The 46,492-nt window shown below is 69.3% G+C and carries 41 protein-coding genes; 19 read left to right on the forward strand and 22 right to left on the reverse strand.

What is annotated here, in order from left to right:
• Window positions 1–590, reverse strand: a 590-nt coding sequence (locus BN10_RS11740) for an NADH pyrophosphatase zinc ribbon domain-containing protein (RefSeq protein WP_324603528.1), incomplete at its 3' end; no start/stop codon positions are given.
• A gap of 41 nt (window positions 591–631) precedes the next feature.
• Between BN10_RS11740 and BN10_RS11745 the strand changes: the two genes are divergently transcribed.
• Window positions 632–1,903, forward strand: a complete 1,272-nt coding sequence (locus tag BN10_RS11745) for a phosphotransferase (protein WP_010851466.1) — start codon at window positions 632–634, stop codon at window positions 1,901–1,903.
• On the opposite strand, the gene BN10_RS11750 is transcribed toward BN10_RS11745, so the two are convergent.
• From BN10_RS11750 to moeB, 3 genes are read right to left on the reverse strand one after another with little or no spacing between them, the layout of a single operon-like run.
• Window positions 1,881–5,252: an ATP-dependent helicase gene (locus BN10_RS11750; RefSeq protein ID WP_010851467.1), complete on the reverse strand. Its 3,372-nt coding sequence runs from the start codon at window positions 5,250–5,252 to the stop codon at window positions 1,881–1,883. The genes BN10_RS11745 and BN10_RS11750 overlap by 23 nt on opposite strands.
• Window positions 5,249–8,353 carry an ATP-dependent helicase gene (locus tag BN10_RS11755; RefSeq protein ID WP_010851468.1) on the reverse strand — a complete coding sequence of 1,035 codons (3,105 nt, stop codon included), beginning with the start codon at window positions 8,351–8,353 and terminating at the stop codon, window positions 5,249–5,251. Before BN10_RS11755 ends, BN10_RS11750 begins: the two co-directional genes overlap by 4 nt.
• 36 nt (window positions 8,354–8,389) lie before the next feature.
• Entirely contained in the window at window positions 8,390–9,535 is a 1,146-nt protein-coding gene (gene moeB / locus BN10_RS11760) for a molybdopterin-synthase adenylyltransferase MoeB (protein WP_010851469.1), read from the reverse strand.
• Window positions 9,536–9,595: 60 nt separating this feature from the next.
• Here moeB and BN10_RS11765 point away from each other — a divergent pair, with 60 nt between their 5' ends.
• The 3 genes from BN10_RS11765 to BN10_RS11775 all read left to right on the forward strand — a co-directional run bounded on the left by BN10_RS11765 (window position 9,596) and on the right by BN10_RS11775 (window position 10,949).
• Window positions 9,596–10,231: a TetR/AcrR family transcriptional regulator gene (locus BN10_RS11765; protein ID WP_010851470.1), complete on the forward strand. Its 636-nt coding sequence runs from the start codon at window positions 9,596–9,598 to the stop codon at window positions 10,229–10,231.
• A gap of 43 nt (window positions 10,232–10,274) precedes the next feature.
• Window positions 10,275–10,499: a DUF3107 domain-containing protein gene (locus BN10_RS11770; RefSeq protein ID WP_010851471.1), complete on the forward strand. Its 225-nt coding sequence runs from the start codon at window positions 10,275–10,277 to the stop codon at window positions 10,497–10,499.
• Window positions 10,500–10,676: 177 nt separating this feature from the next.
• On the forward strand, window positions 10,677–10,949 hold the full coding sequence (locus tag BN10_RS11775) for a GlsB/YeaQ/YmgE family stress response membrane protein (protein ID WP_010851472.1): 273 nt from the start codon (window positions 10,677–10,679) through the stop codon (window positions 10,947–10,949).
• A gap of 94 nt (window positions 10,950–11,043) precedes the next feature.
• Here BN10_RS11775 and BN10_RS11780 read toward each other — a convergent pair whose 3' ends face one another.
• Complete coding sequence (locus BN10_RS11780; protein ID WP_010851473.1) at window positions 11,044–11,730, reverse strand: ferritin-like fold-containing protein; 687 nt, start codon at window positions 11,728–11,730, stop codon at window positions 11,044–11,046.
• 55 nt (window positions 11,731–11,785) lie between these two features.
• Here BN10_RS11780 and BN10_RS11785 point away from each other — a divergent pair, with 55 nt between their 5' ends.
• Entirely contained in the window at window positions 11,786–13,417 is a 1,632-nt protein-coding gene (locus BN10_RS11785) for a DEAD/DEAH box helicase (RefSeq protein ID WP_084311057.1), read from the forward strand.
• Window positions 13,418–13,446: 29 nt separating this feature from the next.
• On the opposite strand, the gene BN10_RS11790 is transcribed toward BN10_RS11785, so the two are convergent.
• The 5 genes from BN10_RS11790 to BN10_RS11810 form a co-directional block, all read right to left on the reverse strand.
• Entirely contained in the window at window positions 13,447–14,508 is a 1,062-nt protein-coding gene (locus BN10_RS11790; RefSeq protein ID WP_010851475.1) for an NAD(P)-dependent alcohol dehydrogenase, read from the reverse strand.
• Between the two features lie 31 nt (window positions 14,509–14,539).
• Entirely contained in the window at window positions 14,540–15,328 is a 789-nt protein-coding gene (locus tag BN10_RS11795) for a ParA family protein (protein ID WP_010851476.1), read from the reverse strand.
• A gap of 144 nt (window positions 15,329–15,472) precedes the next feature.
• The gene (locus BN10_RS11800) at window positions 15,473–16,324 is read right to left on the reverse strand and encodes a PHP domain-containing protein (RefSeq protein ID WP_010851477.1); all 852 of its coding nucleotides are present in this window, start codon (window positions 16,322–16,324) and stop codon (window positions 15,473–15,475) included.
• 25 nt (window positions 16,325–16,349) lie between these two features.
• Entirely contained in the window at window positions 16,350–17,405 is a 1,056-nt protein-coding gene (locus BN10_RS11805) for a MaoC family dehydratase (protein ID WP_010851478.1), read from the reverse strand.
• Between the two features lie 90 nt (window positions 17,406–17,495).
• Window positions 17,496–18,974, reverse strand: a complete 1,479-nt coding sequence (locus tag BN10_RS11810) for a threonine/serine exporter family protein (protein WP_010851479.1) — start codon at window positions 18,972–18,974, stop codon at window positions 17,496–17,498.
• Between the two features lie 53 nt (window positions 18,975–19,027).
• Between BN10_RS11810 and BN10_RS11815 the strand changes: the two genes are divergently transcribed.
• Window positions 19,028–19,819: a PIG-L family deacetylase gene (locus BN10_RS11815; RefSeq protein ID WP_010851480.1), complete on the forward strand. Its 792-nt coding sequence runs from the start codon at window positions 19,028–19,030 to the stop codon at window positions 19,817–19,819.
• Between the two features lies 1 nt (window position 19,820).
• Here the strand turns inward: BN10_RS11815 and BN10_RS15805 are convergent, their stop codons facing one another.
• On the reverse strand, window positions 19,821–20,420 hold the full coding sequence (locus BN10_RS15805; RefSeq protein ID WP_010851481.1) for an OmpA family protein: 600 nt from the start codon (window positions 20,418–20,420) through the stop codon (window positions 19,821–19,823).
• A complete protein-coding gene (locus tag BN10_RS11825; RefSeq protein ID WP_010851482.1) occupies window positions 20,417–20,995 on the reverse strand; it encodes a hypothetical protein in 579 nt (192 codons plus the stop codon). The genes BN10_RS15805 and BN10_RS11825 overlap by 4 nt, the downstream gene beginning before the upstream one ends.
• Before the next feature lie 109 nt (window positions 20,996–21,104).
• Between BN10_RS11825 and glpK the strand changes: the two genes are divergently transcribed.
• On the forward strand, window positions 21,105–22,619 hold the full coding sequence (gene glpK / locus BN10_RS11830; protein ID WP_010851484.1) for a glycerol kinase GlpK: 1,515 nt from the start codon (window positions 21,105–21,107) through the stop codon (window positions 22,617–22,619).
• Entirely contained in the window at window positions 22,616–24,388 is a 1,773-nt protein-coding gene (locus BN10_RS11835) for a glycerol-3-phosphate dehydrogenase/oxidase (RefSeq protein ID WP_010851485.1), read from the forward strand. Before glpK ends, BN10_RS11835 begins: the two co-directional genes overlap by 4 nt.
• A 42-nt stretch (window positions 24,389–24,430) precedes the next feature.
• On the opposite strand, the gene BN10_RS11840 is transcribed toward BN10_RS11835, so the two are convergent.
• The gene (locus tag BN10_RS11840) at window positions 24,431–25,204 is read right to left on the reverse strand and encodes a PIG-L deacetylase family protein (protein ID WP_010851486.1); all 774 of its coding nucleotides are present in this window, start codon (window positions 25,202–25,204) and stop codon (window positions 24,431–24,433) included.
• Window positions 25,197–26,324 carry a DUF2332 domain-containing protein gene (locus BN10_RS11845; RefSeq protein WP_010851487.1) on the reverse strand — a complete coding sequence of 376 codons (1,128 nt, stop codon included), beginning with the start codon at window positions 26,322–26,324 and terminating at the stop codon, window positions 25,197–25,199. Before BN10_RS11845 ends, BN10_RS11840 begins: the two co-directional genes overlap by 8 nt.
• An 18-nt stretch (window positions 26,325–26,342) precedes the next feature.
• On the opposite strand from BN10_RS11845, the gene BN10_RS11850 reads away from it, so the two are divergent.
• A complete protein-coding gene (locus tag BN10_RS11850; protein WP_010851488.1) occupies window positions 26,343–27,836 on the forward strand; it encodes an aminopeptidase P family protein in 1,494 nt (497 codons plus the stop codon).
• 5 nt (window positions 27,837–27,841) lie between these two features.
• On the opposite strand, the gene BN10_RS11855 is transcribed toward BN10_RS11850, so the two are convergent.
• Both BN10_RS11855 and BN10_RS11860 read right to left on the reverse strand, forming a co-directional pair.
• The gene (locus BN10_RS11855) at window positions 27,842–28,429 is read right to left on the reverse strand and encodes a general stress protein (protein WP_010851489.1); all 588 of its coding nucleotides are present in this window, start codon (window positions 28,427–28,429) and stop codon (window positions 27,842–27,844) included.
• Between the two features lie 55 nt (window positions 28,430–28,484).
• Window positions 28,485–29,690 carry an acyl-CoA dehydrogenase family protein gene (locus BN10_RS11860; RefSeq protein ID WP_010851490.1) on the reverse strand — a complete coding sequence of 402 codons (1,206 nt, stop codon included), beginning with the start codon at window positions 29,688–29,690 and terminating at the stop codon, window positions 28,485–28,487.
• A 218-nt stretch (window positions 29,691–29,908) separates the two neighbouring features.
• Here BN10_RS11860 and BN10_RS11865 point away from each other — a divergent pair, with 218 nt between their 5' ends.
• The 3 genes from BN10_RS11865 to BN10_RS11875 all read left to right on the forward strand — a co-directional run bounded on the left by BN10_RS11865 (window position 29,909) and on the right by BN10_RS11875 (window position 32,708).
• A complete protein-coding gene (locus BN10_RS11865; protein WP_407674656.1) occupies window positions 29,909–30,565 on the forward strand; it encodes a GyrI-like domain-containing protein in 657 nt (218 codons plus the stop codon).
• A gap of 150 nt (window positions 30,566–30,715) precedes the next feature.
• Entirely contained in the window at window positions 30,716–31,573 is an 858-nt protein-coding gene (locus BN10_RS11870; RefSeq protein WP_010851492.1) for a serine protein kinase RIO, read from the forward strand.
• A 46-nt stretch (window positions 31,574–31,619) separates the two neighbouring features.
• A complete protein-coding gene (locus BN10_RS11875) occupies window positions 31,620–32,708 on the forward strand; it encodes a DNA polymerase IV (protein ID WP_010851493.1) in 1,089 nt (362 codons plus the stop codon).
• 24 nt (window positions 32,709–32,732) lie between these two features.
• Here BN10_RS11875 and BN10_RS11880 read toward each other — a convergent pair whose 3' ends face one another.
• Window positions 32,733–34,523, reverse strand: a complete 1,791-nt coding sequence (locus BN10_RS11880) for an acyl-CoA dehydrogenase (RefSeq protein WP_010851494.1) — start codon at window positions 34,521–34,523, stop codon at window positions 32,733–32,735.
• A 125-nt stretch (window positions 34,524–34,648) separates the two neighbouring features.
• On the opposite strand from BN10_RS11880, the gene BN10_RS11885 reads away from it, so the two are divergent.
• The 3 genes from BN10_RS11885 to BN10_RS11895 all read left to right on the forward strand — a co-directional run bounded on the left by BN10_RS11885 (window position 34,649) and on the right by BN10_RS11895 (window position 38,036).
• A complete protein-coding gene (locus BN10_RS11885; protein WP_010851495.1) occupies window positions 34,649–35,548 on the forward strand; it encodes a sigma factor in 900 nt (299 codons plus the stop codon).
• Window positions 35,549–35,657: 109 nt separating this feature from the next.
• Complete coding sequence (locus BN10_RS15810) at window positions 35,658–36,944, forward strand: esterase/lipase family protein (RefSeq protein WP_010851496.1); 1,287 nt, start codon at window positions 35,658–35,660, stop codon at window positions 36,942–36,944.
• A 90-nt stretch (window positions 36,945–37,034) separates the two neighbouring features.
• Entirely contained in the window at window positions 37,035–38,036 is a 1,002-nt protein-coding gene (locus BN10_RS11895) for a serine hydrolase domain-containing protein (protein ID WP_010851497.1), read from the forward strand.
• Between the two features lie 123 nt (window positions 38,037–38,159).
• Here the strand turns inward: BN10_RS11895 and BN10_RS11900 are convergent, their stop codons facing one another.
• The 3 genes from BN10_RS11900 to BN10_RS11910 form a co-directional block, all read right to left on the reverse strand.
• Window positions 38,160–38,759 carry a L,D-transpeptidase family protein gene (locus tag BN10_RS11900; protein WP_040751643.1) on the reverse strand — a complete coding sequence of 200 codons (600 nt, stop codon included), beginning with the start codon at window positions 38,757–38,759 and terminating at the stop codon, window positions 38,160–38,162.
• A 405-nt stretch (window positions 38,760–39,164) separates the two neighbouring features.
• Window positions 39,165–40,064, reverse strand: a complete 900-nt coding sequence (locus BN10_RS11905) for an HpcH/HpaI aldolase/citrate lyase family protein (RefSeq protein ID WP_010851499.1) — start codon at window positions 40,062–40,064, stop codon at window positions 39,165–39,167.
• A gap of 3 nt (window positions 40,065–40,067) precedes the next feature.
• On the reverse strand, window positions 40,068–41,147 hold the full coding sequence (locus BN10_RS11910) for an HpcH/HpaI aldolase/citrate lyase family protein (protein ID WP_010851500.1): 1,080 nt from the start codon (window positions 41,145–41,147) through the stop codon (window positions 40,068–40,070).
• A 107-nt stretch (window positions 41,148–41,254) separates the two neighbouring features.
• Between BN10_RS11910 and BN10_RS11915 the strand changes: the two genes are divergently transcribed.
• From BN10_RS11915 to BN10_RS11930, 4 genes are read left to right on the forward strand one after another with little or no spacing between them, the layout of a single operon-like run.
• Window positions 41,255–41,851 carry a hypothetical protein gene (locus BN10_RS11915; RefSeq protein ID WP_233354313.1) on the forward strand — a complete coding sequence of 199 codons (597 nt, stop codon included), beginning with the start codon at window positions 41,255–41,257 and terminating at the stop codon, window positions 41,849–41,851.
• Window positions 41,852–41,892: 41 nt separating this feature from the next.
• Window positions 41,893–43,191 carry a magnesium transporter MgtE N-terminal domain-containing protein gene (locus tag BN10_RS11920; RefSeq protein WP_010851502.1) on the forward strand — a complete coding sequence of 433 codons (1,299 nt, stop codon included), beginning with the start codon at window positions 41,893–41,895 and terminating at the stop codon, window positions 43,189–43,191.
• Window positions 43,184–43,744 carry a DUF1003 domain-containing protein gene (locus tag BN10_RS11925; RefSeq protein WP_010851503.1) on the forward strand — a complete coding sequence of 187 codons (561 nt, stop codon included), beginning with the start codon at window positions 43,184–43,186 and terminating at the stop codon, window positions 43,742–43,744. The genes BN10_RS11920 and BN10_RS11925 overlap by 8 nt, the downstream gene beginning before the upstream one ends.
• Window positions 43,745–43,753: 9 nt before the next feature.
• Window positions 43,754–44,887 carry an Mrp/NBP35 family ATP-binding protein gene (locus tag BN10_RS11930; protein WP_010851504.1) on the forward strand — a complete coding sequence of 378 codons (1,134 nt, stop codon included), beginning with the start codon at window positions 43,754–43,756 and terminating at the stop codon, window positions 44,885–44,887.
• 33 nt (window positions 44,888–44,920) lie between these two features.
• On the opposite strand, the gene BN10_RS11935 is transcribed toward BN10_RS11930, so the two are convergent.
• Both BN10_RS11935 and BN10_RS11940 read right to left on the reverse strand, forming a co-directional pair.
• Window positions 44,921–45,403 carry a Sec-independent protein translocase family protein gene (locus tag BN10_RS11935; RefSeq protein ID WP_010851505.1) on the reverse strand — a complete coding sequence of 161 codons (483 nt, stop codon included), beginning with the start codon at window positions 45,401–45,403 and terminating at the stop codon, window positions 44,921–44,923.
• A gap of 38 nt (window positions 45,404–45,441) precedes the next feature.
• Window positions 45,442–46,492, reverse strand: a 1,051-nt coding sequence (locus tag BN10_RS11940) for a S1C family serine protease (protein WP_156917393.1), incomplete at its 5' end; no start/stop codon positions are given.

Raw genomic sequence — 46,492 nt, forward strand, 5'->3', positions numbered from 1 at the left:
GGGGGGGGGGGAGCCAGCAGGAGGCGGTCGTCGTCGTCGACGACGGTCATGATCACTGCCGGATCGGTGCGGGGGAAGTGTGGGGAGTCGTCGGCCACGCAACGGCGCAGCCATCCTGCGTGGGCGGGCTCGGTGGGGGCACCGCAGCGCGGGCAGAAACCATGGGCGGCATGCCAATTGGCCAGGGCCGTCAGGGTGGCCACGAGCGAGGCGTCGGCGGTCGCCAGGGTGGTGGCGACCGACCGGACCCCCGCCCAGTCGTCGGCCGGCGCCATGGGATCGACGACACCCACGTAGGCCGCCTTGCCATTGCTTCCCGGGAACTCGCCCTCACCGAGGAAGACCGATAGACGCGTGGCATCGTCTGGTTCCGGTGGCCTCAGGACCAATGCTCCCTCGTCGCTGACCCGGAAGCGGCCTTCCCGGACGGCGAGCACGCGGGTCGCAGGGTCCTGCAGGAGACGGTCGAGCAGACCGACCTCCGACCGTCGCTCCGCCGCCCGGTCGACGCCGGGACCGGCGAGCGGGAGTGCCGCCCACGGCCGGAGGTGAGAGCGCCGATCCTCATCGGTTCGGTCTCCTCGGGCCACGTCACCCACTCTAGGTGGCACCCACGACATACGGTGGGCAGGTGGACCGCAGCCCCCTCTACCTCGCCGCCGTGGCCAGCTCGGCCGTGCCGGGCCTGGACCCGGTGACCGTCGAGGCCCTGCCCAGCCTGCCCTACGACCGGTTCGACGTCGCCTTCGTCCGGGACACCGAACACCGACGGTGGGTGGTCCGGGCACCGCGCACCGCAACCGCCGGTGCCGAACTGGAGTCGGCGATCGCCATCACGGCCCTCCTGGCGCGGCGCGTGGGCTTCTCGGTCCCCGGCCCGAAGGGCTTCTTCGATCTCGGTGACTCCGGCCGAGCATCGGTCTATCCGTTCCTCCCCGGCGACCCGATCGATCTGGGTGAGGTGCCGGATCGGCGCGGTCTGGCGGGTGACATCGGGCGGGTCATGGCCACTGTCCACAACCTCGATGTCGCACTCGCCGACGAGGCCGGTCTGCCCAGTTACGACGCCGATGCCTGCCGGACGCGCCGGCTGGCCGATTTGGACCGGGCGGCGACGACGGGCCGCGTTCCGACCTCCTTGCTCACCCGCTGGGAGCAGGCCCTGGAGGACGTGACGCTGTGGCGTTTCGCGCCCGCGCTCGTCCACGGAGCGCTGAGCGGCGATGCGCTCTTGGTCACCTTCGACGATGACGATGCCGCCAGCGGCCGGGTGCGCGGCGTCGTCGGTTGGGAGCATGCCCAGGTCTCGGATCCGGCCGAGGACTTTGCGGCCGTCGTCGACCAGGCCTCGCCAGGGGTCGTCGACCGGATCATGGAGGCCTACGCGCATGCCCGACTCGAGCGACCCGATCCTCATCTGCTCGTGCGTGCGCGGTTGCTCAGCGAACTCGACCTGCTCCATCAGTTGATGGAGGCCCTGGCGCGTGGTGACGACGCGGCCGTCGAGGGGCTGTCCTCGCGCCTCCGCCGGCTCGACGAGGTCGTCCATGCGCTCGAGGAGAGCAGCGACGACTACCAGCGACTATCGCTCACCCCGGTGTCCGTGCGATCGCGGCCGGCGCCCCCTCCGGCGGTCGACGAGGACGAGGACGACGACGAGCTTCCGGGGATCACGGCCCCGGGCCATCTGGGCGTCGAAGCCGACGGTCCCATGGCCGCGGGCTCCGACGGGGAGACCGTGGCCTTGGACGAGGTGGCGGACGACGGCGACGCCAACCGCGAGGACGAGGTTGACGACGTCGGCGGGGATCCCCGCAGCGAGGCGACCGACGACGCAACCCCCGCACACCGGGTCGGGGCGCGGGCGGAGACCGTCGAGATCAGGCTGGATCCACAGCACTGAGGATCGCGGCGAGCCCGTCCTCGTCGATCAACTCGGGCCAGACCGTCTCGCCGGTCGCCGCATGGAAGAAGGCGGCCCGCACGTCCTGGCGCGCCACGGCGCGCAGTCGACACCACGCCAGCACATAACTGGCCAGTTGGACAGCGCGGTGCCGTCCGGCGGCTCCCGAACTAGGGCTGCCGGTCTTCCAGTCGACGATGAGATGGCCGCCGGGGTGGTCCGGGTCGGCAAAGACGGCGTCGATGCGTCCGCGGATGGTGGTCCCCGCCACCGTGGTCTCGACCGGCACCTCCAGCTCGAGGGGGTCGAGCTCGGCCCAGCGGCTGGCCAAGAAGTTCGCCTGCAGGGTCTCGAGGGCGGGCCCCTCCAGGCCCTCGTCGCCAGCACCGGGCAGGCTGGCCACGTCAAGGATGGCCGCGCGCGAGTAGTGCGCCTCCACCCAGGCGTGGAACGTGGTCCCCACCCGGGCCGCGGTGGCGGCCGGGCTGGGCATGGGGCGCCGCAGAGCCATGGCGTATGCCGCGGGGTCGGTCGCGAGGGCCACCAGGTCCGTGGTCGACAAGTGCTGGGGCAGCACGATCGGCTCAGTTCGCCGGGAACGTCGATCACGCTCGGCGAGCAGCAATTGGACGTCGCGGTCCCAGCGCTGGACGACCGCGGACACCGCAGTCGACGCAACGCTGGGGTCCGGCCCGCTGGCCAGGTCGTTCGGAGAGCCGTCGAGGCGTGCGCGCACCTGCGCGGCGGCCTCCACCACTCGCGCGCGACCTGCGATCGGCTCCGGAGGCCAGACCACCGCCACGTCGTGGGCCAGTCGTGGATTCGGGGTTGGCGGGTTGGACGAGGCCGAGGGCAGGTCGGCCCACGAGATCTCTCGGTCCGCCATCCCCGCGGCACGCAATTCGGTCAGGAAGCGTGAGGGCAATCGGGGCGTGGAGGCCGATCCCCAGACATGTGAGGTGAGCAACAGGTCGGTGCGCGCCCGTGTCAGGGCGACGTAGGCGAGGCGGCGCTCCTCCTCGATCCCGCGGGCGGCGGAGGCGGCGACGTAATCGGTGAAGGCCTGATCGACCTCGTCCCAATCCGTGACGCGGTCCCACGGGAAGCGTGGCAAGCCTTCCCGATCTCCTCGCAGGTCGTGCGGCACACCGGCCAAGCCGCCGAGCCAGGCCTTGTCGGTCGGATCCGCATGGCCCCACCTGGGTTCGCCGTCAGCGCCGGGCACCACCTTGGTGGTGGTGCCCGAGTGCGCCGGGAAGGACGACTCGACCATTCCGGGGACAGCAACGACATCCCACTCCAGCCCCTTGGCCGCGTGGACCGTCATGACCTGGACCGCATCGGGACTGGTTTCGATCCACCCCAGATCCAGTCCCCGCTCTTCATCGACTGCGGCGTCGAGCCAGGCCAGGAAGCCCCCGAGGGATGGGCGATCCGAGGTGGCATCGAAGGTGGACGCCACCTCCTGGAAGGCATCGAGGTGGGCCCTTGCCGCGCCCGGGTGCCAGCCGGGGCGCGAGAGCACCTCGACATCGAGGCCCAACGCGACCTCGGCTTCGGCCAGCAGGTCGGCGAGGGCACTTCCGGTGCGTGTCCGAAGCTGGGAGATCAGCCGCCCCAACGCGTCCAATCGGCTGAGCGCTGGTGCGGACAGATGCTCACCGTCCGGGCCACGCCATTGGGGATCGGGGAGGTCGTCGAGCGCCTCCACCAGTCCCACCCCCAAGGAGAGGCCCTCCTCGATATCGCGGGGCACACTCGGTCGGTCCGGGCGTTCCTCATCCCCGGACCTCCGGACCTCCACCTGAGCCAGTCGCCGCCCGAGGACCCGCGTCCACGCGGCCAGACCATCGAGGTCGGAGACACCGAGGCGGCACCGCGCGCCCGTGAGCAGTCGCATGAGGTGGTCACCGCGCGTCGGGTCCTGAACCACCCAGAGAAGGGCCACGAGATCCGCGACCTCCGGGGTGTGCAGCAGTCCCCCGAGACCGACGACCTCGTGGGCGACACCCTGTGCCTCGAGCGCCGCGATGACCGGGTCGAACTGGGATCGCTTGCGGCACAGGATCGCTGCGGTCCCTCCCGGGCGGCGCGAACGGCGTGCAACGACCCACTCGACGACCGCGTCCGCCTCCGCCTCGATGGTGGAGAAGCAGCCGATCGCGACGTGGCCTCTCCCAGCGTCGCCACGAGCCGCCAAGGGCTCGACCGGGACGCGCGCCTGCGCGCGCAGCGGAGCAGCCACCTGATTGGCCACCTCGAGGATGTGTCGGTCGTTGCGCCAACTCGTGGACAAGGGCAGCACCGGCGTGCGCGCACCTGCACCGAAGTCGTCGCGAAACTGGCGCAGTGTGGTGGAACTGGCGCCCCGCCAGCCGTAGATCGACTGATGGGGATCGCCGACGGCCGTCACGGCCACTGGCCCTGAGGCGGGGGCGAAAATCGAGCGCAGCAGGTGCAGCTGAGCTTCGGAGGTGTCCTGGAACTCATCGAGGAGCACGACGCGAAAGCGGCTGCGCTCCTCGGCACCCACCTGGGGGAATCGAGCGGCGAGGGCAGCGGCCACGGCCATTTGGTCGGCGAAGTCCATCGCGTCGCGCGAGAGCTTGAGCCGGGCGTAATCACGCAGCAGTGGCAGAATGGACCGACGCTCGGCGAGCTGGGTTCTGGCTGCCTTGACGGCAGGGGGAAGCCCACGTCTCTTGCTTCCCTCCGGCTTGACGAGACCATCGAGCCCGGAGATGACTCGGCCCAGGTGCTCGTCGAGTTGGTCCACGCTGACCAGATGCTCCGCCAACTCGGCGGCGAGGTCGACAAGCGCAGTCGTGACCGTGGACTCCACCTTGACGACGCCCTCGATGTCGCCATCGAAACCGACCACGGCCTCGTGAGCGAACTGCCAGGCGGCCGCCTCGGTGAGCAGTCGCGTGTCGGCCTCGTGCCCCAAGCGGGTGCCGTGTTCGCGGACGATCCGGCCGGCATACGAGTGATAGGTGCTCACGACGGGGAGTTGGCCCAGCGAGGCGGCCCCGCCGACTGTGGCCGGGACCCACAGCCCGACGTCCCTCAACCGTCCGAGGCGGGCCGCCAGCCGTTCCCCGAGCTCGCCGGCCGCCTTCCGCGTGAAGGTCAGTCCGAGAACCTCCTCGGGCTGGACGAACCCGTTGGCGACCAACCAGACGACACGGGCCGCCATCGTCTCCGTCTTGCCGGAGCCCGCGCCGGCCACCACGAGGAGAGGCTCCAGCGGTGCCTCGATGACGGCGACCTGCTCGGCCGTCGGCACATGCTGTTGCCCCAGGACTCGGGCGCAGTCCACAGCGCTCAGCGTCGGCGAGAGAAGCGTCATGACAGTGACCGACCTTCCGCTTGGGCGGGACAACTCGAGCGCACCTGGCAGGTTCCACACATCGATCGGGAGGGCGTCGCGAGGAAGGACGCCCCGGCCATCGCCTCGGCGTCCCGGGCGATCAGGTCGGTCGCCCATCGGGGGTCAGGATCATCGCGCAGTGCCCTCTGCACCTGCAGGTCGGTCGTGGACTTGGCAGCCTTGCCCAGTTGCAGGAGCGCGGCACCGGCGCTCGCGACACCGGGCCCGAAACCACCGGCGTCCACCGCCACTTGATAGGCCCCGAGCTGGGGATGACGCTCCACCTCGGCAACGCTGGGCTTCGACGAGCCCGTCTTGAGATCCACGATCCGGACCCGCCCCAACGCGTCGCGCTCGACCCTGTCCACCCTCCCGATGATCCGGGCCGTGCCGACTTTCACGTCGACGTCGACCTCGGTGCCCACACGCTCCCATCCCTGTGCACGTGATTGCGCGATGTGCCCGGCCAGTGCCCCGGTCATCGCCACCGCCTCGGCGAGGGACTTGCGGCTGAGCCAGTTGTCCGGAAGGCCGAGGCGACCCCAACGGGCCCGGACCTCCGCGGCATACGCAGGGGCCGTCGTATCTTCGAGGTCATGGGCTATCTCGTGGACGAGCGAACCGACCTGGCTGGCGCCCATCGACGGGCCCTGGCCCCCTGAGCCGGCGAGGAACCACTGGAGTTGACACTTGGCGAATCGGTCGAGACGGGACGGCGAGATGCGCACCTCCTGCCCGGGTGCGCGTCGTGCCCTGGTGTCGCTGACCTCGACCAGCGGCCACCAGTTCGCCGGGTCGGCACCGGGAACGCCAGCCCGCACGAGAGTGGCGAGGGAGTTGGCGGCCCCGGCGCGTTCGGCGGGGTCGGCGCTCACCAGGGCCTGACGCAGTTCCCCCACGAGGCCAGCCAAACTGAGGGTGCGTCCACCCTCTGTCGGGATGCGTGGCTCACTCGGCTGGGAACGCGGAGCGACGACATCGAGATAGGGCGATGGCTGCAGGTCCTCACTGCGGACCGCGGTGACCGCCACCTCGTGCCGAGCGCGCGTGAGCGCGACGTGGAACAACCGCGTCTCGTCATGGATGACGCCGGCGCGGGCGGTGACGCGATCGACGGGACGCCCCCGCGCGGCATCCACCAGGTCAGCCGCCCCGAGCAACGCGCCACGCAGGCGTGGGTCGGGCCAGACGCCCTCCTGGACACCGACGACACAGACGACATCCCACTCCTGCCCGGACGCCTCGGCCGACGTGAGCAGGGCCACCGCATCGCCGGCCACCGCGCGTGCCGCGAGGGTGTCGGCCGCGAGGTCCTGAGCCAGGAGGTGGTCGAAGAAGGCCCGCGGGGCGGCCCCCGGCAGCCGCTCGGTGAACTGGGCGGCGGCATCGAACAGGGCGAGCATGGCGTCGAGGGCGTCGTCGGCACGTCGGCCGCCCGGATCCCCGGCGAGCGCGGCCCGTTGCCAGGGCTCGGCCAGGCCCGACGCCTGCCAGAGTGCCCACAACAGCTCCTCGACGTCCGTCGACCCGCCGGAGAGGCAACGGCGGCCGGCAGTGATGACGCGATGCACGCGTCGCAGACCGCCGGCCTCCGGACCCAGGGGCAACACCAGCTCCGGGTCGACGAGGGCTGCGGCCAGCAACTCACCGCTCGGACGGCCACCTCCGCTCGCCAGTTCCTGCCGACGAAGTGACCTCCGCAACCGGCGCAGGGCCACCGAGTCGGCGCCGCCGAGGGGTGAGCCCATGAGGTCGACGGCCTCATCGACGCCGACGTGCACAGAGTCGGGACCGTCGGCCCGCAGCAGAGCGCCTGCCACCGTGAGGAAGGGCCGGACGGCCGGATGGTCACGAACCGGGATGCGGGCCACGAGGTCGACCGGGACACCGGCGCCCCGCAGGACTCTGCTGATGGTCGCGCTGCCTGCCGCACTGCGGACGATGACAGCCATTCGATGCCAGGGGATGCCGTCGACCAGATGCCGGCGGCGCAGGTGGTCGGCGACCCAAGTGGCCTCCTGGGCGGTGGTGCGGAAGACGTGCACCGCAACGTCGCCCCCACGGTCGTCAGCACTCGAATGCCGCTGGGCCACACCGGCCCCCGTGCCGATGTGGCCGACCACCCGAGCGGCCGCCTCATGCACCGTCTCCGGCAGTCGATGCCCGCGATCCAAGGTCAACTCCGTGGCCCCCTGCCAGCCGGAGGTCAACAGGTGTGGCTCGGCACCACGGAAGGTCTGGGTCGCGACGTCCGGGTCCCCCAGCAGAACGAGGTCGACGCCCTCGACGCACAGGGAGCGGACGAGGTCGGCTCCCGCGGGCGTGAGCTCCTGCGCGTCGTCCACGATCACGAGTCGCAGGTCGGCACGCACCGACTGAGCGAGCCCGGCGTCGGACGCCAGCGCGGTGGCCACCGAACCGAGCAACCACGCCGGGTCGAGAGCACCAGGTGATCCCAGGGCAGTGACGCGGTCGTAGTCCTCGAGCACCTGGGCAGCCGCCACCCATTCCGGTCGGCCGTGACGGTGGCCCAGCGATTGCAGACCGTCGACGTCCAGACCGAGCTCCACTGCTCGCATGAGCAGGTCGCGCAACTCGCCCCGGAAGGTGCGGGTCGCGAGGGCCTCGCCCAGCGCCTCCGGCCACGTGGGAGACAGAGCCGGCTCCGCGGCATACCCCATCAGGAGCTCGCGCAGGATCACGTCCTGCTCAGGGCCTGAGATCAGCCGGGGTAGCGGCTCGCCCCGCTGGGCGGCCTGCCGTCGCAGCACGCCGAAGGCGAAGGAGTGTGGCGTGCGGGCCAAGGGGCCGCTGTGGGTCCCGGACACCTGGGTCGTCACGAGGTCGCGCACCCGATCGGCGGCCCGGCGCGTGGGAGCCAGCACGAGGCAGGTGTCGGGGGTGATTTCCCCCGTCGCGACGCGTTCGGCCACGATCCGCGCCGCCAGCGTGGTCTTGCCGGTGCCGGGACCGCCGAGGACACGCAGCACGGCTGACCGGTCGGCGAGGACGGCCTCCTGGCAGGGGTCGGTGTCCCACGCCCGCGGAGGGGCCATCGGGGCTCGGACCAGGGTCACCACGGGTCCGATTCCACCATCTGGCACCGACAGCCGACGTCAGTAGGTCGACTCCTCCGGGCGGATGCGGGCGACCCAGGCGAGGATCCCGCCGTCGAGATTGCGCGCATCCACCCCTCTCGCCCTCAAGGTGGCGACCGCACGCGCCGACCGACCACCGCTCTTGCAATGAACGACCAGGACACCAGGTGGCACCGGCGCCCCGGCCAGCACGGCGGCCAGCGGAAGGGGGATCGCACCGGGAATCGTCACGATCTCCCGCTCCCCCGGCTCGCGGACGTCGATGAGCGTGGCGCCACCCTCCAGCAGTCCGGCGAGGTCCTCGGGGGCGACCCCCTCCCCCGGCCGGTATGCCGCCGGGACCGGTTCCGCGGTCCCCCCGGACAGCGGGGCGGTCGGGTCCGCCTCCGACCCGCACACCCGGCAGTCCGGATCGGCGCGGACCGTGAGCGTGTCCCAGGTCTGCGCGAGTCCGTCGTGGACGAGCAGGCGACCGATCAGCGGCTCCCCCAGCCCGACGATGAGCTTGATCGCCTCCACCGCGAGCACGGAGCCGATCGCCCCGACCGTGGCGCCGAGAACCCCGCCCACGGCACACGACGGGACCTGATCGGGCGATGGCTGCTGCGGGAACACACAGTGGTAGCACGGCCCCTCTCCGGCCCACCACACGCTCGCCTGGGCGTCGAACCGGTGCACGGAGGCCCACACATGCGGAACGGCCAGCAGGGCGCAGGCCCTGGAGACCAGGGCACGAGTGGGGAAGTTGTCGGCCCCGTCGATGACCAGGTCGTGGTCGGCCACCAAGGGCAGGACGCTCGACTCGTCCAGGCGCCGGTCGACGGTGTGCACGGTGGTCGCGCCGGCGATCCGGGACACGGCGTCCCTGGCCGAATCCACCTTGCGGCGACCCACATCTCGCTCACCGTGAAGGATCTGCCGCTGGAGGTTGGTGAGGTCGACCAGGTCGTCGTCGACGATGGTCAAGGTGCCCACCCCGGCAGCGGCGAGGTAGAGGGCCGCCGGCGAGCCGAGCCCACCGGCTCCGACGAGGAGCACACGCGCGTTCGCCAAGCGACGCTGGCCCTCCTCACCGACACCGGGGAGGAGCAGGTGCCGCGCGTGCCGCGTGCGCTCAGCGGCCGACAGCGCCGGGCCGGGGGCAACGAGTGCGGATCGCGGCATACTCCCCACCCTACGGCCGTAGGATGACGGCCAGCCGAGCACCGTCGCCCGAAGGACACCATGACCAGTTTGCCCACCCGCGGCCAGCGGATGCCACGCACCGAGCGCCGAGCGCAACTCCTCGACGCTGCACAATCGGTCTTCGTGGCCAGGGGCTACCACGCGGCAGCGATGGACGAGATCGCTGATCGCGCCGGGGTGTCCAAGCCGGTTCTCTACCAACACTTCCCGGGCAAGCTGGAGCTCTACCTCGCGCTCCTGGACCAGCACTGCGACACCCTCGAGCGCCTGGTCCGCGAGGCCTTGGCCAAGCCCGCCGCCGACAACCACGATCGGGTGATGGCGACAATTGCGGCCTACTACGAGTTCGTCTCCCGTGAGGGCGCGGCCTTCCGGATGGTTTTCGAATCCGACCTGACCGGCGTCCCGCAGGTGCGGACCCGTCTCGACAATGTCGAGTTGGCGTGCGCCGAGATGATCGCCGACGTGATCTCCGCGGACACCGGAATCGACGACGAGCGCGCCATGCTGCTCGGCACCGCGTTGGCCGGGATGGCCCAGATCACTGCACGGCACTGGCTCGGCCAGAACGGCACCCTCAGCCGCAACGACGCCGCCACGCTCATCGGGGCGCTGGCCTGGCGCGGTCTGGGGTCGATTCCCATGGTCGCCGGGGAAGGATCCGACGCCTCGTAGGGTTGGGACAAGGAACCCAAGCCAACAGAAAGGTGGATCGGCCGTGGAGGTCACCATCGGAGTCCAGAACGTCGCCCGCGAGATCTCGATCGAAACCGACGCCAGCGCGGCGGATGTCCACAAGGCCGTGCAGGCAGCCATCAGCGAGGGTGGTGTTCTCGAACTCACCGACAGCAAGGGCCGCAAGGTCTTCGTCCCGGGACATGCCTTGGGGTGGGTGCTGATCGGCGAGAGCGAGCGCGGCAAGGTCGGCTTCGGCCGCGAGTGAGCCAGCACGTCTGAAACGGCTCGCCGGAAGGTCGCGACGACTCGGCGGGTCCCAGATCCCGAATTCCGGGGTGGGCGCGACTAGATTTGAAGCGGACCGAGGTTGCTGCCTTGGCCGGACTTGGACGAGTCGTCCATGTCCACCGCGTGGGTCCCATGGGCCCGGAAGGAGTTCAGCATGACCATCGGCGCCATCATCGGCACGATCATCTTCGGTGCCGTCATCGGCATTCTCGCTCGGGCCGTGCTGCCGGGCCGCCAGTCCATCAGCGCGGTGGTCACCGTGATCCTCGGCATCCTGGGAGCCCTCATCGGCTACTGGGTCTGGGGCTCGGTGATGGGCAAGGGTGACACCTCGGGGATCGACGTGATCCGCTGGATCATCAGCATCATCGCGGCCGCTGTGCTCGTCGTCATCTACGGCCTGGCCGTGGGACGCAAGCAGGTCTGACCGATCAGACAACCGAAAGGGCCCCCGCCGGCAGGTGGGGGCCCTTTCGGTTGTCTGGAGTGGTGGCTCCGGCGCCTTGGTCACCGGTGGTGGGTCAGGAACTCAGGCCCAGGCGATTCATCCGCTCTTGGTGGCGTTCCCGCAGCCGGGCGAACATGTCGCCGACCTGGGTCAGATCGGCCTCACCGCCGACGAGCAGGTTGGCCAGGGCGTCCCGCTCGACTGCCACCGCCTGGGCCTGGGAGAGCGCCTCACCCATCAGCCTGCGTCCCCAGAGCGAGAGACGACCAACCGTGCGTGGATCGGTGACCAGGGCCGCACGCACCACCGGAACGATGAACTCCGCCTCGTCGGACTCGTCCAGGGCTGCCGTCATCGCGACCATGGTCCGCTCGTCGACGAAGCCGGCGAGCTCGCGGTAGAAGTCCTTGGCGACGCCCTCGCCCACGTAAGCCTTGACCAGGGCCTCCAGCCAGTCGCTCGGGCGGGTGCGCTCGTGGAAGGCGGCGAAGGGCACGACGAAGGGCGCCATGGCCTGCTGCGGGTCGATTCCTTCGCCGCGCATGTGGTTCGTCAGGTCGCTGAAGGCCTTGAACTCGGCGAACGCCAGCTGGGCCATCGCGGTCTTGAGACCGAGTGTGGGAGCCAGGTCCGCATCGGCCGCCATCCGCAGGGAGGCCATGAGCGATCCGTGGGCGAGCACGCCCAGGACGTCGGTCAACGCCCCTCGGTATGCCGCGTCGTCGGCCGGGCGGGTCGTCGCCGGGGGCACGTCGGTCATGGCTGGAGCCTAACGGCGGGTAGACTTCTGTCGTCCACGGTGCCCGGTCGGCACGATGACGACTTCCCACAGCGGCGGCACGCTCCCCGGATCACGATGGAGCCAGCCGCCCGAGCAGACCTCCGATCGGCCCACATTTTCGCAGGCGACGCCGCGCGCCGCCGCATGCCCGATCAACGGAGTTCCCTTGACCGACACCGCAGAGCAGTCCTTCGGCGATTTCCCGATCCACCCCGACATCGTCGCCGCCCTGGCCGATCACGGGATCACCCACCCGTTCCCAATCCAAGCGATGACGTTGCCTGTGGCCCTGGGCCGCCACGACATCATCGGCCAGGCCAAGACCGGCACCGGCAAGACGCTCGGCTTCGGCATCCCGCTCCTGCAGGGCGTCGTGTCCCCCCGTGATCCCGAGTGGGCTGACTTCACGCACGCGGGCAAGCCGCAGGCGCTGGCCGTCGCCCCCACCCGTGAGCTCGCCGTGCAGGTGGCCGCCGACCTCGAGCGGGCCGGCAAACGCCGCGGCATCCGCGTGCTCACCATCTACGGCGGGCGCGCCTTCGAGCCGCAGATCGACGCCCTGCAGCGCGGCGTCGAGGTGGTCGTCGGCACACCCGGACGCCTCATCGACCTGGCCAAGCAGGGCCACCTGGACCTCTCCCGTGCCCGCACCGTCGTCCTCGACGAGGCCGACGAGATGCTGGACCTGGGCTTCCTTCCCGATGTCGAGAAGATCCTGGCGATGACCCCGCCGAACCGTCACACGATGCTCTTCTCGGCGACCATGCCCGGAGCCGTCGTGGCGCTGGCCCGCCGGTACATGACCCAGCCGACCCACATCCGCGCCATGTCGGAGTCCGAGGGCGACACCAGCCAGACGGTCAAGGCGATCAGCCAGTTCGTCTATCGCGCACACGCGATGGACAAGACCGAGATGCTCGCGCGCATCCTCCAGGCCCGCGGACGCGGCCTGACGATCATCTTCAGCCGCACCAAGCGCACCGCCGCCAAGGTGGCCGATGACCTCACCGAGCGCGGTTTCGCCGCCGCCCCCTTGCACGGCGACCTCGGACAGGGCGCCCGCGAGCAGGCACTGCGCGCCTTCCGGTCCGGCAAGGTCGACGTCCTGGTCGCCACCGATGTCGCGGCCCGAGGCATCGATGTCGAGAACGTCACCCACGTCATCAACTACCAGTGCCCGGAGGACGAGAAGACCTACGTGCACCGGATCGGTCGCACCGGTCGCGCCGGCAACACCGGCGTGGCCGTCACCTTCGTGGACTGGGACGACCTGCACCGGTGGACCCTGATCAACAAAGCCCTCGACCTCGGCATCCCCGAGCCCGAGGAGACCTACTCGTCCTCGGAGCACCTCTACGAGGAGTTGGACATCCCCCGGGAGGCCAAGGGTCGGCTGCCCAAGGCGCAGCAGACCCGCGCCGGGCTGGCCGCCGAGACCCTGGAGGACCTCGGTGAGACAGGCAAGTCCGCGGGCCGCGGTCAGTCGCACGGCCGTGGCCGTGACAGCGGTGGCCGAGACAACGGAGGCCGAGGCGGGCAGAGTGGTCGCGGCGAGCGGTCGGCACGAGGCACTGACCGCACGACCGACGAGGGCCCGAGCCGGCCGCGGCGCAACCGCAGCCGTCGACGCACCCGTGGCGGCCAGGGCAGTCCCGAGAACGCCTGAGGCGGGAGGTGCGGGTTCGGACCTGGCGTTCAGTCGGGCCGGATCGTGCTCGTGTCGATGACGTAGCGATAGCGCACGCCACCGGCCACCACGGTGTCGTATGCCGTGTCGATGGTGGTCGTGTCGCTCGCGTCGAGGGTCTCGACCGTTGCGCCGATGCCGTGCTCGGCACAGAAGTCGAGCATCTCCTGCGTCTCGGCGATGCCCCCGATCTGGGAACCGGTCAGCACCTTGTTCCCCCCGATGACGGCGAAGGGTCGGACCGAGTAGGGCTCATCGGGGAGTCCGACGTTGACGAGTGCACCAAAGGGTGACAGCAGACGCAGGTAGGCCTCCATGTCGAGGTTGGCGCTCACCGTGTTGATGATGAGGTCGAATCGCCCACGCGCTGCCTTCATGGCCTCGGCGTCACCGGTGGCGAGGTGCTCGGATGCCCCCAGCGCCCTGGCGTCATCGGCCTTGTCCATGGAGCGTGACAAGGTGGTGACCTCGGCCCCCATCGCGTGGGCGAGCTTGACGGCCATGTGACCCAGGCCGCCGACGCCGACGACGGCGACCTTGCGGCCCGGACCTGCACCCCAGCGCTTGAGCGGGCTGTACGTCGTGATGCCCGCGCACATCAAGGGCGCCGCCTCGTCGAGGTCGATGCCCTCCGGGATCCGGACGACCATCCGCTCGGTCACCACGATCTGCCGGCTGTAGCCGCCGGCCGCCCATTCGCCGTCATAGTTCCGTGAGTTGTAGGTGCCCACTGCACCCTTCTCACAGAACTGCTCGAAACCGTTCTTGCACTGCTCGCACTCGGTGCAGGAGTCGACGAGACACCCGACCCCGACGCGATCGCCCACGGCATACCTGGTCACCGAATCCCCCACCGCCGCAACAGTTCCGGCGATCTCGTGTCCGGTCACGATCGGGTAGTGCGCGGCACCCCACTCGTCACGCACGGTGTGGATGTCGCTGTGGCAGATGCCCGCGAAGGCGATGTCGATGAGCACGTCGTCGTCGCGCAGATCGCGACGCTCGATCTGCTCGGCGCGAAACGGCGCACCGGCAGAGGGGACAACGAGGGCTTCGGTGGTGTGCGGCATACCGCCCACCCTACGACCGGTACGACCGTGGTCACAGGTGCGGCAACAAACCCTTCGCGATGTCGCGATAGGCGGCGGCGCCCTTGGAGCTCCTCGCCGTGGCAAGGATCGAGCGGCCGACGGCGGGGGCCTCGGCAAAGCGCACCGTCTTCGGGATCGGCGGCTCGAGGACGGTCAGGCCGTAGCGCTCCCCCACGTCGGCGAGGACCTCGCGGGCATGGTTCGAGCGTCCGTCGTAGAGAGTCGGCAGGACCCCGAGGACGGTGAGCCTCTTGTTGAGGAACTTCTTGACGTCCTTGACCGTGTCGAGCAGTTGCCCGACCCCGCGGTGCCCCAGCATCTCGGCCGGCATCGGAATGATGAGGCCGCTTGCCGCGGTCAGGGCGTTGAGGGTCAGGACACCCAGGCTCGGGGAGCAGTCGAGGAGCACGACGTCGTAGTCGGTGGACACGCCCTCGAGGACCTGCTGCAGGACGTACTCGCGGGCCGGGCGTCCCAGGAGGGCGGCCTCGGTGCCGGCCAGGTCAATGGAACTCGGGACGAGATCGACACCGTCCTCGCACTCGACGATGACGTCGGCAAGCTCGGCCTGCCCCAGCAGGACGTCGTGGATCGAGTCCTCGACCGCGTCGGGGTCCACGCCCAAGGAGAAGGTCAGGCAGGCCTGGGCGTCCAGATCGACGAGCAGCACGCGTTTGCCGAGCTCGGCGAAGGCCGCGCCAAGGGAAGCCACCGAGGTCGTCTTGGCGACCCCGCCCTTCTGGTTGGCGACGGCGATGACGGCCGGCTTGTGCGCCTTGGCCCTTGCCTTCGGGGGCACGGTGAACTCCTTCGGACTCCTGCGGGGACGGCAGCCCACCCTCTGGTATGCCGCGGGCCCCAGTCTCGCACGCCGGCCCCCACTCGCTACCTTGGTGCCATGCCGGCGGGGGACGGTCCGATGGGCGGCGGCATTGAGGTGGACTCAGCCCGGCGGTAGGTAACCCCCGGCCGTCGACGCTGCGAGGATCCGCTCGAACTGCTCGGGCGACGTGGCGTTCTCCCCGAGTCGATTGAGTTTCCCCGCACCGTGGTAGTCGCTGCTCCCGGTCGCGATGAGGTCATGCTCTCGCACGATCGAGCAGGCAAGGTCACGCGCTGCGTCGTCGTGATCGCGGTGGTCGACCTCGAGGCCGTCGAGCCCGGCATCGACCATCTCGAGCACCACCGCGGGGTCGAGCACTCGGCCGCGCGAGCCCGTGAACGGGTGTGCAATGACCGATACACCGCCGGCGGCGGCCACGAGCGCGATCGCGCGGACCGGGTCGACGGCGTAGTGGCTGACGTAGTAGCGGCTGTCGTTGTGGAGCCAGTCCCGGAAGGCGGCGGCCCGATCGGGAACGACACCCGCCGCGACGAGCGCGTCCGCCAGATGGGGCCGCCCCAACGTCGCACCGGGCGCCAATTGCGCTCGCACCTCCTCGATCGAGATCGGGATGCCGTCCGCAGCCATCCGCTCGACCATTCGGTCCATCCGGGTCAGGCGTGACCTGCGCGCCTGCTCGAGTTCGGTGACCAAGGCCTGGTTGCCGGGGTCGACCAGATAGCCCAGGAGGTGGATGCTGCGCCCACCACGTTGGCAGGAGATCTCGATGCCCGGGACGAAGCCGAGCCCGGCCGCCTGCGCGGCTCCTCTCGCGGCCGTCCACCCGCGCGTCGTGTCGTGGTCGGTCAGTGCGAGCACATCCAGACCGGCCTCGCGGGCACTGGCCACGACGTCGGCCGGTGCCTGGGTCCCGTCACTCTCCGTCGAGTGGGTGTGCAGGTCGATCCGCATGAGGCCACCCTAGGACCGGCCGAGGTCAGCGCCGGGGCACCAGCAGCGTCAGATCGAGGTCGAGCACGACGTTGGGGAGGTACGTGCCGCTCTCGTCGCGCAGCGGGAAGTTGGTGCACGGAAGATCCTTGGTCGCGACCAGGCGCGTCCGCAGGGCGCCCACGTCGGTGCGTCCCGGCAGATCGAAGCGCTCCAGCACCTCGGACCAGGCGTGAACGGTGTCCCCGGCGAAGGTGGGATTGCAGTGGGTGCCGGCATTGATCGCGAGGATCGTCTGAGCGTTGGCCAAACCGTTGTGCGACAACGCGCGCGCAATGGAGATGAGGTGGCCGCCATAGACGATGCGACGACCGAAACGACCGTCCCTCTCGACGAACTGGTTGAAGTGCACTTTCGCGGTGTTGTGCCACAGGCGGGTGGCCGTCATGTGCTCGGCCTCCTCGATCGTCATGCCGTCGACGTGGTCGATCCGCTCCCCCACCTCGTAGTCGTCCCAGAGGAACGGGCTGCCCGCCAGCGCGATGTCATAGTCCGCGCCGGTCAGCCCGGGGGGCACGACGAGGTCAGCGGCCGCCACGACCGTCGGCAACTGTGGGATGAGGGTCTCGGGTGCCGGGCTCGACTCGTCACGCTTGCGCACCATCACCCAGCGCACATAGTCGAGCACGACGTCACCATGTTGATTGGTGCCGGTCGAATGGACGTACACCACACCGGTCTTCCCGTCGCGGTTCGCCTTGATGCCGACGATCTCCGACCGCGCGGCGAGGGTGTCACCGGGGAAGACCGGTGCGGTGAAACGGCACGCGGCATACCCGAGGTTGGCGACAGCGTTGAGCGAGACCTCGGGGACGGTCTTCCCGAACACCGTGTGGAAGACGAGCAGGGGATCCAAGGGCATGCGCTCCATCCCCATCGAGGCCGCGAAGGTCTCCCCTGAGGTCAACGCAAAACGTGCTCCGTAGAGCGCCGTGTAGAGCGCGGCATCACCGACCGTCACGGTGCGTGGGCTGGTGTGAACCAACTCCTGACCGACGGTGAAGTCCTCGAAATAGTTGCCGGCGTACGTCTTGCTCGTCATGGCCGCCATCCTCCCGTGCCGGGTGCGGCCACCCAACCGCCGAGACGCGTGCGTTGCCTCACAACCTCTTCGGTATGCCGTCGGGCCGGCTCAGTCCTTCGTCTTCCCATCGCCGGTGGCCGGACTCGGAGCAACAGCGGCGGTCGCGGCCAGCAGCCCTCGACCGTGGCGCCAGGCGCTGACGACGCCCGCGGCATACGTGCCGAGGGAGACGCCTGCGGCGAGCCCGAGGCCGGTGATGCCCGCCCCGGCCAGGGTCGTCAGCCCGAGGAGCGGACCTTCCGTGCCTGCGCCGATCATCTCGGAGATGCCCTGGTAGACAGCGCGTCCCGGCAGCAGGGGGACGATGGCCGAGGTCGTCACGGCCAGGGCGCTGGCCCCCAACCGCCGACTCCCCGCGCGAGCCAGGAAGCCCACGACTCCGGCCGCGAGGGTGGCCGAAACGGCCGTCCCGAAACCGAAGTTGGTCTCCAAGGTGGTGGCGACCACCCAGCCGAGCACTCCGAGCACGGCGCTCATGGCGACAGCCCTGCCCCGGGCATAGGCACTGATGGCGAAGGCCGCCGCGATGAGGGCCGCACAGGTCACCTGGGTGACCAGGCGCTGGTCAAGGTAGGTCTTGGAGGACACCGCGATCGGCAGACCGATGCGGTTGCCGATCGAGAGCACCGTCGTCACACCGATGACGATGCCGAAGGTGAGGACGACGACCTCGAAGGCGCGTGCACCCGCCGTCACGTAGTAGCCCTGTAGGGCGTCCTCCGCGGCGCCGACGACGGACAGGCCGGACAGGAGCAGCACGATCCCTGCCGCGACGATGAGCGAGGGCGAGGCCGCCGTCGCGATCGGGACACCTTCGCGTGCGGCGACGACGACCGCAGTGGCGACCGCCGTGGGAATCGCGGCGGCCACGCACTGGGCGAAGAAGGCCGCCACACCCATACGGCCCAGGGCGAACTTCAATCGGTCGATGGCGACGGCTGAGGCGAACGTCAGCGCGATGATGAGCGGCCCGGCGCCGATGAGCAGGGCGACAGCGGCGGCCAGCACCGCGCTGGCACCCGTGACCACCCACCGCCGGTAGGGATGCGGAGCCCGCACGACGGCGTCGAAGCGAACCTTGGCCTCGTCGATGGGGATGGCGTGCGCAGAGAGGTCCGTGACGAGTTCGCGCAGGCGTTCGAGTCGAGTGAAGTCCTGACTGCGCTGTCGGACCACCTTCATCACCGTCATCGGGTCTGCGTGGGGGCCGCGCTGGTAACTGACCGCGATCGAGGTGAAGGTGATGTCGACGTGCACCGAGGACAGACCGTAGGCGCGGGTGAGCGTGAGCACGGTCGCGACCACGTCCGCCGCTGGGGCGCCCGTCGACAGCAGCGCAATGCCGGCGCGCAGCGCGAGATCGATGACGGCACGCGCAGTGGCGTCGTCGGTGGAGTCCGGAGCGGCGAAGACGGGCAACTCGTCGGTGGGCGGGCCGCTCGGTCGGAAGGCGCGACGGGTGCCGGCCACGAGGCGCGAGCTCCCGCGCCCGCCGCCTGGACGAGGTGTCCCGGGGGCTGTGGTCATGCGGTCGAGTATGCCGCCCGACCCGACCTCACGGCATACCGCAGAATGACGGGGTGAGCACCATCGTCTTCGTCCACGCCCATCCCGACGACGAGGCCTCGGCCACGGCCTGCTCGATGGCGATGGCCACCGACCGGGGCGACCGAGTGGTCGTCGTCTATGCCACCAACGGTGACCATGGGCAGGTGCCCGAGGACCTGGCCGAGGGCGAGACGGTCGTCCAACGCCGGCGCCGGGAGGCCGCCGCGAGCGCCGCTGTGACCGGCGCCGAGGTCCGCTGGTTGGACTACGCCGACTCAGGGATGCACGGCTGGCTCGAGAACGACGCCGAGGGCTCCTTCCACGCCGCCAGCACCGACGAGGCGGGCGGGCGACTGGCCGCGATCCTCGACGAGGTCGGACCGGACGTCGTCGTCGGCTATGACTTCCACGGCAACTACGGCCATCCCGATCACGTCAAGGTCCATCACGTGACCCGAAGGGCTGTGGCCCTGCACGACGGTTCCCCGCGCTACCTGGAGTCGACGATCAACCGCGACCTCATGCGGCGTCAGCGTGACCAGGCGATCGCCCTTGGGGTCGACGTCGGCGACTGGGACCCCGACCAGGTCATGGAGGACGGGCACGCCATCGGCACCCCGGAGTCAGACCTGCACTGGCAGGTCGACGGGCGCGCCGTCATCGACCGCAAACGGGCGGCGCTGGCCTGCCATGCGAGCCAGACCTCCGACGTGGGGATGATGCTCGCGATTCCCGAGGACGCCTTCCGCGAGGCGTGGGGCTTCGAGCACTTCAGCGAGCCCGCCCTCGGCGAGGAGCCGATGCGCACCGCCTGGCCCTTCTGAGTCAGCCCTTCGCGAAGAGGACCTCGACCCGACGGTTCTGTTGGCGACCTTCCGGGTTGTCGTGGCCGTCGACCTCGTTGTCGGCAACCGGCTCGGTGGATCCCTTGCCAGAGGTGGTGATGCGGGCGGCGTCGATGCCCTTGCTCACGAGATAGTCCTTGACCGCTTCGGCGCGTTTCTCCGAGAGAGGCTGGTTGACGGCGTCGGTGCCGATGCTGTCGGTGTGCCCGGTGACGGTGACGGGCCCAGTGGTGCCCGCCATGAGCGCCACGACATTGTCCAGACTTGCGGCCGCCGTCGGCGCGAGGTCCGCAGAGCCGAAGCCGAAGAGGAACCGGTCCGAGAGCGTCACCAAGGTACCGGTGGACTTGTCCTTGGCCCCAAGGCTCTCCGCCAGTTGCTCTTTGGGTACCTCTGCAGGCTTGGTGTAGAACTTCGAGACCGTGGTGAGCGGTGCCTCCCATGCCGTGAAGGTCCTGGTGTTGCTCCGCGGTGCTTCGTATCCCTCCGGGAGCGGTGCGTCCTCGGCCATCGAGAGGGGGGCGAGGAGGACGACGACGCCGGCGGCCAGGGCGGTCATTGCTCCGAGACGTCGGATCATGAGGACTTCACGGGGATCTCGAACTCGACCTGGTTGTAGGCCGGGTCGATCTTCTGGAAGTCCAGGGTCAGCGCCTTGACGTCCGGGCCGAGGCGGCCGGCGAAGACGAGCGACGCGTCGAGGCCCTCCGCGGCCTCGAGACGGAGGGACTTGTTGTCTCCACCGGCTTGCACCTGGAAGGGGTACTCCCGCCCGCGGTCATCGAACAGTCGCGGTGCAGAGGACGCACCGCCGTACCAGGCCTGCAAGGCATTGGTGCCGTTGTTGACCAGCCGGACCTCAGCCTCGATGTAGAAGTCGTTGACGACGACCTTGGTGATGGTGAGGGTGTAGGCCGCATCCTTGGTGCTGACCTCCTTGACCTCATCGACCGCGATCTCCTGGCGCTTGGCAGGCTCGACCTTCGCACTCGCCGACGCGCTCGCCTTCCCCGACGCCGGGGCCTCGCCGGCCGCGGCGCTCTGCGAACCGTCAGGTGTGGTTGCTCCGTCACCGGACCCGCCCGAGCACCCGGTCAGGGCAAGCACGGCACACGCGATGGCAGCGACGACGGACCTGGTCGATGACTGACCCATGAGATCTCCTCCTGACGACTGTGGCCCCCCAACGGCAGACCCCCCGAACCTTACGCGACAAGGCGACGGCAGCCATGAGCAGGGTCATCGGTCCACCTAGGCTTGGGCCATGACGGACTTCATCGGCGCGGTCGACCAAGGGACCACGAGCACGCGGTTCATGATCTTCGACCACGACGGGCGCGAGGTGGGTCGTCACCAACTCGAGCACGAGCAGATCCTGCCGCGCGCCGGCTGGGTGGAGCACAACCCCTTGGAGATCTGGGAGCGCACCCAGACCGTCATCGGCACGGCCCTGACCTCCACCGGCCTTCAGGCGGTCGACCTGGCCGCCATCGGCGTCACCAACCAGCGCGAGACGACCATCGTGTGGGACGCCCGCACCGGCCGCCCCCTCCACAACGCCATCGTCTGGCAGGACACCCGCACGGACACCATCGCCAGCGCGCTGGAGCGGGACGGCCACGGCGACACCATTCGGCACAAGGCCGGGCTCCCCCCGGCCACCTACTTCTCCGGTGGCAAGTTGCAGTGGTTGCTCGAGAACGTCGACGGGCTGCGTGAGTCCGCCGAGCGCGGCGACGCCCTTTTCGGCACACCCGACACCTGGGTGGTCTGGAACCTCACGGGCGGTGCCGACGGCGGTGTCCACGCCACGGACGTCACCAATGCCAGCCGCACCATGCTCATGGACCTCGAGACCCTCGATTGGGACGACGAACTCCTGGCCCTCTTCGGGGTGCCCCGGGCCATGCTCCCGACCATCAACCCGAGCAGCCACGCCACGGCCTACGGGGCCACCGTGGCCCGCGGACTCCCCCCGGTTCCGGTCACCGGCGTCCTCGGGGACCAGCAGGCAGCCACCGTCGGACAGGTCTGCTTCGCGCCCGGCGAGGCCAAGAACACTTACGGCACAGGCAATTTCCTCCTTCTCAACACCGGCGAGGAGATTGTGCGGTCAGCCAATGGCCTGCTCACCACGGTCGCCTACCAACTCGGCGACGCCAAGCCGGTCTACGCACTCGAGGGCTCGATCGCCGTCACGGGCTCCGCCGTCCAGTGGCTGCGTGACCAACTCGGCATCATCAGCGGTGCGTCCGAGGTCGAGCACCTCGCAGCCCAGGTCGATGACAGCGGCGGCGTCTACTTCGTGCCCGCCTTCTCAGGCCTCTTCGCGCCCTACTGGCGCAGCGACGCGCGCGGGGCCATCGTCGGTCTTTCCCGTTTCAACACCAACGCCCACCTCGCACGCGCCACCCTCGAAGCCATCTGCTACCAGTCCAAGGACGTCGCCGACGCGATGACCGCCGATTCCGGCGTGGCACTCGAGGTTCTCAAGGTCGACGGAGGCGTCACCGCCAACGAACTCTGCATGCAACTGCAGTCCGACATCCTCGGTGTCCCCGTGTCCCGTCCCGTCGTCGCCGAGACCACCGCCCTCGGCGCCGCGTATGCCGCCGGCCTGGCCGTCGGATTCTGGTCCAGCACCGACGAGTTGCGCGCCAACTGGGCGCAAGGCAAGCGGTGGGAGCCCACGTGGTCGGACGACCAGCGCACCACCGGGTATGCCGGGTGGCGCAAGGCCGTCGACCGCACCCTGGACTGGGTGGAGGTCGACCGATGACCTTGTCCTTGGCTGCTCGCCGATCCGCGCTGTCGCGCTTCACCGATGGCCATGAACTCGATGTCCTCGTCGTGGGTGGTGGGGTCGTGGGTTGCGGTGCGGCGCTGGACGCCGTGACGCGGGGGTTGTCGACCGGGCTGATCGAGGCCCGTGACTATGCGTCGGGGACCTCGAGCCGCTCGAGCAAGCTCATCCACGGCGGCCTGCGCTATCTCGAGATGCTCGACTTCGGGCTGGTCCACGAGGCCCTGCAGGAGCGCCGCCTGCTGCTCACGACCATTGCGCCCCACCTCGTCCGCCCGGTCCCCTTCATGTACCCCCTGCAGAAGCCGGCCTGGGAGCGCTTCTACGTCGGCAGCGGCATCGCGCTCTACGACGGCCTCGCCTTCGGTGTGAAGTCCTCGGGTGAGGTGCCGCGGCACAAACACCTGTCGAAGAAGGCCGCTCTCGCCCTCATGCCCAGCCTGCGCCCCGACGCCCTCACCGGGGCGATCCAGTACCACGACGCCCAGGTGGACGATGCCCGCTTCACCCTGGAGCTCGCGCGCACAGCCGCGGCCCACGGTGCCCACGTCGCCAATCGCGTCGCGATGACCGGCTTCCTGCGCGCGGATGCCTCGGATCCCCAGAGTTCGGTCATCGGCGTCACCGCCAGAGACCAGATGACCGGCGAGGAGTTCACGGTCCGGGCCCGGCGCGTCATCTGTGCCACCGGAGTGTGGACGGGTGAGGTCCAGTCAATGCTCGGCGGGGACATCGCCCCGCTGAAGGTGCGTGCCAGCAAGGGAATCCATCTCGTCGTCCCCCGCGACCGGATCGACTCGCAGACCGGCGTCATCCTGCGCACCGAGAAGTCCGTCCTGTTCATCATCCCGTGGGACGAACACTGGATCATCGGCACGACCGACACCGATTGGACCCTCGACCTGGCGCATCCCGCCGCGACCAGCGCGGACATCGACTACCTGTTGTCGACCGTGAACCGGGTTCTCGTCACACCTCTTTCGCGTGACGACATCGACGGCGTGTATGCCGGCTTGCGGCCATTGATCTCGGGTGACGAGAGTGACGCCACGACCAAGCTGTCGCGCGAGCATGTCGTGGCCGCGCCAGTGGCGGGGGTGGTGCTCGTCGCCGGTGGGAAGTACACGACCTATCGAGTCATGGCCAAGGACGCCGTGGACCTGGCGCTCGGGATCAGTGCCAAGAAGGACCGCAAGGACCGCGACAAGGATCGTGACCGGGAGGTCGAGAAGGCCGCGGGCCCACCGAGCTCGGCGACCGACACAGTGCCCCTGTCGGGCGCGGTGGGATGGGAGTGGTTGAGCGAGCGCTATCAAATGCTGGCGCGAGCCAGCGGCCTGCCGGAGGACGCGGTCGAGTACCTCCTCTCGCGTTATGGAACCCTCACACGGGAGTTGCTGGCCTTGATCGACGCCCGACCAGAACTCGGGGAGCCACTGCCCGGGGGTGAGGAGCACCTCAAGGTCGAGGTCGTGTATGCCGCGGCCTCCGAGGGTGCCCTCTTCCTCACCGACATCCTTGCTCGCCGGACCCGCATCTCGATCGAGGCACGCGATCGAGGTTTCGAGGCCGCGCCCCACGCGGCCGCGCTGGTGGCGCCGATCCTGGGTTGGGATGACGCAGAGGTGGCGCGTCAGATCGACATCTACAACCGCCGGGTGGAGGCCGAGATGTCGAGCCAGACGATGCCCGATGACGCCTCGGCTCAATCCGAGCGGGCCAAGGCGCCTGACGCTGCCATCTGAGGATGACGCCATCCTGGCCCGACGCCGGTGTCGGGCGCTGGGTCAGACCTCGTCGGCGCCACCGGCTCCGGAGATTCCCCCGAGGTCGTAGCCCTTGAAGAGCACCGCGTGCCCAACACCTGCAGCCTTCCCTCCCTCGGCCAGGATGACGGGGATGAACTCCGCCGGCTTCGGGTGACCCGGCAGGTCTGCCAGATAGGCCTGGTGGCACTCAAGGGAACCCACCGCCGCCCCGACCGCCGCGGCATCGACAGCCATCGCGTGAGTGGCGTCAGGATGGCCGGCGACGAGCAGCCACTGGGTGTGCCACTTGGGCAGGCCCTCGTCGTCGGCGAGGTCGCGGAAGACCCAGGTGTTGTCGGCGTCTCGCACGGCATCGACGGTGGCCAGACCCGCAGCGCGGTGGTCGGCCTGGTTCAGCCCGCCGTAGGCCTCGAAGTCGAAGTTCGCCGTCACGACCGCCTGGGGCCGGACCTGACGGACCACTCGCGCGATGTCACGGCGCAGGTCGAGGGTCGGCATCAGCATCCCGTCCGGGTGGTCGAGGATGATGAGGTCCTTCACCCCGACCGCCTCGCACGCCCGCTGCTGCTCGGCGGCCCGCAACGGCCCGACCTCCTCCGGCGGCCGTTGCATCCCGGCCTCTCCCCTGGTCAGCAAGAGGTAGGTGACGTTGACACCGCGGCGGGCCCACGTCGCGACGGCCGCTGAGGCGCCGTACTCCATGTCATCGGGGTGGGCGACGACACAGAGCACCCGCGTCCAGGACTCGTCGGGCAGGGCGGGAAGGGTCTTGGCATCGGTTGAGTCACTCATGACTGCACCCTACGGAGGCCGGACCGGGTGGCGAGGGGTTCGCGATGGTTAGCGGGCGGCATACCGAGGTGAGCGGTAAACGGAACTCGATGGGTGGGCCGTGATAGTCACACCCCGCGACGACCTCACCGTCCACCTCGATCACCGGGCGCCCGGATGAGTGGTCGGTCATCCTGTCGAAGCCGCCCGCCTTGCCCGGCGACTCCATCGTCACGCGCGCCACGGGCATCCGGGAACGCGCCTCCTCGATCACCGCATCCAGGGCAGCGACCTCTGCGGCCGGCCAGTACTGCCGCGTGACCGACTGCCAGATGACGGTCAGGACGTCGTCATCGGCGGGCCCGGCCAACTGCTCACGCACCCAGTCGGCACCACCGGCAGCATCGACGACGACGGACTCGCGCCGAGCCACCGCCAGGGCGCCGGACAGTCGCTCGTGCCGCCCCACCTGGAAGGGCCAGACGAAGGAGCGCAGCCGCAGGGCACCTTCCTCGGACGCCGCGTCGACGGGGTACAGGTCGCATCCACGGCGGGACACGATCTCGAAGCCCACGGGCGAAAACCCCTGTGCTCCGATCGCATCAATGAGCACTGGCGATTCAGGGTCGCCCCACGACCACCCGTCACCCTCGAAGCGAAACAGGTCCACGAGGAGGTTCAACCCGGCGGAGGCGCCGGGCTCGAGAAGCCGCACCCGCGGCATACCCGATCGGCGGACGGCTTCGGTGAGCCCGACGAGCAGGGCGGCCGAACGGCCGGGCTCGTTCGTCTGCGGGGCCACGGCCAGCGACTCGCGCAGCCGCTCCTCCGACCGCACCATCACGGTGTGCACGAGCGGCCATGCGCCCTCGGGGTCGGCCAGGCCGCCGAGACAGGGATAGAAGGGGACGAGGTCGTCGGCGTCCCCGCGGAGCACCTCACGGAAGAGCCCGGCCAGCAGCCGCAGCTGCACGACCGCGCCGGGATCCGCACCTTCCCAGCCGGCGCAGATCCGCGCCGTGACTCCCCCGGCTTCCAGGTCATCGGCCATCGCCTTGGTCAGGTGCCAGTAGAGATGGTGCTCGCCGGTGAAGTGGTCGCGGAACTGCTCGGCCAACGACCTCGAGACCTCGGCTGCCATGGATGGCACGATAGCCAGGTGAGTGAAGAGCAGAAGCAGGCCGAGAACCGAGCGCGACCGACGACTGACGAGTTCCGTGCCTTCGTCAAGAGGGACTGGGCGCCCCGACGCCCGACCGTCACGGAGCAGTCGCCTGCCGCCTCGTATGCCGCGGCCCGGCGCGAAGCCGTCTCCGCGGCGTACCCGGGAGAACGCCTCATCGTGCCCGCCGGAGGGCTCAAGGTGCGATCCAACGACACTGACTACGTCTTCCGTCCGCACAGCGCCTTCGCGCACCTCACCGGCCTCGGCGCGGACCGCGAACCCGATGCCGTGCTCGTCCTCGAGCCGCGGGCCGATGGCGCGGGCCACGAGGCGATCCTCTACTTCCGCCCACTGGCCGATCGGGAGAGCGACGAGTTCTTCGCGGACGCGCGCTATGGAGAGTTCTGGGTGGGTGCTCGCCCCACGATCGACGATATGGAGCTCGAGCTGGGCCTCACCGCACGGCACATCGACGAGTTCGCGGACGCCGCCGCCAAGGATGCGGGATCGATGGTCATCCGCGTGGTGCGTGACGCCGACCGCGACCTGGCCCGCGCATTGGATGCGTCACGGGTCCAGAACGGCGCTGATGCCGACGGCCTGGAAGAATCCGACGACGCCCTGGCGCACAAACTCTCACACCTGCGAATGGTCAAGGACGAGGTCGAGATCCAGGCGATGCGGGATGCGGTGGCGGCGACCAAGGTGGGCTTCGAGGCGGTCATCGCCGACCTCCCCCGCGCGGTGGCCGAGGGACGCGGTGAGCGTTGGGTCGAAGGCGTTTTCGGACTCCATGCCCGGCACGAGGGGAACGGCATCGGCTACGACTCGATCTGCGCCAGCGGCGACCACGCCAACACCCTGCACTGGATCAAGAACACTGGCGACATCCGGGACGGCGACCTGCTGCTGCTCGACGCCGGCGTCGAGGTCGACAGCCTCTACACCGCCGACATCACGCGGACCCTTCCGGTCAACGGGACCTTCACCGATGCCCAACGCGAGATCTACGACGCGGTGTACGCCGCGCAGCAGGCCGGAATTGCTGCCGTGAAGCCGGGCAACAAGTTCTCCGACATCCACGCGGCCGCCATCCGCGTCATCGCCGAGCACCTGCATGCGTGGGGGCTGCTGCCCGAGGGCGTCTCGGTCGAGGACACTCTCGACACCGAGCACGGGCAGTACCACCGGCGCTGGATGGTGCACGGGACGTCACACCACCTCGGGATCGACGTCCACGATTGCGCCTTGGCGACACGGGTCGAGTACATGGATGCCGAGCTGGCACCGGGGATGGTCCTCACCGTCGAGCCCGGCCTCTACTTCAAGGCCGACGACCTGAAGGCCCCGGAGCGCTTCCGCGGCAACGGCGTTCGGATCGAGGACGATGTGCTCGTGACTGCCGATGGCTGCGAGAACCTGTCTGCCGGGATGCCGCGCACTGCCGACGACGTGGAGGCCTGGATTCGCGAGGTCCAGTCGCGCTGATGCCCTCAGGCGCCCGGAGCGTGAGGCGCCTGAGCCTGCGTCCGGGCCGCCTCGTCGGCCCGTGCCTTCTCGATGGCGATCCGCGCCTGCTCCTGTGCAGCCCGCATCGGGTCCATCTCGGCGACGAGTTCGCGCGCCCTGGCAGCGTGGCGGTGCTCGACGAGGACTTCGTATTTGGTCGCCACGACCTGCTGGATCGAGGTGAAGTCGCGCTGCCCACCGGTCATCGCGTAGCCGATGAGCGCCCAGACCAGCCCGAAGATCGCGCCGGCGAGGATGGTGATGAGGAAGCTGATCGCGTTGCCCGCTTGGGTGTCGAAGAGAGCGAACACCACCGCGACGAAGGCACCGAGCCACGCACCTGACATCGCCCCGCCGACCATGACCCGACCGCGGGTGAGGCGCCCGGTGACGCGCTCGATCTGCTTGAGGTCGGTCCCGACGATGAGGACGTTCTCGACAGGGAACTCGTGGTCCGACAGGTAGTCGACGGCCTTCTGCGCCTCTTCGTAGGAGTCGAAGACTGCCAGTGACTGCGGGAACTCCAGCGCCAACCGGCTGGCCGGGACGCGACGGACGGGCTGCGTGCTCATGGCGTCAGTGTCTCAAAGAAGGCTGGACGTCTGCTGGGAGGTGCGCACCCGGCAGTCAGCCCTTGAGTCGGTAGTCCTCGAGCAGCCGGCGGCCGATGATCATCTTCTGGATCTCGGCGGTTCCCTCGCCGATGAGCAGCATCGGGGCCTCGCGGTAGAGGCGCTCGATCTCGTACTCCTTGGAGTAGCCGTAGCCACCGTGGATCCGGAAGGACTGCTCGACGACGTCGGCGCAGTTCTCGGCCGCGAGGTACTTGGCCATCCCGGCCTCGAGGTCGTTGCGCTCCCCCGCGTCCTTCAGGCGCGCTGCCTTGACCATCATCTGATGGCTTGCCTCGACCTTGGTCGCCATGTCGGCGAGCCGGAAGAGGATGCCCTGGTGCTCTGCGATCTTCTTGCCGAAGGTCTCGCGCTGCTGGGCATAGGAGATGCCGAGCTCGAAGGCCCGCATCGAGACGCCGCAGGCCCGCGCGGCCACGTTGACCCGGCCGACCTCGACGCCGTCCATCATCTGGTAGAAGCCCTTGCCCGGCACCCCACCGAGGATCTGAGCAGTCGACGTCTTGTGGCCTTGGAACACCAATTCCGTTGTGTCGACGCCCTTGTAGCCCATCTTCTCGATCTTGCCGGGCACGGTGACGCCCTGCGCGGTCTCGCCGAAGCCCGACTCCTTCTCGATCAGGAAGGTCGTCATGTTGCGGTAGGGGCTGTCCGACTCACCCAGCTCGGTGCGCACGAGCACGGCGACGAGGTTGGCCGAGCCACCATTGGTCAGCCACATCTTCTGGCCGTCGATGGTCCAGTTGTCGGAGTCGCCGTCCCGGACGGCCTTGGTCTTGATGGCCGCGACATCGGACCCGAGCGCCGGCTCCGACATCGAGAAGGCCCCACGGATCTCGCCGGTCGCCATCTTGGGCAGGTAGCGCTGCTTCTGCTCCTCCGTGCCGTGCTGGAGGATCATGTAGGCGACGATGAAGTGTGTGTTGATGATGCCCGACACCGACATCCACCCACGCGCGATCTCCTCGACGCACAGCGCATAGGTCAAAAGCGACTCCCCCAGGCCGCCGTACTCCTCGGGGATCATCAGCCCGAAGATCCCCATCTCCTTCATCTGGTCAACGATCCGCTGCGGGTACTCGTCCTGGTGCTCGAGCTCGGTCGCCACCGGGATGATCTGCTCGTCGACGAACTCCTTGACGAGCTTGAGCAGCTCGACCTGCTCCTCGGTGAGGTTGTCGGTGCTCTGCAGTCGGGACACGCGTGATCGCCGCCTTGTCGTTGGGGTGCGGTGTGGCCGGGGCCGGGTTTCCTGCGTTCGAGTATGCCGCCCGCTCACCTCTTGCTGAACCCTCCCCGCGCGTGACGCTCCCCACCCCCTTGCGTCCGACGAAGTGGTCGCTTCCCCCGTATGCCGCGTCGGACGTTGCGCGGACAGGACCCGAGAACTTTCGGAAAGTTCTTGTCACCATGAACCCCATGAGACCCATGACCGCCGAGCCGACGCCCAAGGCCGACCTGCGCGCCACCCACGGCGCCTACACGGCCCGCGCCGGCCAGTTCTCCATGGTCACGCTCGCGCTCCTGACCTACCTCATGATCGACGGGCACGGCGATCCCAACACGTCAGCCGCCTACCGTGACGCCCTGCAGACGATCTACCCCGTCGCCTACGGCCTGAAGTTCCTCAGCAAGCGCGAGCTCGGCCGCGACTACGGCGTCATGCCACTGGAGGCGCTCTGGTGGGCCGATGACATGACCCACTTCACGTCCGCCCGCGACAAGTCCACGTGGCACTGGACGATGCTCAATCTCGTCCCCGAGTGGATCACCGACGAGCACGTCGACGTCGTTCGCGACCGCGTCGAGGCCAAGGGCGGCGCGCCGGCCCTCCCGCTCCTGCGCCGGGCCGTCCTCGACGAGGGCCTGAGCGTCCAGACCCTGCACATCGGCCCCTACGACGCCGAGGCGCCCACGCTCGAGCGACTCCACGACGAGGTCATCCCGGCGGCCGGCCTGCGGATGACCGGCCACCACCACGAGATCTACCTCAGCGACGCCCGCCGCACCGCACTGCAGCGGCTCCGCACGATCCTGCGGCAGCCCGTCGAGCCGGTCCCGCCGACCCCAAAATGAGTGGCGCCACCCCGTATGCCGCGGGCAGGCTGGGAGGTGAGCCCGCGGCATACGCCGTGGGTGAGGTTCACCGATCGAAGGAGGCCGACATGTCGATGACTGTCCCGGGCCGCACCCGGCCCATCCCTTCCCTCGAACCGGAGACCACCTGTGGCACACCAGCCATTCCACCTTCCCGAGCGCCAGGCGCTCTTCAGCACTGACAGCCGGCCCGACGCACCGCCCGAGGGCGAGCGCTGGAGCACGTGGGACGTCGCGACGCACGGACCCACGCCCCGACCCGACTGGGTCATCACCGACCTCGGCGCCGTCGAGGCCGACCTCGGCATCCTCAAGTCCGGCAAGGAGGCCGACGTCCACGTCGTGCGCCGCTGGGTGCCCGGCACCGAGCGCACGACGCTCCTCGCCGCCAAGCGCTATCGCAGCGCTGACCACCGGATGTTCCACCGCGACGCCGGCTATCTCGAGGGCCGACGCGTGCGCCGCAGCCGCGAGATGCGAGCCATGGCCCGACGCACGAGCTTCGGCAAGGAGCTGATCACGGGGCAGTGGGCGTTCGCGGAGTTCGACGCCCTCGCCAAGTTGTGGCAGATGGGACTTCCCGTCCCCTACCCGGTGCAACTCGACGAGTCCGAGATGCTCATGGAGTTCATCGGGGCCATCGGCCCAGAGGGCCCGATCGCCGCCCCACGACTGCACCAGGTGCGGCGGGAGGAGGCCGACCTGCCCGACCTGTGGGTGCAGTTCGAGGACCTCGTCCTGCGGCTCGCCGAGGCCGGGTGGGCGCACGGCGACCTCTCCCCCTACAACCTGCTGGTCGACGACGGGCGCCTCGTCGCCATCGACTGGCCGCAGATCGTCGATGTCATCGGCAACCCGCAGGGCTTCGAGTTCCTCGACCGTGACGTCGCCAACGTCTGCTCCTGGTTCGCCCGCAAGGGGGTCGTGGTCGACCCTGAGGACCTCTTCGGTCGAGCGGCGTCGCTGGCCGCGTCGAGCGAGTTCTAAGACCCGGTCCGGTCACGGAGTCCGACCTCGCCGATAGCCTGACCGGGTGCTGCGTTGGGTGCTCCACGTCGACATGGACCAGTTCCTCGTCGCGGTCGAGTTGCTGCGCCGCCCCGAGCTCGTCGGGCGTCCGGTGGTCGTCGGTGGGCGCGGGGATCCGAGCGAGCGCGCGGTCGTCTCGACGGCTTCCTACGAAGCCCGTGCCCATGGCGTCCACTCCGGACTTGCGCTGAAATTGGCTCGCAAGAGATGCCCGGACGCCGTCTTCCTTGCACTCGACTTTCCCCATGACGAGGACGCATCGGCCACGGTGATGGCCGCCCTTCGCGCGATGCCGGGCGCGACGGTCCAGGTCCTCGGCTGGGATGAGGCCTTTGTCGGCTTCGAGGTCGAGGAGTCCGTCGACCCGGTGGACCTGGCCACCGCGACCCGAGAGGCCGTGCTCGCGGCGTCGGGGCTCAGTTGCTCGGTGGGTATCGGGGACACGCTGGTACGGGCCAAGACAGCCACCGGATTCGGCAAGCCAGCCGGGATCCATCGCCTCACGCGGGACAACTGGCTCGACACGATGGGCGATCGTGAGACCCAGGCACTGTGGGGCGTTGGGCCACGGATCGGGCAACGCCTAGCGAGACTTGGGATCGGAACCGTCGGTGAATTGGCCGCTGCGCCGGTGCAGATCCTCCGTGCGGAGTTCGGCCAGGTCGGCGGCGGCCACTTGCGTGAACTCGGTCGAGGCGAGGGGCTCGACTGGCCTGACGACAGCCCATGGGTCGCACGGGCCCACGGTCGGGAGACGACATATCAACGCAACCTCGAGACGCGGGAGGAGATTGCCGCTGCCCTGCGCGAGCTCGCGGACCAGGTCGTGCAGGACGTCAGTGCCGATGCGGCTGGCGTGCCGGACGGGCCACCAGCCGGCCGTCAGGTGATGCGTGTCTTCCTCAAGGTGCGGTTCGCCCCCTTCTTCACCTACCAGCGCTCTCGCAAACTCGCGTCACCGACCATCGATCCGACTGTCCTCACCGCGACAGCGCTCGCGCTCTACGACGCCCTCGAGGACTCGCGACCGGTGCGACTGCTCGGAGTCCGCGGCGAGATGACCACTCCCGAGGCTGCGGTCGGTCGGGGCTAGCGTCAACTGCGGGAGGTCTCCTGCTCAGAGAACGGTCGGGTCGAGGGCGGTCGTGAGCCCGTCGTGTGCGGCCACGGTGTCGAGCCACAGGCCGACCTTGGGCAGCTCACGGCTGAAGAAGTATGCCGTGGCCGCACGCTTCCCGTCGTAGAAGTCCCCCTCCTTGCCGTGGGCAGCAAGCCACTGCTCCAGCCAGAGCCACGCCACCACCAGATGACCGCTCCCTTCGAGGTATGCCGTGGCCTCGGCCAGGACCTCGGCCCCACCTCCCGCTACGGCCACCCTGGTGGTCACGTCGCGAAGGCGAGCCGTCATCGCGAGGAGCTTGGCGGCATACCCTTCGCCGGATCCGCCTGCGGCAGTGGCGCGTTCGGCGGTTTGGGTGATGCGGGCGACGAGGAGGCCGAGGGCCCGGCCGCGGTCGAGGAGGACCTTGCGGCCGAGCAGGTCGAGGCCCTGAATGCCGTGGGTGCCCTCATGGATGGCGTTGAGTCGGTTGTCGCGATAGTGCTGCTCGACGTCGTGATCACGGGTGTAACCGGCACCGCCCATGACCTGGATGGCCAGGGTGTTGGCCTCGAGGCACCACTGGGCGGGGAAGCTCTTGGCGATCGGCGTGAGCAGGCCGACGAGGGCGAGTGCCTCCTCGGCCGCCCGACCGTCGAGCGAAACGGCGTCATCGAGCAGGCGCGAGCAATAGAGCATCAGTGCGAGCGCGCCCTCGACGAAGGACTTCTGGGCCAGGAGCATGCGGCGGACGTCCGGGTGCTCGACGAGCGCCACCTGTGGGCCAGCCGGCGGGGCGCCCAGGAGTCGCCCCTGAAGTCGCTCACGGGCATAGGCGAGGGACTTCAGGTAGCCGGTGTAGCCGACGGCGGTGCCGGCGATGCCGACGCCGAGGCGGGCCTCGTTCATCATCGAGAACATGATCGGTAACCCTTGGCCGACCTCGCCGACGAGGTGGCCGACCGCACCCGGCGCGCCACCGGGGGTGTGGGCGCCGTCGCCGAGGACGGGCGCCGTGTTGACGGTGCCGCGCGAACCCATCTTGTGGTTGATTCCGGCGAGGACGATGTCGTTGCGCTCGCCGAGCGAACCATCCTCTGCGACAAGGTACTTGGGAACGATGAAGATGGAGATGCCCTTGGTGCCGGGGGCAGCATCGGGAGTGCGCGCGAGGACGAGGTGCACGATGTTGTCGGCGAGCTCATGGTCTCCGCCGGAGATCCACATCTTGCGGCCGAAGAGTCGATGGGTGCCGTCCTCCTGCGGGATCGCTCGCGTGAGCAAGTCGGAGAGATTCGAGCCGGCACCGGGCTCGGAAAGTGCCATCGTGCCGGTGAAGCGGCCGTCCGCCAGCGGCTCGGCGAAAAGTGTGCGCTGCGCGTCGCTGCCGTGGGTGCGGATGAGGTTCGCGGCGGCCATGCTCAGCAGTGCGTAACCGGAGGTTGCGGTGTTCGCCGCATGGAACCAGGCCAGGCACGCCGAGATGATGCTCGTCGGCAACCCCCCGCCACCGCGGTCCTCCGGCACCCCGGCCGTGAGGAAGCCCGCGTCGGCGAAGGCCTTGAGGGCCACTCCCACCTCGGGAATGAGTGAGACGGTCGTGCCGTCGAAGGTGGGTTCGTGCAGGTCGTTGGACCGCGCGTGCGGCGCGAACTTCTCGGTGGCCACGGCCTGCGCGAGCTCGAGGACGGCGTCTACGGTCTCGCGTGAGTGCTGCGCGAACGTGGGGCGCTCGAACAGCGCATCGGTGTCCAACCACTCGTGGAGGAGGAAGTCCACATCACGTGCCGAGAGGATGACCGAATTCATGGCCCCAGTGTGCTGGACTGGCAGGATCGGGAGGGCTCGCGGGGCGCACGGACGAGGTGGATGGTCACATTTGGCTGGCCCCGGTCGTCGTCCTGAGGACGGACCCTCACGACCGGAAGACACCAATGGACGCCACTGACGCCTTCGCCGCCGAACGCCCGCGTCTCGTCACGCTCGCGGCACGAGTGCTGCGCGACTCGACCGAGGCCGAGGATGTCGCCCAGCAGGCCTGGCTGCGGCTGAACGGGACGAGCGAGTCGATCGCGAACGTTCCGGCCTGGCTGACCACTGTCACCGTCCGTCTCTGTCTCGACCGGTTGAAATCGCGGACCCCCGTCCCGGTCCATGACGACCTGCTGCACGGCAGGCTCGGGGGCGAGACAGATCAGGGCAGGAGCGCCGACCCTGCAGCCCATTCGGTCCTGGCGGACACCGTGGCCGTCGCTCTCCACGTCGTCCTCGACCGGCTCACGCCCAGCGAGCGGGTGGCCTTCGTGCTCCACGAGAGCTTCGGTTTCGAGTTCCCGATGATCGCCGACCTGCTCGAGACCAGCCCTACGGCTGCTCGCAAACTCGCCTCCCGCGCGCGGGCGAAGGTCGCCGCGCCGATGGCCCAGGACCAGCTCGCGGACTGGGAGGTCGTCGACGCCTTCCTCGCGGCGGCCCGCGGCGGAGACCTCCAGCGACTCCTCCAACTGCTCGCCCCGGACGTCCTGGTCATCGGCGACTCGGCCGCAGCGGCCCTGGGGACGCCGAGCCGGATCGAGGGCCGAGCCGAGGTGGCCGCCTTCTTCAACGGCGCGGCGGCGTCGGCACTGCCGGTCTACGTCGATGACCGCCCCGGCGCGGCGTGGTTCGACCGTGGCACCGCCAGGGTGGCGTTCGACTTCACTGTCGTCGACGGTCGCGTGACACAGATTGTGTTCCGGGCAGATCCGGCCGTCATCGACGCAGTCCGGCGGCGTCGCGCGGGTCTCCCCGCTGACTTCGCTTGGCGCCCAGTCTCATCCACCTCTGGCGGCTGAGAACCTCGGGGCCAGCCAAGGTGGAAGCCGCTGTGCCGGCGCCCCCAGCATTCGTGTCACGATGACCCATGACTTCTGACGGTCTGCCCGCCCAGACGTCGGCCACGTCGTGAAGGCCGCCGAGGCCCGCGATGTCGGTCGCGCCGCGGGCACGACCTTGCGCCAGGCCACCCGCACCGTCCGCGGCGTGCATGGGATGGTGAGTGATGCCGCCTACGCAGCGGTGACGGCGGCCCTCGGGCCGGGGGTGACCCAGCCCATCAAGACGGCCAACGACCTCGTCACGGCGGTGGCCTATGGTGCGACCGGAATGGGCCTGGACGCGGCGTCCCGCATCGCGGGCTTCGCCACATCGCTGAAGTTGGCGCACACCGGCGACCGTGGGCCCAGCGTCCACGACGGCCGGGGCGCGCATCGCGCGCTGGCCGCCAGCGTCGGGCTCCGTGGGGACGCATTCGCCGTGAGCGCCCCGAGCCTGGCGCCCGAGATGCAGGTCCGTGCGGGCCAGCAGCGTATCGAGCTCACCCGGGAAGGACTCGCCCACGCCTACCCCGACGCCGGCCCGGACATCGCCGTCTATCTCCACGGCCTCTGCCAGAGCGAGCGCAGTTGGAGTCTGGGTGCCGGTGACTCCCCGACCCATCCGGAGCGACTGGCTGCCGATCTGGGACTCTCCCCTGTGCTGATCCGCTACAACACCGGACTTCGGGTGTCGCACAACGGTGCTCACCTCGCTGACCTGCTCGACGTTCTCATCGAGGCGTGGCCGGTGCAGGTGCGTCGACTGGTGCTCGTGGGCTTCTCGATGGGCGGGCTGGTCGTGCACAGCGCACTGGTTGCTCCGGCACCGGCGAACGGCGAGCGGACCTGGACGAACCTGGTCAGTGACACCGTCACGATCGGCACACCTCACCACGGATCACCCCTGGCCCGTGGCGCCCAGTTGGCCGTCGAGCGGCTGTCGCGTGACGCCAACGGGCGACGGGCCGTCGATCTCGTGCGTCAGCGCAGCGCCGGCATCAAGGACCTCACCCATGGCAACGTGACCGACGCGGACTGGTTCGGCCATGACCCCGATGACGGCGGTGACCACAGGACGCACCCAGCGGTGCCGGACGGCATCCGTCATCACGCGATCGTCGGGGTCATCTCAGGACACGTCGACGGTGCAGTGGCGAGGCGAGTTGGTGACCTCTTGGTGCCGCCCCGCTCGGCTACCCATGCGGCCCTCGACGCGATCCCCTCACGCTTCCTGCGGGAGCGCACAGCGGTGGTGACCGGGGTTCACCACCTGGGCATGCTGAGCAGTTCCGGGGTTCAGGATCACCTGCACCGATTCCTGTCACCCACCGCCCAGCCGGCCCTGACACGAGCCGCTCGGACCGGGACGAACTGACGCCGCTGACCGACCAATTGCGACGCGCGGACGTGACGGCATACCCGGTGTGGCTGGCCGGACTCACGGCCAGTTGGGTAATTTTCGGGCATGGAGTCACTCCGGGCAGTGATCGACCAGGTGGCCCTGGAGTCGGGCTTCTCCGGGGTGGTGCGCGTCGATCACGCCGGAGAGACCGTGGTGTGCGCCGCCTTCGGCATGGCGGATCGGGCGCATTCGATCGCCAACACCCTCGAGACCCAGTTCGGGATCGCCAGCGGCACCAAGGGCCTGACCGCTCTCACGGTCATGGCCCTGGTCGAGCGCGGCAGTCTCCTCCTGGACACCACCGCACGGTCACTGCTCGGTGGCCGACTCCCCCAGATCGCCGACGATGTGACCGTCGAGCACCTCCTGGCTCACCGGTCCGGGATCGGTGACTACCTCGACGAGGAAGCGATCGAGTCGATCAGCGACTACCTCATGCCGGTCCCGGTCCAGGACCTCGCGACCACCGATGACTACGTCCGCATCCTCGATGCACCAACCCTCTTTCCTGCCGGCGAACGTTTCGCCTACAACAACGCCGGCTATGTCGTGCTCGCAGCACTCGCCGAGGCAGCGACCGGCGAGACCTTTCACGACCTCGTGGCGGACCTCGTATGCCGACCGGCCGGCATACGCGACACCGCTTTCCTCCGTTCCGACGAACTCCCCGGGCGAGTGGCGCAGGGCTACCTACGTTCCGAGGGCCTGTGGACCAACGTCCTCCACCTGCCCGTCCGCGGGAACGGGGATGGTGGACTCCACACCACGGTCGCGGACCTCCATGCGCTCTGGGAGGCGATCTTCGCCGGACGCATCGTGCGCCCGGCGACGCTCGCGCGCATGGTGAGCCCCCACTCGGACTGGCCCGAGGAATCGCGGCGCTACGGCCTCGGCTTCCACCTGCACGCACGCACCGACGAGGTCTTCCTCGAGGGCTACGACGCCGGAGTGTCCTTCCTCAGTCGATACCGCCCCTCCGAGGCCCTCACCTCAACGGTGATCGCCAACTGGTCCGAAGGCGCCTGGCCAATGAGCAAGGCCATCCGGGAGCACCTGGATGGGTGACCGGCCGTAGGTGCCCGAGGCGATGCTCGACCGGATCCGAGCCGTCACCGACACGCTGCCCGGGTGCCACGCTGCCCGAGTGCCACGCTGCCCGAGTGCCACGCTGCGTCGAGGTCGCGGGCCTCAGTAGACCGTGACGCGCGCACCGATCGCCATGGAGTTCTCGGCCCAGATCAGGTCCATCGCGGCGTTGGAGACGCGGGCGCATCCGTGCGACGCGGGGTAGGGCGGAATCGAGGCGGCGCCGTGGATGGCGATGCCGCCGTTGAAGTACTTGGGTCGGTAGAGCGACCCCAGGGGACCCTTGTCCAGTTTGTCGACCTCGCGGAAGACGCTGAAGGACCCTGCCGGCGTCCTCGCCGAGCCGCGGTAGGTCTTGCCTTCGTAGACCTCCTCGTAGGGCACGTTGCTGCCCGTGCTCGTGTTGAGCACCCGGACGACCGCACCATCGCGGACAACGAGGATGATCTGTCGCGGCACGTCGACCTCGATCCCGGTGCCACCGTTGCGTGACGTCGGACGAACCCCGTCGGCGAGCGCCTTCGTGACCGCTGGCCCCACCACACCGTCGCGACCGATGCCGGCGGTCTTCTGGAGCGCGTAAACAGCTTGGGTGGTCAGGCCACCCCAACGTCCGTCCGGTGTCCCCAGCCAGTAGCCGAGGTCGGACAAGCGCTGCTGCAGGGCCAGCACCTCGGGTCCCTTGTCACCGGGTCGCAGCATCGCCGGCGGCTGGGGTGCGCTCGGTGGCTGCGTCGTGGCTGTCGGGGTCGGCGTAATCGCAGGAGTCGGCGCGGGTGGCTCTGGCGCGGCAGGCGTGGGCGTCGCCACGTCGGTGACAACCGGAGTCGGGGAGAGGACCGAGGGCGTTGTGCGTGCGCCGTTCGTGGTCTGCCCGGTCGACTCGCTGTCCCAGACAAGTCCACACGCGGACACGGTGACGGTCATGGCTGCAGCGACCACCATCAGGCCGCCACGAGTGATGCGTGTCATCGAGATCAACTCCCGGTGCTCCGGCGAAGGCGCTCGCGCCCGTACGTCCATCAGACGCGCCGCGCCCAGCCGCGGATTACACGCCGCGCAGGTCGTCACCGATCCGTGACCAAGCCCGTGCTTGTCTGCGAGGGTTCACCGATCGGTGGCCGCCTGGAGGGAAATGGCCTCGTGGGTGGCGAGCACGCGTCGGGCGATGTCAACGTGGAGCAACTCGACCATCCTGCCGTTGACGGTGACCACTCCAGCCCCAGCACCGGCCTCCCAGGCCGCCACGATGCCCTGCGCCTCCTCGACCGCCTGCGCACTCGGGGCGAAGACCTCGTTGCACATCTCGACCTGTCCCGGGTGGATCAGCGTCTTGCCGTCGAAGCCGAAGTCCCGCCCCTGCTCACACTCGGCCCGGAAGCCGTCGGCATCCTTGACGTTGTTGTAGACCCCGTCGAGGACTGCGATGCCCGACTCGCGCCCGGCCAGCAGGGCCATCGACAGCGACGTGAGCAGGGGCGCACGCCCCGGCACATGGTCGGCGCGCAGTTCCTTGACCAGGTCGTTGGTCCCGATGACGAGGGCAGCCAACCGGTCCGACTCACGCGCGATCTTCCGCACGTTGAAGATCGCGGTCGGCGTCTCGATCATCGCCCACAGTCGGGTGCGGTCGGGCGCACCGTGCTTCTCCATCGCCCTGACGAGCGCCTTGACCTCCTTGGCCGTGTTGACCTTGGGGACGACGATTCCGTCCGGGCCCGCGGCACATGCGGCGGCGAGGTCGGTGTCGTGCCACTGGGTGCCGATCCCGTTGACCCGGATGGTGATCTCCCGACGCCCGTAGTCCCCGGATGCTGCTGCAGCGCAGGCGTTCTCACGCGCGAGGTCCTTGGCGTCGACCGCCACCGCATCCTCGAGGTCGAGGATCAGCGCATCGACCGGCAGGGTCTTCGCCTTCTCCAGGGCTCGCTCGTTGGAGCTGGGCATGTAGAGGACCGAGCGTCGGGGTCGATACGTCCCTGCCGCGTATGCCGCGTGCTCGCCCATCGCTCAGGCCTCGCTTCCGGCGTCGCCCTCGCCCGCGGCATACACCTGCGCGAGTTCGGGGTCCGAGGACGAGAGTCGTTCTGCCAGTTCGAGAATGACGAGGCACTGCTTGAGCGAGGCGTCGTCCTCCATCTTCCCGTCGAGCATCACCGCGCCCGTGCCGTCACCCATCGCCGCCTTGACGCGTCGCGCGTGCGCGACATCGCCCACGGAGGGCGAGAAGACCTTCTTCGCGATCGCGATCTGCACCGGGTGCAGCGACCAGGCGCCCACACAACCAAGGAGGAAGGCGTTGCGGAACTGGTCCTCGCACGCGACGACATCCTTGATGTCCCCGAACGGTCCGTAGTAGGGGAAGATTCCATGCATCGCGCAGGCATCGACCATGCGCGCGATCGTGTAGTGCCAGAGATCCTGTTGATACGTGGTCCGCGCCCCGTCGATGTCGCCGTCGACGGGATCCTGGCGTACCAGGTAGCCCGGATGCCCACCACCGACACGCGTTGTCTTCATCCGCCGGTCGGCGGCGAGGTCGGCAGGGCCGAGCGAGATGCCCTGCATCCGCGGTGACGCACCACAGATCTCCTCGACATTGGCCACACCCCGCGCCGTCTCCAGAATGGCGTGGACGAGGATCGGTCGCGCCAGCCCCGCCCGCGCCTCCAACTGGGCCAGCAGGCGATCGATGTAGTGGATGTCCTCGGCGCCCTGCACCTTCGGCACCATGATGACATCGAGTTTGTCGCCGATCTCGGTGACCAGGGTCGTGAGGTCGTCGAGCACCCACGGGCTGTCCAGGGCATTGACACGCGTCCAGAGCTGGGTGTGCTCACCGAAATCGGTGGCCTTGGCGATGTCCACGAGCCCCTGCCGGGCGGCTTCCTTGTTGTCGGCCTTCACCGCGTCCTCGAGGTTGCCGAGCAGCACGTCGACCGAGCCGACGAGGTCGGGCACCTTGGCCGCCATCTTCGGGTTGCTGGGGTCGAAGAAGTGGATCATCCGGCTCGGGCGGGCCGGCACGTCACGCAGCGGGGCGGGGGCGCCGACGGCGAGCGGGGCGAAGAAGTCCTTGGCGGAGCGCATGGCGCACTGACCTTTCGACGATGGAGGATCTGCCGGGGAACGTACCAGCGCGGCGCGGCCCAGCGTTATGAGCCAGTTCACGCGTGGTCAACGGCATACTGACGCGCATGACGGAGCCCACGCGACCGCTCCCCGACGCGCCCGCGGAGGCGACCGACAGCGCACCCGCAGCGGTCAACATCACCCGACTGGTCGCCGAAGCGATGAGCAAGTCGGGCATCCTCTGGATCCGCCTTCCGGGCGGTGACACCCACCCGGCGTGGTTCGTCTGGCACGACGACGGTGACGAGCGCGGGACCGGCCCCGCGGCCTACGTCATCTCGGGTATCGGCGAGCAACCGCTCCCCTGGCTGCCGGCCGAGGTCGACCTCCTCCTGCGCAGCAAGGACTCCGGAGGCCGCCTGCTCACCATCGGCGCCACCGTGCGTGAGATCGCTCCCACCGACGACGCGTGGGAGGCCGCGGCTGCCCTCCTGCGCCCGGAACGGCTCAACCTCGTCGGCACCACGGAGGACGTCGACACGCGCTGGCGGCAGGGCTGCACGATCCACGTCCTCACCCCCCACGGGCGACCCACCGAGCAACCCGGAGCGTATGCCGCGGAGCCCGGTTCCCGTCGGATCGCCCCCGCGAAGGCCGCGACGGCGCGCTGGCGCCCCTGGCACTGGCGAGGGCGGCCGCAGTCCCGGCGCGGCACCCGGTGAGGTCCCACGCGTCCCTTGCGTGACGTCGATACCCTTGGCCCGTGGCAACGACAACGCGCGTCTTCGTCGGACGCCTGGCCCAGCTGAGCGTGTTCGACCCGCTCGGCGAGAAGCTGGGTCGGGTCCGTGACGTCGTCGTCACCTTCAGCACCCAGCGGACCCGGCCCCGGGTCATCGGTCTGGTCATCGAGGTGGGCTCGCGCAAGCGGATCTTTGTCCCGATGACCCGGGTCATCAGCGTCGAGGGTGGGCAGGTCCTGACGACCGGCTTGGTCAACGTGCGTCGCTTCGAACAGCGCGCCAACGAGACCCTCGTGTTGGCCGAACTCGTCGAGCGTCATGTCCAGGTCAAGGTCGGTGGCGAGTTCGTCGACGCGATCATCGAGGACATCGGGTTGGAGCAGGCGGCGAACCGAGCGTGGTCGGTGACCCGCGCGTTCGTCCGGAAGAGGACCGGTGGCTCCCTCAACCCCTTCTCCAGTCGGCGTCGCGGCGAAACCTTCGTCACGCCGATCGAGGACGTCCTGGACCTGCGCGAGGTCAAGGCGGCCCAGAGTGCTGCGCGGCTGCTCGAGACATACCAGGACATGAAGCCGGCCGACCTGGCCGAGGTCATCCATGATCTCGCGCCCAAGCGGCGAGCCGAGGTGGCGGCAGCCCTGGACGACGACCGACTCGCCGACGTCATCGAGGAACTGCCCGCCGACGACCAGATCGAGATCCTCGTGGGTCTGCAGGTGGAACGAGCCGCCGACGTTCTCGAGGCGATGGAGCCCGACGACGCCGCCGACCTGCTCTCCGAGTTGCCCCCCGAGCGCCAGGAGGAACTCCTGGAGAAGATGGACCAGGACGAGGCCGAGGACCTGCGCCGCCTGCTCACCTACGACGACGACACGGCGGGCGGTCTGATGACCACCGAGCCGGTCATCATGGGACCGGAGGCGTCCATCGCCGAGGCGCTGGCGCTGGTCCGGCGTGAAGAGCTCGCCACCGCGCTCGCGACCACCGTCTTCGTCTGCCGGCCACCGCTCGAGACGCCGACCGGCCGCTACCTCGGCATGGTCCACATCCAGCGTCTGCTGCGCGAGCCACCCCATGCACCGATCGGCGGCATCCTCGACAAGGACGTCGAGCCGCTCACTCCCGATGCGAGCCTGGGCCAGATCACTCGCATGCTGGCCAACTACAACATGGTGGGCCTACCGGTCGTGGACGACGAGTCCGGTGCCCTGCTCGGTGCCGTGACCGTGGACGACGTGCTCGACCACATCCTCCCCGAGGACTGGCGCGAGGACCGGCACGAGCCGGACCAGGAGCACCCCGAGGTGGTTCATGGCTGAGCGTCGCTCGGAGCGGCTGGACCAGCCCCGCGAGAACGTCCGCCGCTTCACCCTGCCGTCGTGGATGACGAACGAGGCCTTCGGCCTCATCTCCGAGAAGTTCGCCCGCTTCATGGGGACCGCGCAGTTCCTCATCGGCATGACGGTCTTCGTCGGGATCTGGCTGATCTGGAACACGTGGGGACCCAAGAACCTCCAGTTCGACCCGCGTGACCTCAACTACACCCTGCTCACGCTGATCCTCAGTCTCCAGGCCTCGTATGCAGCGCCGCTGATCCTCCTCGCACAGAACCGGCAGGCCGACCGCGACCGGGTCGCCACCGAGCAGGACCGCAGCCGGGACGAGCGCAACTTGGCCGACACCGAGTTCCTCACGCGCGAGGTGGCCGCCCTGCGGCTCGCGTTGCGCGAGACCGCCACCCGCGACTTCGTGCGCTCCGAGCTGCGGGACCTACTCGATGAACTCGAGGAACGTGGGCTGCGGATCACCGCCGATCCCGAGGCTCCCGTCGCCAAGAAACCCCGGGTGGGGAAGCCCCCGAAGGCGACCTAGACTCGGGGCATGTCTGTCGTGCCCCGAGAAGCCCTCGCAGCCGCCCTCGCCACCGTCGACGACCCGGAGATCCGCAAGCCGATCACCGAGCTCGGCATGGTCGAGTCGTGCACCTGCGACGAGGCCGGACGGGTCGCCGTGACCATCCTGCTCACCGTCTCCGGCTGCCCCCTCAAGGACAAGCTCACCAAGGACACGACCGCCGCCCTGATGAAGGTCGAGGGTGTCACCTCGGTCGAGGTCACCCTCGGGGTCATGTCGGACGAGCAGCGCGGCGAGCTCAAGACCAAACTCCGGGGCGGTGCCGCCGAGCGTGAGGTCCCCTTCGCCAAGGCGGGTTCCCTCACCCGGGTGTATGCCGTGGCCTCGGGCAAGGGGGGCGTCGGCAAGTCGTCGGTGACCGCCAACCTCGCGGCTGCCCTGGCCGCCGAGGGCTTGAAGGTGGGCGTGGTCGACGCCGACATCTATGGCTTCTCGATCCCCCGGATGCTCGGCGTCGAGGGCAAGCCGACCCAGGTCGACGACATGATCCTGCCGCCGGTGCAGCACGACGTGAAGGTCATCTCGATCGGCATGTTCGTGCCGGGCAACCAGCCGGTCGTGTGGCGTGGCCCGATGCTCCACCGGGCCCTGCAGCAGTTCCTCGCCGACGTCTTCTGGGGAGACCTCGACGTGCTGCTCCTCGACCTGCCGCCAGGGACCGGCGATGTCGCGATCTCGGTCGCCCAGCTCATCCCGGGCGCTGAGATCCTCGTCGTCACGACACCCCAGCAGGCGGCGGCGGAGGTGGCCGAGCGCGCCGGTTCGATCGCCTTGCAGACCCACCAGCGGGTCGCCGGCGTCATCGAGAACATGTCGTGGCTCGAGCTCCCCGACGGCTCACGCCAGGAGATCTTCGGCAGCGGTGGCGGTCAGGCCGTCGCGGACTCGCTCACCCGCTCCATCGGTGCCGAGGTCTCACTGCTCGGCCAGATCCCGCTCGACACCACGCTGCGGATCGGTGCCGACGAAGGCATGCCCGTGGTGCTCGGCCAGCCCGACTCCCCTGCCGCCGTGGCCCTGCGCGGGATCGCTCGGGGTCTGGCCTCACGGGCCCGCGGCCTGGCCGGACGCTCCCTCGGCCTCACCCCGGCCGGCCGCTGACCCCAACTTCTGCGTCATGCAGAAGTTGGGTTTTCAGGTGGCCTCGGCGTCCCAGTAGGACGCACGTCCGGATGGAACCATGCTCCCGACCGCGCCCATCACCGCCGAGCCGGTCACCGCAGCGCCGACCACCGCGGGGGCAACTGGCGCCGACCCGTGATTCGCGAGCACCTCACGGGCCGTGTCCTTGACACTGACCACATCGTCACGCACCGTCCGGGCCTCGTCGGCCAACTCCTTGAACGGCTGCGACACATAGTCGAGCGGCTCGGCCAGTGCCTCCCGCACGATCCGGCGAGGGTCGTATTGACGGGGGTCGTACTGCCGCCAGTTGATGTCTTGGTACTCAGGGCCCAACTGGTCCTTGAGGGTGACCTTGGCACCCTCCGCCATCACCCGGAGCTTGCGCACACCCTGGGCGAGCTTCGCGGCATACTCCGGCAATCGCTCGGGGCCGAGGATGACGACGGCGAGCACGATGAGGATGAGGAACTCCCAACCATTGATGCCCAGCACTGCGGTCCTCTCCCGAACTCCAGCCGACGGCCGCCGGATCAGTCCGTCGACGCTTCGAGGACCATGGTGACATCCTCGTCCTTGCCGCCGCGACGCACGGTCAGGGTGACCTTGTCACCGACGTCGAGGGCCCGGATGCCGACGACCAAGGCGTCGGGGTTGGTCACCGGCTTGCCGTTGAGCGCGACGATGATGTCGCCCGCCTTCAGGCCCGCCTTGGCGGCCGGACCGTTCGCGGTGACCGGATCCTGGCCGTTCGGCAGGCTGTCGCGGACCTTGACGCCCTCACCTTCGTACTCCTGGTCGAGGTAGACCCCGATGACCGGGTGCACGGCCTTGCCCTTGGTGATCAATTGCTCGACTGTCTTCTTGACCTGCGCCGAGGGGATGGCGAAGCCGACCCCGATGCTCCCAGCCTGGCCGGTGGATCCGGTTCCCGGTGCGGTGGCGATCGCCGAGTTCACGCCGATGACCTCGCCGGCCATGTTGAGCAGGGGGCCACCGGAGTTGCCGGGGTTGATCGCCGCATCGGTCTGGATGGCATTGATGAAGGAGGTGTCCGAGGCGCTGCCGGCCGCGACCGGTCGGTCCAGGGCACTGACGATGCCTGCGGTCACGGTGGACTCCAGCCCGAGCGGAGCACCGACGGCGATGACCTCGTCACCGACGACAACCTTGGAGGAGTCGCCGACCGGCAACGGGGTCAGGTCGGTGCGCTCGACCTTGATGACGGCCAGGTCATAGGGCTGGTCACGCCCGACGATGGTGGCCTTGGACTGCTTGCCATTGCTGAGCACGACGGTGATGTCACCCCCGTTGGCGGCGTCGGCGACGACGTGGTTGTTGGTGACGATGTGGCCCTGGTCGTCCAGCACCCAACCAGACCCGGTGCCCTCGCTCGTCCCCGACTTGACCTCGATGGTCACCACGCTCGGCATGGCCTTGGCCGCGATGTTGGCGATCGACCCGGCCGGCCGGGTGGTCGCGCCCGCACCAGCGGTCGGCGCCGGTCCTTGAGTCGTCGAGGGGGTGGACGAGGTGAAGGACATCTTCCCGTTGGCCGCCAGCCAGCCCCCCAGCAGCCCACCG

The organism is Phycicoccus elongatus Lp2 (assembly GCF_000367525.1).
Taxonomy (GTDB): Bacteria; Actinomycetota; Actinomycetes; order Actinomycetales; family Dermatophilaceae; genus Phycicoccus_A; species Phycicoccus_A elongatus.

Excerpts from the sequence above, each read along its gene's own strand:
- BN10_RS11865 (WP_407674656.1), top strand. The coding sequence starts at position 29,909 with ATGAGACCCATGACCGCCGAGCCGACGCCCAAGGCCGACCTGCGCGCC.
- BN10_RS11800 (WP_010851477.1), bottom strand. The coding sequence starts at position 16,324 with ATGCGGATCGACCTGCACACCCACTCGACGGAGAGTGACGGGACCCAG.
- BN10_RS11790 (WP_010851475.1), bottom strand. The coding sequence starts at position 14,508 with ATGCCGCACACCACCGAAGCCCTCGTTGTCCCCTCTGCCGGTGCGCCG.
- BN10_RS11900 (WP_040751643.1), bottom strand. The coding sequence starts at position 38,759 with ATGCTGCGACCCGGTGACAAGGGACCCGAGGTGCTGGCCCTGCAGCAG.
- BN10_RS11810 (WP_010851479.1), bottom strand. The coding sequence starts at position 18,974 with ATGACCACAGCCCCCGGGACACCTCGTCCAGGCGGCGGGCGCGGGAGC.
- BN10_RS11895 (WP_010851497.1), top strand. The coding sequence starts at position 37,035 with ATGGAGTCACTCCGGGCAGTGATCGACCAGGTGGCCCTGGAGTCGGGC.
- BN10_RS11750 (WP_010851467.1), bottom strand. The coding sequence starts at position 5,252 with ATGACGCTTCTCTCGCCGACGCTGAGCGCTGTGGACTGCGCCCGAGTC.
- BN10_RS11925 (WP_010851503.1), top strand. The coding sequence starts at position 43,184 with ATGGCTGAGCGTCGCTCGGAGCGGCTGGACCAGCCCCGCGAGAACGTC.
- BN10_RS11825 (WP_010851482.1), bottom strand. The coding sequence starts at position 20,995 with ATGGGTCAGTCATCGACCAGGTCCGTCGTCGCTGCCATCGCGTGTGCC.
- BN10_RS11885 (WP_010851495.1), top strand. The coding sequence starts at position 34,649 with ATGGACGCCACTGACGCCTTCGCCGCCGAACGCCCGCGTCTCGTCACG.
- glpK (WP_010851484.1), top strand. The coding sequence starts at position 21,105 with ATGACGGACTTCATCGGCGCGGTCGACCAAGGGACCACGAGCACGCGG.
- BN10_RS11805 (WP_010851478.1), bottom strand. The coding sequence starts at position 17,405 with ATGACGAGCAAGACGTACGCCGGCAACTATTTCGAGGACTTCACCGTC.
- BN10_RS11855 (WP_010851489.1), bottom strand. The coding sequence starts at position 28,429 with ATGAGCACGCAGCCCGTCCGTCGCGTCCCGGCCAGCCGGTTGGCGCTG.
- BN10_RS11785 (WP_084311057.1), top strand. The coding sequence starts at position 11,786 with ATGACGACTTCCCACAGCGGCGGCACGCTCCCCGGATCACGATGGAGC.
- BN10_RS11765 (WP_010851470.1), top strand. The coding sequence starts at position 9,596 with ATGACCAGTTTGCCCACCCGCGGCCAGCGGATGCCACGCACCGAGCGC.
- BN10_RS11905 (WP_010851499.1), bottom strand. The coding sequence starts at position 40,064 with ATGGGCGAGCACGCGGCATACGCGGCAGGGACGTATCGACCCCGACGC.
- BN10_RS11880 (WP_010851494.1), bottom strand. The coding sequence starts at position 34,523 with ATGAATTCGGTCATCCTCTCGGCACGTGATGTGGACTTCCTCCTCCAC.
- BN10_RS11835 (WP_010851485.1), top strand. The coding sequence starts at position 22,616 with ATGACCTTGTCCTTGGCTGCTCGCCGATCCGCGCTGTCGCGCTTCACC.
- BN10_RS11780 (WP_010851473.1), bottom strand. The coding sequence starts at position 11,730 with ATGACCGACGTGCCCCCGGCGACGACCCGCCCGGCCGACGACGCGGCA.
- BN10_RS11915 (WP_233354313.1), top strand. The coding sequence starts at position 41,255 with ATGACGGAGCCCACGCGACCGCTCCCCGACGCGCCCGCGGAGGCGACC.
- BN10_RS11930 (WP_010851504.1), top strand. The coding sequence starts at position 43,754 with ATGTCTGTCGTGCCCCGAGAAGCCCTCGCAGCCGCCCTCGCCACCGTC.
- moeB (WP_010851469.1), bottom strand. The coding sequence starts at position 9,535 with ATGCCGCGATCCGCACTCGTTGCCCCCGGCCCGGCGCTGTCGGCCGCT.
- BN10_RS11840 (WP_010851486.1), bottom strand. The coding sequence starts at position 25,204 with ATGAGTGACTCAACCGATGCCAAGACCCTTCCCGCCCTGCCCGACGAG.
- BN10_RS11845 (WP_010851487.1), bottom strand. The coding sequence starts at position 26,324 with ATGGCAGCCGAGGTCTCGAGGTCGTTGGCCGAGCAGTTCCGCGACCAC.
- BN10_RS11775 (WP_010851472.1), top strand. The coding sequence starts at position 10,677 with ATGACCATCGGCGCCATCATCGGCACGATCATCTTCGGTGCCGTCATC.
- BN10_RS15805 (WP_010851481.1), bottom strand. The coding sequence starts at position 20,420 with ATGATCCGACGTCTCGGAGCAATGACCGCCCTGGCCGCCGGCGTCGTC.
- BN10_RS11910 (WP_010851500.1), bottom strand. The coding sequence starts at position 41,147 with ATGCGCTCCGCCAAGGACTTCTTCGCCCCGCTCGCCGTCGGCGCCCCC.